General features: G+C 64.9%; 51 protein-coding genes and 1 tRNA gene. 26 read left to right on the top strand and 26 right to left on the bottom strand.

Annotated elements, in window-relative coordinates; translation table 11 throughout:
• Together V5A53_RS00900 and V5A53_RS00895 are read left to right on the top strand one after the other, a co-directional pair.
• Positions 1-1,170, top strand: a 1,170-nt coding sequence (locus tag V5A53_RS00900) for a TSCPD domain-containing protein (RefSeq protein WP_442928657.1), incomplete at its 5' end; no start/stop codon positions are given.
• Between the two features lie 124 nt (positions 1,171-1,294).
• Complete coding sequence (locus tag V5A53_RS00895) at positions 1,295-1,420, top strand: HVO_2523 family zinc finger protein (protein WP_332311671.1); 126 nt, start codon at positions 1,295-1,297, stop codon at positions 1,418-1,420.
• Here the strand turns inward: V5A53_RS00895 and V5A53_RS00890 are convergent.
• On the bottom strand, positions 1,417-2,070 hold the full coding sequence (locus V5A53_RS00890; protein ID WP_332311670.1) for a TVP38/TMEM64 family protein: 654 nt from the start codon (positions 2,068-2,070) through the stop codon (positions 1,417-1,419). The two genes, V5A53_RS00895 and V5A53_RS00890, sit on opposite strands and share 4 nt — an antisense overlap.
• An 82-nt stretch (positions 2,071-2,152) precedes the next feature.
• Between V5A53_RS00890 and V5A53_RS00885 the strand changes: the two genes are divergently transcribed.
• Positions 2,153-2,515: a DUF5830 family protein gene (locus tag V5A53_RS00885; RefSeq protein WP_332311669.1), complete on the top strand. Its 363-nt coding sequence runs from the start codon at positions 2,153-2,155 to the stop codon at positions 2,513-2,515.
• Between the two features lie 15 nt (positions 2,516-2,530).
• On the opposite strand, the gene V5A53_RS00880 is transcribed toward V5A53_RS00885, so the two are convergent.
• Positions 2,531-3,520, bottom strand: coding sequence for a DUF7115 domain-containing protein (locus V5A53_RS00880; RefSeq protein ID WP_332311668.1), 990 nt, complete (start codon positions 3,518-3,520; stop codon positions 2,531-2,533).
• Positions 3,521-3,642: 122 nt separating this feature from the next.
• Between V5A53_RS00880 and V5A53_RS00875 the strand changes: the two genes are divergently transcribed.
• Positions 3,643-3,776 (top strand) — tRNA-Met (locus V5A53_RS00875).
• A gap of 73 nt (positions 3,777-3,849) precedes the next feature.
• On the opposite strand, the gene V5A53_RS00870 is transcribed toward V5A53_RS00875, so the two are convergent.
• Positions 3,850-4,827, bottom strand: coding sequence for a BtrH N-terminal domain-containing protein (locus V5A53_RS00870; protein WP_332311667.1), 978 nt, complete (start codon positions 4,825-4,827; stop codon positions 3,850-3,852).
• A gap of 121 nt (positions 4,828-4,948) precedes the next feature.
• On the bottom strand, positions 4,949-5,881 hold the full coding sequence (locus V5A53_RS00865) for an NAD(P)/FAD-dependent oxidoreductase (RefSeq protein WP_332311666.1): 933 nt from the start codon (positions 5,879-5,881) through the stop codon (positions 4,949-4,951).
• Between the two features lie 348 nt (positions 5,882-6,229).
• Here V5A53_RS00865 and V5A53_RS00860 point away from each other — a divergent pair, with 348 nt between their 5' ends.
• From V5A53_RS00860 to V5A53_RS00845, 4 genes are all read left to right on the top strand, one after another.
• The gene (locus V5A53_RS00860) at positions 6,230-7,285 is read left to right on the top strand and encodes a hypothetical protein (RefSeq protein WP_442928576.1); all 1,056 of its coding nucleotides are present in this window, start codon (positions 6,230-6,232) and stop codon (positions 7,283-7,285) included.
• A 55-nt stretch (positions 7,286-7,340) separates the two neighbouring features.
• Entirely contained in the window at positions 7,341-7,757 is a 417-nt protein-coding gene (locus tag V5A53_RS00855; RefSeq protein ID WP_332311665.1) for an acyl-CoA thioesterase, read from the top strand.
• Positions 7,758-7,799: 42 nt separating this feature from the next.
• Positions 7,800-8,225, top strand: a complete 426-nt coding sequence (locus tag V5A53_RS00850) for a hypothetical protein (protein ID WP_332311664.1) — start codon at positions 7,800-7,802, stop codon at positions 8,223-8,225.
• Positions 8,226-8,456: 231 nt separating this feature from the next.
• Positions 8,457-8,684: a hypothetical protein gene (locus V5A53_RS00845; RefSeq protein WP_332311663.1), complete on the top strand. Its 228-nt coding sequence runs from the start codon at positions 8,457-8,459 to the stop codon at positions 8,682-8,684.
• Here the strand turns inward: V5A53_RS00845 and V5A53_RS00840 are convergent, their stop codons facing one another.
• Positions 8,685-9,602: a DMT family transporter gene (locus tag V5A53_RS00840; protein ID WP_332311662.1), complete on the bottom strand. Its 918-nt coding sequence runs from the start codon at positions 9,600-9,602 to the stop codon at positions 8,685-8,687.
• Positions 9,603-9,676: 74 nt separating this feature from the next.
• Positions 9,677-10,195: a CBS domain-containing protein gene (locus tag V5A53_RS00835; protein ID WP_332311661.1), complete on the bottom strand. Its 519-nt coding sequence runs from the start codon at positions 10,193-10,195 to the stop codon at positions 9,677-9,679.
• 111 nt (positions 10,196-10,306) lie between these two features.
• Here V5A53_RS00835 and V5A53_RS00830 point away from each other — a divergent pair, with 111 nt between their 5' ends.
• From V5A53_RS00830 to V5A53_RS00820, 3 genes are read left to right on the top strand one after another with little or no spacing between them, the layout of a single operon-like run.
• Positions 10,307-11,338, top strand: a complete 1,032-nt coding sequence (locus V5A53_RS00830) for a metal ABC transporter substrate-binding protein (RefSeq protein ID WP_332311660.1) — start codon at positions 10,307-10,309, stop codon at positions 11,336-11,338.
• Positions 11,335-12,084 carry a metal ABC transporter ATP-binding protein gene (locus tag V5A53_RS00825; protein WP_332311659.1) on the top strand — a complete coding sequence of 250 codons (750 nt, stop codon included), beginning with the start codon at positions 11,335-11,337 and terminating at the stop codon, positions 12,082-12,084. Before V5A53_RS00830 ends, V5A53_RS00825 begins: the two co-directional genes overlap by 4 nt.
• Positions 12,081-13,064 (top strand): metal ABC transporter permease, encoded by a 984-nt coding sequence (locus V5A53_RS00820; protein ID WP_332311658.1) that lies wholly within the window; start codon positions 12,081-12,083, stop codon positions 13,062-13,064. Before V5A53_RS00825 ends, V5A53_RS00820 begins: the two co-directional genes overlap by 4 nt.
• Before the next feature lie 16 nt (positions 13,065-13,080).
• On the opposite strand, the gene V5A53_RS00815 is transcribed toward V5A53_RS00820, so the two are convergent.
• Both V5A53_RS00815 and V5A53_RS00810 read right to left on the bottom strand, forming a co-directional pair.
• Positions 13,081-13,347: a sulfurtransferase TusA family protein gene (locus tag V5A53_RS00815; RefSeq protein ID WP_332311657.1), complete on the bottom strand. Its 267-nt coding sequence runs from the start codon at positions 13,345-13,347 to the stop codon at positions 13,081-13,083.
• A 22-nt stretch (positions 13,348-13,369) separates the two neighbouring features.
• Positions 13,370-14,494, bottom strand: a complete 1,125-nt coding sequence (locus V5A53_RS00810; RefSeq protein ID WP_332311656.1) for an MBL fold metallo-hydrolase — start codon at positions 14,492-14,494, stop codon at positions 13,370-13,372.
• Positions 14,495-14,819: 325 nt separating this feature from the next.
• Here V5A53_RS00810 and V5A53_RS00805 point away from each other — a divergent pair, with 325 nt between their 5' ends.
• Together V5A53_RS00805 and V5A53_RS00800 are read left to right on the top strand one after the other, a co-directional pair.
• A complete protein-coding gene (locus V5A53_RS00805; RefSeq protein ID WP_332311655.1) occupies positions 14,820-15,704 on the top strand; it encodes a ZIP family metal transporter in 885 nt (294 codons plus the stop codon).
• A 44-nt stretch (positions 15,705-15,748) separates the two neighbouring features.
• The gene (locus tag V5A53_RS00800; protein WP_332311654.1) at positions 15,749-16,417 is read left to right on the top strand and encodes a ribonuclease HI; all 669 of its coding nucleotides are present in this window, start codon (positions 15,749-15,751) and stop codon (positions 16,415-16,417) included.
• A gap of 41 nt (positions 16,418-16,458) precedes the next feature.
• Here V5A53_RS00800 and V5A53_RS00795 read toward each other — a convergent pair whose 3' ends face one another.
• The 6 genes from V5A53_RS00795 to V5A53_RS00770 all read right to left on the bottom strand — a co-directional run bounded on the left by V5A53_RS00795 (position 16,459) and on the right by V5A53_RS00770 (position 21,201).
• A complete protein-coding gene (locus V5A53_RS00795; protein ID WP_332311653.1) occupies positions 16,459-17,220 on the bottom strand; it encodes a nucleoside phosphorylase in 762 nt (253 codons plus the stop codon).
• Between the two features lie 140 nt (positions 17,221-17,360).
• Entirely contained in the window at positions 17,361-18,725 is a 1,365-nt protein-coding gene (hemA, locus tag V5A53_RS00790) for a glutamyl-tRNA reductase (RefSeq protein ID WP_332311652.1), read from the bottom strand.
• Entirely contained in the window at positions 18,722-19,369 is a 648-nt protein-coding gene (locus V5A53_RS00785; RefSeq protein WP_332311651.1) for a precorrin-2 dehydrogenase/sirohydrochlorin ferrochelatase family protein, read from the bottom strand. Before V5A53_RS00785 ends, hemA begins: the two co-directional genes overlap by 4 nt.
• 9 nt (positions 19,370-19,378) lie before the next feature.
• The gene (gene ahbB / locus V5A53_RS00780) at positions 19,379-20,443 is read right to left on the bottom strand and encodes a siroheme decarboxylase subunit beta (protein WP_332311650.1); all 1,065 of its coding nucleotides are present in this window, start codon (positions 20,441-20,443) and stop codon (positions 19,379-19,381) included.
• A gap of 60 nt (positions 20,444-20,503) precedes the next feature.
• The gene (locus V5A53_RS00775; protein ID WP_332311649.1) at positions 20,504-20,908 is read right to left on the bottom strand and encodes a DUF5778 family protein; all 405 of its coding nucleotides are present in this window, start codon (positions 20,906-20,908) and stop codon (positions 20,504-20,506) included.
• A gap of 98 nt (positions 20,909-21,006) precedes the next feature.
• Positions 21,007-21,201 (bottom strand): cold-shock protein, encoded by a 195-nt coding sequence (locus V5A53_RS00770; RefSeq protein ID WP_332311648.1) that lies wholly within the window; start codon positions 21,199-21,201, stop codon positions 21,007-21,009.
• A gap of 181 nt (positions 21,202-21,382) precedes the next feature.
• Between V5A53_RS00770 and uppS the strand changes: the two genes are divergently transcribed.
• Positions 21,383-22,306: a polyprenyl diphosphate synthase gene (gene uppS / locus V5A53_RS00765; protein WP_332311647.1), complete on the top strand. Its 924-nt coding sequence runs from the start codon at positions 21,383-21,385 to the stop codon at positions 22,304-22,306.
• Between the two features lie 10 nt (positions 22,307-22,316).
• On the opposite strand, the gene V5A53_RS00760 is transcribed toward uppS, so the two are convergent.
• The gene (locus tag V5A53_RS00760) at positions 22,317-22,925 is read right to left on the bottom strand and encodes an undecaprenyl diphosphate synthase family protein (protein WP_332311646.1); all 609 of its coding nucleotides are present in this window, start codon (positions 22,923-22,925) and stop codon (positions 22,317-22,319) included.
• 83 nt (positions 22,926-23,008) lie between these two features.
• Here V5A53_RS00760 and V5A53_RS00755 point away from each other — a divergent pair, with 83 nt between their 5' ends.
• A complete protein-coding gene (locus tag V5A53_RS00755; RefSeq protein ID WP_332311645.1) occupies positions 23,009-24,331 on the top strand; it encodes a DUF92 domain-containing protein in 1,323 nt (440 codons plus the stop codon).
• Positions 24,328-24,735: a GNAT family N-acetyltransferase gene (locus V5A53_RS00750; protein WP_332311644.1), complete on the top strand. Its 408-nt coding sequence runs from the start codon at positions 24,328-24,330 to the stop codon at positions 24,733-24,735. Before V5A53_RS00755 ends, V5A53_RS00750 begins: the two co-directional genes overlap by 4 nt.
• Here the strand turns inward: V5A53_RS00750 and dnaG are convergent.
• Positions 24,712-26,163 (bottom strand): DNA primase DnaG, encoded by a 1,452-nt coding sequence (gene dnaG, locus V5A53_RS00745; RefSeq protein WP_332311643.1) that lies wholly within the window; start codon positions 26,161-26,163, stop codon positions 24,712-24,714. The two genes, V5A53_RS00750 and dnaG, sit on opposite strands and share 24 nt — an antisense overlap.
• Before the next feature lie 199 nt (positions 26,164-26,362).
• Between dnaG and V5A53_RS00740 the strand changes: the two genes are divergently transcribed.
• The 4 genes from V5A53_RS00740 (at position 26,363) to V5A53_RS00725 (ending at position 29,514) form a co-directional block, all read left to right on the top strand.
• Positions 26,363-26,710 carry a tRNA-binding protein gene (locus tag V5A53_RS00740; protein ID WP_332311642.1) on the top strand — a complete coding sequence of 116 codons (348 nt, stop codon included), beginning with the start codon at positions 26,363-26,365 and terminating at the stop codon, positions 26,708-26,710.
• Positions 26,711-26,802: 92 nt separating this feature from the next.
• The gene (locus tag V5A53_RS00735) at positions 26,803-27,033 is read left to right on the top strand and encodes a DUF3311 domain-containing protein (RefSeq protein ID WP_332311641.1); all 231 of its coding nucleotides are present in this window, start codon (positions 26,803-26,805) and stop codon (positions 27,031-27,033) included.
• Positions 27,030-28,556: a sodium:solute symporter family protein gene (locus V5A53_RS00730; protein WP_332311640.1), complete on the top strand. Its 1,527-nt coding sequence runs from the start codon at positions 27,030-27,032 to the stop codon at positions 28,554-28,556. The genes V5A53_RS00735 and V5A53_RS00730 overlap by 4 nt, the downstream gene beginning before the upstream one ends.
• Positions 28,557-28,611: 55 nt before the next feature.
• Complete coding sequence (locus V5A53_RS00725) at positions 28,612-29,514, top strand: HFX_2341 family transcriptional regulator (protein WP_332311639.1); 903 nt, start codon at positions 28,612-28,614, stop codon at positions 29,512-29,514.
• Between the two features lie 42 nt (positions 29,515-29,556).
• On the opposite strand, the gene V5A53_RS00720 is transcribed toward V5A53_RS00725, so the two are convergent.
• The 3 genes from V5A53_RS00720 to V5A53_RS00710 form a co-directional block, all read right to left on the bottom strand.
• The gene (locus V5A53_RS00720; RefSeq protein ID WP_332311638.1) at positions 29,557-30,801 is read right to left on the bottom strand and encodes an MFS transporter; all 1,245 of its coding nucleotides are present in this window, start codon (positions 30,799-30,801) and stop codon (positions 29,557-29,559) included.
• Positions 30,802-30,970: 169 nt separating this feature from the next.
• Positions 30,971-31,240: a hypothetical protein gene (locus V5A53_RS00715; protein ID WP_332311637.1), complete on the bottom strand. Its 270-nt coding sequence runs from the start codon at positions 31,238-31,240 to the stop codon at positions 30,971-30,973.
• A gap of 232 nt (positions 31,241-31,472) precedes the next feature.
• Complete coding sequence (locus V5A53_RS00710; protein ID WP_332311636.1) at positions 31,473-32,159, bottom strand: DUF1405 domain-containing protein; 687 nt, start codon at positions 32,157-32,159, stop codon at positions 31,473-31,475.
• A gap of 121 nt (positions 32,160-32,280) precedes the next feature.
• Here V5A53_RS00710 and pdxS point away from each other — a divergent pair, with 121 nt between their 5' ends.
• Complete coding sequence (gene pdxS, locus V5A53_RS00705; protein WP_332311635.1) at positions 32,281-33,186, top strand: pyridoxal 5'-phosphate synthase lyase subunit PdxS; 906 nt, start codon at positions 32,281-32,283, stop codon at positions 33,184-33,186.
• A 453-nt stretch (positions 33,187-33,639) separates the two neighbouring features.
• Here pdxS and V5A53_RS00700 read toward each other — a convergent pair whose 3' ends face one another.
• The 4 genes from V5A53_RS00700 to V5A53_RS00685 all read right to left on the bottom strand — a co-directional run bounded on the left by V5A53_RS00700 (position 33,640) and on the right by V5A53_RS00685 (position 36,308).
• Positions 33,640-34,119, bottom strand: coding sequence for a cupin domain-containing protein (locus V5A53_RS00700; RefSeq protein ID WP_332311634.1), 480 nt, complete (start codon positions 34,117-34,119; stop codon positions 33,640-33,642).
• A gap of 109 nt (positions 34,120-34,228) precedes the next feature.
• Positions 34,229-34,477, bottom strand: coding sequence for an MTH865 family protein (locus V5A53_RS00695; protein ID WP_332311633.1), 249 nt, complete (start codon positions 34,475-34,477; stop codon positions 34,229-34,231).
• Between the two features lie 105 nt (positions 34,478-34,582).
• Positions 34,583-35,005, bottom strand: coding sequence for an SCP2 sterol-binding domain-containing protein (locus V5A53_RS00690; RefSeq protein WP_332311632.1), 423 nt, complete (start codon positions 35,003-35,005; stop codon positions 34,583-34,585).
• 427 nt (positions 35,006-35,432) lie between these two features.
• Positions 35,433-36,308, bottom strand: a complete 876-nt coding sequence (locus V5A53_RS00685; protein WP_332311631.1) for a homoserine kinase — start codon at positions 36,306-36,308, stop codon at positions 35,433-35,435.
• A gap of 455 nt (positions 36,309-36,763) precedes the next feature.
• On the opposite strand from V5A53_RS00685, the gene V5A53_RS00680 reads away from it, so the two are divergent.
• Both V5A53_RS00680 and V5A53_RS00675 read left to right on the top strand, forming a co-directional pair.
• Positions 36,764-38,116: an NAD(P)/FAD-dependent oxidoreductase gene (locus V5A53_RS00680; protein WP_332311630.1), complete on the top strand. Its 1,353-nt coding sequence runs from the start codon at positions 36,764-36,766 to the stop codon at positions 38,114-38,116.
• A gap of 78 nt (positions 38,117-38,194) precedes the next feature.
• A complete protein-coding gene (locus tag V5A53_RS00675; protein WP_332311629.1) occupies positions 38,195-38,446 on the top strand; it encodes a hypothetical protein in 252 nt (83 codons plus the stop codon).
• Here the strand turns inward: V5A53_RS00675 and V5A53_RS00670 are convergent.
• Complete coding sequence (locus tag V5A53_RS00670; protein ID WP_332311628.1) at positions 38,443-39,039, bottom strand: DUF6149 family protein; 597 nt, start codon at positions 39,037-39,039, stop codon at positions 38,443-38,445. The genes V5A53_RS00675 and V5A53_RS00670 overlap by 4 nt on opposite strands.
• 200 nt (positions 39,040-39,239) lie before the next feature.
• Here V5A53_RS00670 and V5A53_RS00665 point away from each other — a divergent pair, with 200 nt between their 5' ends.
• Positions 39,240-40,484: an NAD(P)/FAD-dependent oxidoreductase gene (locus V5A53_RS00665; protein WP_332311627.1), complete on the top strand. Its 1,245-nt coding sequence runs from the start codon at positions 39,240-39,242 to the stop codon at positions 40,482-40,484.
• A gap of 41 nt (positions 40,485-40,525) precedes the next feature.
• On the opposite strand, the gene V5A53_RS00660 is transcribed toward V5A53_RS00665, so the two are convergent.
• Positions 40,526-41,176, bottom strand: coding sequence for a potassium channel family protein (locus V5A53_RS00660; protein WP_332311626.1), 651 nt, complete (start codon positions 41,174-41,176; stop codon positions 40,526-40,528).
• Between the two features lie 211 nt (positions 41,177-41,387).
• On the opposite strand from V5A53_RS00660, the gene V5A53_RS00655 reads away from it, so the two are divergent.
• Together V5A53_RS00655 and V5A53_RS00650 are read left to right on the top strand one after the other, a co-directional pair.
• Complete coding sequence (locus V5A53_RS00655) at positions 41,388-42,842, top strand: APC family permease (protein WP_332311625.1); 1,455 nt, start codon at positions 41,388-41,390, stop codon at positions 42,840-42,842.
• A 5-nt stretch (positions 42,843-42,847) separates the two neighbouring features.
• Positions 42,848-43,501: a potassium channel family protein gene (locus V5A53_RS00650; protein WP_332311624.1), complete on the top strand. Its 654-nt coding sequence runs from the start codon at positions 42,848-42,850 to the stop codon at positions 43,499-43,501.
• A 186-nt stretch (positions 43,502-43,687) separates the two neighbouring features.
• Here the strand turns inward: V5A53_RS00650 and hmgB are convergent, their stop codons facing one another.
• Positions 43,688-45,031, bottom strand: coding sequence for a hydroxymethylglutaryl-CoA synthase (gene hmgB, locus V5A53_RS00645; protein ID WP_332311623.1), 1,344 nt, complete (start codon positions 45,029-45,031; stop codon positions 43,688-43,690).
• Between the last annotated feature and the right edge of the window lie 30 nt (positions 45,032-45,061).

Genomic DNA, 45,061 nt, shown 5'->3' with positions numbered 1-45,061 from the left:
CAGGGCGACGAGATGCTCGTCGAGTTCGACGACTACTTCCTCCGCGTGCTGGAGGAGAACGGCCTCGACGTCGAGGCCGTCAAGAAGGAAGCACAGGAGCAGATGGCCAACAACGAGTTCGACGGCATCGACGGCCTCGAGACCGTCCCGGACGCCATCGGCGAACTCTTCGTCGTCACCGGGAGCCTCTCGGCGAAGCAGCACGCCGGCGTGCAGGTCGCCTGTCAGGAGGGCGTCGACTCCGCCATCTCGAAGACGGTCAACGCGCCAAACGACTCCACCGTCGAGGACGCCAAGGAAGTCTTCGAGTACATCTACGAACACGGCGGCAAGGGCGTCACATACTACCGTGATGGCACCCGCTCGAAGCAGGTGCTGACCACGCGCGCCAAGAACGCCGAGTTCTCCGACATGGGCGAGGCCGAGGCGGCCGAGGCCATCGTCGAGAACATCCAGGAGATCTTCGGCGACATCGAGGGCTTCCTCGACAGCGAGGAGGTCGCCGATGCCCTCGAAACGGACGTCGCGAGCCTGCTGGACATGGAGGTCGACCTCGGCAAGAAGCGTCCGCGGCCCGACGTCCTCCACGGCGTCACCCAGCGTATCGACACCGGCTACGGGAAGCTCTACGTCAACATCAACGAGGATCCCGAGACGGGTCGGCCGTTCGAACTCTTCGCCAACATCGGCAACTCCGGTGGCTTCACCGCCTCCTTCACCGAGGCGCTCGCGAAGACCATCTCGACGGCGCTCCGCTCGGGTGTCGACCCCGAGGAGATCGCCGACGAACTGCAGGGCATCCGTTCGCCGAAGGTCGCGTGGGACAAGGGCGAACAGATCAACTCCATCCCGGACGCCATCGGCACCGCGATGCGCCGCTACCTCGACGGCGAGGTCGACAAGGCCTACCCCGACCAGGCCACGCTCGACCAGACGGCCCAGCAGGTCGAAGAGCGCGAGGAAGCCGAGCGTGACGCTGCGGCGCCCGAGACCGACGGTGGCGCGGTTTCCGCCTCCGGTTCCTCGGCGTCGCCGAACGACGACACCGGCGACACCCAGTCGCTCATCGATTCCGGCGAATCCCCGGAGTGTCCCGAATGTAGCAGCATGACGCTGTACTACTCGGAAGGCTGCAAGACCTGCGAGTCCTGCGGCTGGTCCGAGTGCTAACGCTGCTCGGCATCTAATCGACTCGGAGGCGGCTTTTCTGTGGCGTTGTCTCGACGCGTTGCGAATCGTGCGTATCGACTACGAGTGAGATAGGCTTATTCGCCCCCGTTCCGACCGTCCGTGTATGAGTGACGGCGAGACGGGCGGCCGGCCGTGTCCGATGTGCGAGCGGCCGATGTACGAGCGGCATTGCAAGTACGTCTGCCCGCAACACGGCGTCGTCTACGACTGTGCTGACACCTTTTATTAGGCCCCAGCGTTGCCGACGACGCGCCGATAGGCCGGTCCGGACAGCGCGAGCAGGGCCGCGAGGGCAAAGGCGGTGACGAGCAACAGCGGATCGGCGGCGGTTCCTGCGGTCGTCAACTCGTTCATAGAGGCCCCGAGCAGGACCGCAGTAACGACCCACGGTGACTCGCCGAGGGCCGTTCCGAGAACGTAGGGACGCAGCGGGACGCCGGCGAGTCCGGCGGCGTAGGAGACGGGATCGGTCGGGAGCGGCGCGAGTCGGACCGCGATGATGCCGCGGAGGTCACCGGTGGTCTTCCGGACGAGGCTTCCGGCGTCGCCGACACGGGCGAGCATCCCGGCGTCGTGGCCGAGATAACGCGCGAGCGCGTAGGCCGGCAGGGCCGTTACGACGGCGCCACCGAGTGCGATCGGGATGGCGACGGGGCCGAAGAGATAGCCGAGCAGAATCGAGAGGGCGCTTATCGGCCACGCAAGTACCGGCCGGACGAGATACAGCCCGACGAGCGCGAGCGCGAGAAGGGCTGGCCGGGCTGCCAGCGCCTCCGCGTGGGCGAAAAGTGCCGACGGAGAGGTCGACAGCGCGGCGGCGCTGGCGATGGCGACGACGACACCGATGCCGACCAGTTGTCGGACGGTCGCGCGGTTCACGTCGGAGGAAGCCACCCATACGGCAAACCTCTTGTGGTGGGGTGACCCGGTCATTTTTACTGACTCGCATCGAGAATCCGGTGTGGACGAGACGGCGGACCCGGTCGAACTCGGCGTGCAACTGCTCGCTCGCCTCGAACACGCGGAGCTATCGCTCGCGGAGGTCATCGACCGCATCGAGACGATCACGACCCACCCGGAGACGACACGCGCCATCCTCGAAGAGGCCGAAAAGCGGGGCCACATCACCCGCGAGGGCGACACCGTCAAGCCGGCCGGCGGACAGTTCCTCGGCTTCGAAAGCGAGGTCGTCTCCCGGGAAGGCGACTTCGAGTGTCGGCGCTGTGGCGCGTCGATATCGACCGGCTATTTCATGAAATTAGAGGCTGGCGAGCACGGTCCCTTCGGCTCGTCGTGCATCCGGAAAGTGACCGGGCGAGAATAGGCTACCGGCGACTGCTCACCGACCGCGGCGGAGTTCGTCGACCAGTTTCTCCATCGTCTCCTGTTGGGCCTCGATGAGTTCGCTCTGCCGTTCGACGGTCTGGGTCAACGCCTCGACCTGTTCGGCCAGCGCGTCGATGTCGGCTGCGCTCGCGCTGTCATCGGCCCTGCGTCCGGACTCTGCTTCGGTCCCCGACTCGCTGGCGCTGTCGTCGGTGCTCGAATCGCCCCCGGAGCCGCTGGTCACGTCCTGATCGGCGGGCGGCGACCAGCCCGTATCGGCGATGGAGGCCGACTCGGACTCGATGGGCTCGCTTCCCTCGTCGCTCGTGTCCTCGCTTTCCTCGCCGTCCTCGTCTTCTTCCTCTTCGCGGACCTCCGCCCGGAGGCCGCCCAGCGAGGAGACGTCGTGGTACTCGAAGACGGCGCTTTGGACCTCCTGCCGGACGCGACCGGCGTGTTCGTTCGGCACCTTCACGCGCTGACGGCGGCCACCGACCTCGATGATGACCTGTGTGGCGACGCTGCCTTCCTCGAAATCGAGGTCGGTCAACTCCCCGTAGTCGAAGGCCTCGTAGTCGTCGTTCCAGACGGCGCCGCCGACGTGTTTCAGGAGCTGGTGGTCGGTCACGACCAGCGTTAGTTCGCTGAAGCGGAACAGCGACTGGATGGTCTCGTCGTCGTCGACGACGCCCGTCGTTCGGAGAACGCCTTTCAGTACGGCTTCGATGACCTCGTCGGCCACACGTCCGGGGACGGTGAGGCTCCGTTCGCCGTCGATGGTCTCGAAGCGAATCGTCGTCTTTCGACGGCCGGCGTCGGTGCTCATCCGTTCGATATCGTGGTCGAATCGGTCGACGGTTTCGTCGGAAAGCAGCCCTTCGGAGCGGTAGCAGTACGTCGCCGCTCGGGTCACGGCGACGATGTCGCCACCGCCGATGTCGATGAGTTCGATGGCCGTCGCATCGCCGACGGCCTCGACGAGGCGTTCCGGAAGTTCGTCCATGCCTGCGGTGTGTTCGTTGCGGGCTATAAAACGATGGGTCGGGTCGTGGGGTGTGCTGGCGGACCGAATCGACCGACGGAGATAGGAAGGTTGAAGGGTGCCAACCGGCAACCCAAAAACGAGCCCGGGTGGCTTAGCTGGACATAGCGCCGCACTCATAGGGTTAACGAGGCGGCAGCCGCGATGTCCCGAGGCGTTGCCTGCGCCTCGTTCCTGGGACATGCGGAGATCGAGGGTTCGGAGCCCTCCCCGGGCACTTGCATTTCTCAACGAGGAGCGAAACGTAGTGAGCGACGAGTCCGGTGCTCACTACCACTCGCTCGCGGAACCTACACTACGGACGCGAGCTCCGCGAACAGTGCCTCCTCCCGGTCGGCGAGGTCGGATGCGAGGTCGCTCGCCTCCGCGAGCCGGTCGGTGCGTTCGGCCGCATCGTCGGTTTCACTGACGGCTCTCAGCACCTCGCCAAGCACCGTCCAGTCGTCGGCGATTCGGCGCATGCGCTCGCTGACCTCGGCGTCGAGGCCAGCGTCCGTGCCGAGGGTATCGAGGAAGTCGGCGTGGAGTCGGCGGAAGGCACCGCCTCCCGTCCCCCGACGCTCGATGTTCTGATAGGCGAACCGTGCGGTCCACTGCACGTCATCGAACCTCGTCCACGCCGGGAGGTCGTCGGCAAACGCTCGAATCCCGGCCACGCCGCCACTCCCGAGACCTCCCTCGCCGTCTAGCATCGTCCCCGCTGCCAGTTCGACCGCCGCCAGTGTCGCCGTATCGGTCGCGACCGTCGGCGCAGGGTTCTCGACGGCGAGCCACCGGCGTTCGAGCGGCCAGAACCCGTGGTCGGAACTCCAGGCGTCGTCGAACGTGGCCCGAGAGACGGTCTGTGGCTCGGGGAACTCGCTGTCCGAGATGGTCACCGCGTCCCCTTCGATATCGATGACGACGACCGTGTGAGGGCCGAAATGGGTGTCGCTGCCGAAGTACGGGAGATAAAACAGGTCGACGAAGCACATAACCGGCCCCGACTCGAGGTGGCTTTCCAGCGCCGCCCAAGCTGTCTGCTTCGGTTGATCGTCCTTCTGAACGACGGGAATCCCGAGGTTCTCGAAGAACGCCGTTTCGAGGTGGGCGCTTCGGCCCATTATCATGCGTGAGGCGGGTCCGGCCTCGCTGTAACTGAATCCGATACCTGCACCGAGGCCGAAGCAGGATGCTTCGTCGAACCCCCACTCGTAGTAGTCCGCGAGGTTACGGAGGGAGGCGGAACCACAGTGGTCACCGGACGCGTGCTGATACTCGGTGGACATATCGAACAGTGATACGACGGCATGAAAAACGATACCGATTGTCCCGATGGGGGGAATCACTCATCCGGCTATCGCTCTGTCCCGATCGGGTCCGGAAGGGAACGTCGTTCGACCGAACGGGTCAGCGGTTATCCTCGCCCGCGTCGGTCGTTTTTCGGTAGTCGACGTACTCGGTTCCGCGGAACTCCTCGAGCAGGTTGATCGCTGCGTCCGCTCCCTCACCGATAGAAACGGCGACCTGTCGGTTTCCGCCTGTGACGTCACCAGCCGCGTACACCCGGTCGAGGGTCGTGCTCTGGTCGGGGTTCGTCTGGAGGTACGGGCCTTCGGTCGGAATGCCGAGGGCTTCCGCGAGATCCGTTCCGCCGGCCGCACCGAGGGCGACGAACACTCCGGATACCTCGATGACATCGCCGGATTCCAACACGACGCCATCGACTGCGTCCTCGCCGGTGACGCGATCGACCGGTTCGGTAACGACCGGAACCCCATTGCGTTCCAGCCGCTCGGTGAGTCGTTCGTCAGCATCGAGGGGGCCTCCGTTCGTCAGGATACGCACGTCGTCGGTATAATCAAGCAGCATCAGCGCCTCCTTCGCCGCGTAGTTTTCACCGCCGACGACCGCGACCGGCTCGTCGCGATAAAAGTAGCCGTCACATTCGACACAGTAGGAGACGCCTCGCCCTTCGTACTCGTCGATATCGGCGACCGCGGGTGATTCGTAGGAAGCCCCCATCGCGAGGATTACGCCGCGGGTTTCGTAGGTGTCGTCGACCGTCTCGATCAGGTACGTTTCGTCGTCCTCGTCCGTGATGCGGACGACCTCTTCGCGCCGGATTTCGGCGCCGAACTTGCTCGCGTGTTCCTCGCCGAGGGCGACTATCTCCTCGCCGCTGATTCCGTTGGGATACCCGTAGAAGTTCTCCATCCAGTCGACCTTCCGGGTGGTTCCGGCCCCCTTATCCAAAACGAGGGTTTCTTGATTGGCACGAGCGGTGTAGATGGCGGCACTCAGACCGGCCGGACCACCGCCGACGATGACGACATCCTTCATCGTTGCGAGGCCTCCGTTCCGCTATCGGAGGATTCCGAGGCGGGCCTTAGTGCGTGCCGGCGCTTGGAACCGTTCCCGACAGGGCGGTGCCGAGTGTCCAAGACGGGTCGTTCGAGGTGGTCCCCAGGCATGGTTCGTCGTGTTTAATCGTGCTCGAGAGGCATTAACTGTCGCTCACAGTTCTCGGTCGTTGGGAATGACCGGTCTCGACGTAACCGATTCACGGAGGTCGTCCACAGCCGTCGCTGTCGGTCATAGAATGCTAGAATTCAAAACACCTCACGATCGGCCAGCGACAGCGTTGTCTCCGACGGAACGCCCAAGTCCGCGGCGTCCGATTGCCGCCTCGTGTCGCTGTACGATTCCATTTCGGGTTTGTCGGTCGTCGTCGACGAGTATCAGCTCTCGCTTCGGGAACGCGAGACGTCGAGCGGGTTCACCCGAACGACGACCGTCGTCGAACTCCACGGCGACGGCGAGACGGGCGCCGACGAGGACGTCACCTACGAGAGCGACGCCCACTACCGGTTTCACGAGAACGCCGAACGGCCGCCGCTGGCCGGGGAATACACCTTCGAGGGGTTCTCCGAGGCGGTCGGTGAATCGGACCTCTTCCCGGAGGGCGACCCCGAACAGTCGATGTTTCGGAACTACCGACGATGGGCCTTCGAGAGCGCTGCCCTCGACCTCGCGTTGAAGCAGGCCGATACCACCCTCGGAGAGGCGCTGGGTCGGACCTACGACCCAGTCCGGTTCGTCGTGAGCACGCGTCTCGGCGAGCCACCGACCTTCGACCGAATCGAGGCGCTGCTGGGCCTCGATCCGGCCCTCGAATTCAAACTCGACCCGACCGACGAGTGGACGCCCGACCTCGTCGACCGACTCGCCGAGACGGACGCGGTCAGGATTCTCGACCTCAAGGGCCAGTACGAGGGGACCGACGTCGATCAGTCGGGTGACCCGGAGTTCTACGAGATGCTCGTCGACACCTTCGAGGGGGCGGTCATCGAGGACCCCGACCTCACCGAGGAGACGCGGCCGATAATCGAGGCCGCCGGCGACCGAGTCTCGTGGGACTATCCGATAACGGGCGTCGAGAGCGTCGAGGCGCTGCCGTGGGAGCCGAACTGGCTCAACATCAAGCCCTCCCGGTTCGGGTCGGTGCGGTCGGTGCTGGCGACCGTCGAGTACGCTCGGGACCGGGGTATCCAGTGCTACGGTGGCGGGCAGTTCGAGCTCGACGTGGGGCGTGCCCACATCCAGGCGCTGGCGTCGCTGTTCTATCCAGACGCACCCAACGACGTCGCCCCCGGCGGGTACAACGATCCCGAGCCTCCGGCAGGGCTTCCGTCGAGTCCGTTCTCGCCGCCCGAAAAGCGGCGAGGAATCGCGTGGGAACCCTGAGTTCGGCGGCCGTCCGAAGCGAAACGCCCTTCGCGGAGAGGGACGGGCCACCGGTATGGATCAGGAGTTCCGGTTCGAGGTCGAGATGACGGTCCGGTATCGCGACATGGACGCCCTCGCACACGTCAACAACGCCGTCTACAGTTCCTACATCGAGCAGGCCCGTATCGAGTACGTCGAGGAGGTAATCGACATGACCTTCGACGAGTGGGAGATGGTGCTCGCCAACATCGACCTCGATTTCCGCCGGCCAGTCGTGCACGCGGACGAGTACGTCCGTGTCGAGGTCGGTGTCACCGAGGTCGGCGAGTCGAGTTTCAGCCTCGGCTACCGCGTCTACGCGGGCGACGACGAGAAGCCGGCGGCGACCGGAACGACGGTGCAGGTCGTACTGGACGAAAACGGAGAGAGCACCCAGCCGGTTCCCGAGGCATGGCGCGAGCGGTTCCGCGAGTTCGAACCGGGACTGTGATCGGACGGTAGCCTCAAGCGGGTGGCCCACGCTATATCGAACGTGACCTCGGATGACCCATCGGCGATCCGAGCCATCGCCATCACGGTCGACGACGTGGTAGCCGCCATCGAGGCCAACGAGCGGCGCGACGCGGGCGCGGTCCTGCGCGTGACGCCGCCGTTCAGCGGTCGGATGCGCGCTCGCATCCATCGGGCGGGGACCGAAGGCGACTACGGGACGCCGAAGCCGGTTCACATCCCGCCGGAGCGGCTGGTCGGGTCGATGCCGCCCTTTCCGAGCGCCGACGACACGGAAGACGAGATCCGGGCGGACCCCTCGACCGAGTACAGCCGGGCAGAACACCGGAACCGACACGAGGCGGCGGTCGACGAGTGGCGAGATACCGTTCGCGAGCGGCTACAGGAGCGAGTGACTATCGAGACGCCCGACGGGCCACACGAGGTTCGGGTTGCCCCGCTCGGTTGAAACGGTCGTAACAAAGCGACTAATCCGGACTGTTGTCGTCGTTACCCGATCATCGCTGAACCGTACTGGCAGACGGCTTCCATATCGTCGCAACAATCCGTATGAAACCTCTGGCAGTCTCTGAGCTGATTATGAAACGTCGGGTAGTAAATGGCTACTACATGAAACGGCCTGAAACGGTCTGAATGCTCTCGCGGTTATTAGTGCTTACCACTGAATAACCCGATCGTAATGAGTCCCTCCACTCCCGCGAACGACCCCCCGGTGGCGACGGGTGAAGGGTCCCTGTTGCAGCGGCGTCTCAGGGCCGGTGCCTTCTGGGCGGCGGTGTTGCTACCCTTTTGTACGCTCGGCTTACTCGCGAGCGGTCTCGATACGAACTCGGATTACGTGGTCCTCGCCGGCCTCATCGCCGGGAACGTCCTCGCGCTGTTCGTCGGCCACGACTACGGGACGTGATCACCGCCGACGGGCCAGTTCCTCGCGGATTGTACGCCGCTTGATAAGGACGAACCCGACGATGATGACGAGAAAGCCGATGACCGTCGGTGCATCGATGACCTCGCCGAGGAAGAGAAAGCCGGCCAGCGCCGCGAATATCGGGGCGACGTAGGAGACGAGGTTGATCTCGATGGGGCCGAGTCGGTCCAGCAGATCGAAGTAGATGAGGAAGCCGGCGGCGCTGGCGACGACGGCGAGATACCCCATCGCGACGGTCGCCCGGAGGGAGGGCAGTCCGCTGACGGACTCCTGAAGGCCGAGGCTGACGCCGTGCATCAGGAGGGCGCCGCCGACCATCGACCACGCTTCCATCGTCTCTATCGGGAGGTCCGTCTCGAATCGGCGGGTGAGGACACTTCCGAGGGCGAAACAGAGGGCGGCGCCGAAGACAAGCGCTTCGAACCGGGAGCCCACGAGGTTGCTGGGGTCGGGCCGGGAGAGGATGACGACGCCGACGAGGCCCAGCGCCATCCCGACGAGACCGACGACGGTGAGTCGTTCCTCCGGCAGGAACGCGCGGGCGAAGGCGGTCGTCAGGACGGGCGACAGCGAGACGATGACCGCGGCGGCGGCGCTGGTCGTGCCCAGTTCCCCGACGAAAAGCAGCGCGTGATAGCCGGCGATGAGAAAGACGGCGCCGATGCCGACGACGAGCCACTCCGGGCGGGTTCGCGGCCGCCACCGGTCGGTGGCCCACGCGGCGTAGCCGAACATGATGAGACCGGCGATGTCGTAGCGGACCGCGGCGAACAACACGGGAGCATCGTAGAAGTACGCTGGTGCCGTGGAACTACCGAGTCCGGCCTTGATGGCCATGAAGGCCGACCCCCACACCGCGGCCAGCGCACAGAACAACAGGAGGTTGCGATAGCGCACGGCGGAACTCCGAACGGGGGTTGCCTCAAGGTTTCGTCTCCGGATATCGGCACGGGGAACGACGACCGGGTCGGTCAGTCCTGTCCGTCGGCGGCGGTTCCCGCGTCGCGTTCTACCTTGAGCGCCCGGAGCACGTCCTGCCGGGCGATGATACCCATCAGGGCGCCCGCCTCGTCGACGACGGGCAGGCGGTTGATGTCCCGCGTCTCGTCGGCGAGGAGCGCGAGTATCTCGTCGAGGTCGGTCTTCGGGCCGACGGTGACGACCTCCTCGGTCATCACCTCGCTGATCGGTCGGCCTGCATTGCGCGCGAGGTCGATACCCACGTCGAGTTCATCCCACGAGAGGTCGACGCCGTAGGTGAGCGATTCGAGGAACGGCGGAAAGCCGATGGGAATCCACAGCGTCCGGTCGGAAGGCTGGAAGAGGTCCACGAGGTCGCCCTGGGTGACGATGCCGACGACGAGGCCGTCCTCGGTGACGGGAAAGCCGTTGAAATCGGCCCGTGCGAGCCGCGTGAGGACGTCGCTCACGTCGTCGTCCGGCGAGACTGTCTCGACCTCGCGGGTCATGATGTCGCGTGCAGTGACCATATCCGCCCGTTGGCGGGCCTCCAAGGTAGGCGTTCGGGTCGCTGTTTAGACTAGTCTAATCTTTTGCTTAGATGATAATGTCTATATACTTCGGTCACACATTATCACGTAATGACGACGAACTCCGCGCCCGATATGCGGGTTTCACGTCGGTCGGTTCTCGCTGGCATCGGCAGTCTCGGTGCCGTCGGCTCGGCCGGCTGTCTCGGTGGTGGGGCGGCTGATGCCCCCGCCGATGACGGACCCGTCGCAGTCGCGTCGTTCTTCACCTTCTATGACTTCGCTCGGCAGGTCGCCGAGGGGACGCCGGTGACCGTTCGGAACCTCGTTCCGACGGGATTGCACGGTCACGGCTGGGAGCCGGACCCCTCCATCACTCGCGATATCATCGAGGCTGAGGCCTTCATCCACGTCGGGCCCGACTTCCAGCCGTGGGCCGACCGGGCTATCCAGACCGTCGAGGACGACGGGGCCGACACCGACCTCCTCAACGTCCGCGAGGGGGTCGACCTCCTGCCGCTCGGTGCCGGCCTCGACGAGGACGAGGAGGTCGCCGACGGCCGTGACCCGCACTTTTGGCTGGACCCACAGCGTGCCAAGCAGTCGGTCACCAACATCGTCGAGGGGCTCGCTGACATCGCGCCGGAACACGCCGACACGCTCGCGGAAAACGGCGAGGACGTTCGAGCCGAACTCGACACCATCGACGGGGAGTGGCAAAGGCTCTTCGAAGCGGCCGACCGGGACGTAGCCTTCCTCGCGGCTCACAATGCCTTCCAGTACGTCAGCGAACGCTACGACTCGACCATCGAACCGCTCGTGACGAACCTCGCGGCCAGCGACGACGTACGGCCGGCCGACATGAAACGCGCCCGCGAGACCATCGATGCGTACGACATCCGGTATATCGGCGCCGCGGTGTTCGAACCCCGGCGACCGGCCCGCCAACTCGTCGAGGACACGCGCGTCGATGCCTACTACCCCGTCACACCGTACGCGGGGACGACCGAGGCATGGGTCGACCGTGGCTGGGGCTACGCCGATATCGCACGCAACATCAACATGGAGACGTTCCGGGTCCTCTTCGGGGCCGCCGACCCCGAGGAAACGAGTCTCGGCGAGGAGTGGCGGAACTTCGAATGACCGACCACCCTCTCGTTTCGGTCGACGGCGTCACCTTCGGCTACACCGCCCATCCCGTCGTCGAAGACGTCACCTTCGAGGTCGGTTCGGGCGAATACGTCGGCATCGTCGGACCGAACGGCTCCGGCAAGAGTACGCTCCTGAAGCTCATTCTCGGCCTGCTGGAGCCCGACGCTGGTCACGTCGAACTCCTCGGGGCGCCCGCCCGCGCCTTCGAGAACCGCGAGCGCGTCGGCTACGTCGCACAGGACGTCACCGGCGATACGAAGGGTATGCCGATCACCGTCGCCGAAGTCGTCCTCATGGGTCGATACCCTCACGCGGGCTTCGGCCGTATCACCGGCGAGGACCGCGAACGCGCCCGCGAGGCCCTCCGGACGGTCGGTATCGACCACCTCGCCAACCGTCGAATCACGAAACTCTCCGGCGGCCAGCGCCAGCGGGCCTACATCGCCCGCGCCCTCGCCGCCGAAGCCGAACTGCTCGTGCTCGACGAACCCACGGTCGGCGTCGACGCCGAATCCGTCGAGGCGTTCTTCGAGTTGCTGGATTCGCTCAACGACGAGGGCATCACCGTCCTGCTGGTCGAACACGACATCGGCGCGGTCGTCGAACACGCCTCGCGAGTGGTCTGTCTGAACCGCGAACTCTACTTCGACGGCCCGCCCGATGACTTCCTCGAGGCGGACGCCCTGGAACGCGCCTACGGGACGCGAATCCGCCCGACAGCGGAGGTGTCCCGATGACCGCTTTCGGCGCCAGCGCGCTCGTCCTCCAGTTGGCTCCCCTTGGATGGCTCATCGACCGCTGGAGCGATATACTGGCGTTTCTCGGCGACCTCTTCGGTATCGGGATGTTCGATTACTCGTTCATGCATCGGGCCTTCCTCGTCGGCCTGCTCATCGGCGTGATGGCGCCGCTTATCGGCACCTTCCTCGTCCACCGACAGCTCTCCCTTATCGGGGATGCTCTGGCCCACACCGCCTTCGCCGGGGTCGCCGTCGGCCTATTCGTAAATGCCGTCTTCGATGCGGGCATCTCGCCGTACATCACGGCCGTCATCGTCGCCATGATCGCCGCCCTCGCCATCGAACTCATCTCCGAGGTGACCGACGCCTACAACGACGTCTCGATGGCCATCGTCCTCTCGACGGGCTTTGCCCTCGGCGCGGTCCTTATAAGCATCAACACGGGCGGACTCGCCGTCGGCGTCAACCAGTACCTCTTCGGGAACCTCTCGACCGTCTCCCGGGAGAACGCCGCCATCCTCATCGTCCTCTTTCTGGCCATCGTCGCCGTCGTCGCGACGACCTACAAGCAGTTGGTCTACGTTACCTTCGACGAGACGGCCGCCCGCGTCGCCGGCGTCAACGTCCCGTGGTACAATCGCGTGATGGCCATGCTGACCGCGATGGTCGTCGTCGGCGCGATGCAGATCATGGGCGTCATCCTCGTCGCCGCGATGCTCGTGGTACCCGTCGCCGCCGCCGCACAACTGGCTCGCGGGTTCAGCACTGCACTCCTCGCGTCGGTGATCCTCGCCGAACTGGCCGTCTTGACCGGCATCACGCTCTCTTATCAGTACGAGACGACTGCTGGCGGGACCATCGTCCTCGTGGCGGTCGGTATCTACATCATCGCCGTCCTCGCCGGCAAACTCCGCGACCGCCGCGGCAGCAGTGAGGTCGCCACAGCCGACGAACCCATCGAGGGCCCCGCCGACTGAGGCCACTGTAGCGATATCACTCGGTGACGCGTCGTCTGAGGAACGCGACGACCCCGGCGTCGGTCCCGCGGGTGTCGACGAGCGATGCACCGTCGAGTCTCGACGCCCAGTTCTCGACGTCCTCACATTTGTCTTCGGGTTTCCCCGTCTTGATGGCCAACAGGTCGCCGTCGGCCGCGTTCCGCAGTTCGTCGGCGGCCGTCAGAATCGGCATTGCACACACTTGCCCGGTGACGTCTACGACGGCATCAGCGTCCTCGATACTGAGAGATTTCCCTGTCATGTCTCAGTGTAGCGGTGGGTGTTCAATTGGCCGCGCAGTTGTTGGGGCCGAGTTCGAGGACCTCGACGTTCTCCCCGGGTTGGGCGTTGCCCCAGTTGATCTGCTTGATCTCGTTGTAGTTTGCGGGTTGGTCGGAGAGACTGGCGACGATGGTCTCGACGAAGGTCTCTTCGTCGGCGTCCTCGACGTAGCTCAGCAGTTCGTTGGTCGACTCCGCTCGGAGGTCGGCGAGATCGGTCGCGAGCGGTCGCACTTCCTCGTCGCTGAAGTGGCCGGGTAGGACGACCGTGTCGTCGGAGAGATCGGTGAGTTCGCTCAGGCTGTCGAACAGTCGTCCGGACGCCTCGCGGATGGCGTCCTCCGAACTGTCTTCGAGGTCGGGGCGACCGACGCTCCGCAAAAAGAGCGTATCGCCGGAGAGGAGCGCGTCGCCGAAACGGAAGCAGACGCTCCCGGGCGTGTGGCCGGGCGTATGGAAGACGTCGAGACTGCGGTCTCCGAAGTCGATGGTGTCGCCGTCGGAGAGCTCCGTGAGCACGTCGAGTTCGCCGGCGTCCTCGCTGTGGAGATAGTACGGAATATCGAGTTCGTCGAGCAGCCGATGGGCGCCGGAGACGTGGTCGGCGTGAGCGTGTGTGTCGGCGACGCCGACGATATCGAGCCCCCGGTCGTCCGCGGCGTTCAGGTATCGGTCGACGTACTGGGAGGGGTCGACGACGATGGCCTCCTCGCCGTCGTGGACGAGATACGAGACACAGCCGGTACCGGGACGGACGATCTGGACGACGCCGTCGGTACCGGGAACGTCGTACTCGCGGTGGACGCGACCCCACGCGTTCATGCCGTCGGGGACGGACTTCGCGTCGAACCCGTGATTGCGGAGGAAGTCCGCAGCACGTTCGGACGTGACGCCGGCCACACAGACGACGGCGATCTCCTCGTTCTCGGGGAGGTCATCGAGGTGGGCCTCGAGTCCGGAGTAATCGTACTGGAGCAGTTCGTCGTAGACGGGGACGTTCGTGCTCGTGGGAATCTGCCACTCCTCGTGTGCGTCCTCGTTTCGGACGTCGAGGACGAACAACTCCTCAGCGTCGTCGGCGGCGATACGGCGCGCGACTTCGGACGCTTTGATATCAGTATTGACCATTTCGAACAACACTATGGCGAAGTTTCGATATAAAGGTGTTGGGAGGCGTCGGAAACCGGAGGCGCACTAGCATCCCGATAGGTGGGTGGAATCGAACGTTCCGTGTCGGATACAGGAGCGTGCTGAGACACGAGCGGGCGGCTACATGTCACCGATTATTCGCGGTCTACTCACAGCCGTGCTCCGGCTGTCTGCCACCTGTTCGATAGGTGCCGACACTGTAGGCGTTCCATGCGTGGCGTCAATTCGGACTGCTGGTTTTCGCTTGCGACTCCTCGAACAGCAAAATCCTTAATAATACGGAAGCATTTATTATTAATACGTAGTGACCGGGGAACCCATCACTTCATCGACCGACACGGAACGGTTCCGAAAGAACACCGGTGAGTTAGCCATCGGCCTCGGCGGGCTCGTCGCGTTGGTCGTGCTTTCGGCCCTCGCGTACGCGGCGGGCGTCACGTGGAAACTGCTGGCCATCTCCTGGTTCGCCTTCGGAGCGATGGTGATCGGCGCACCGCTCGGTGCGCGTGCGGCGACGACGACCCACCCACTCGAACCGGTGTGGGGCTACGGACTGGCCAGCGGTGCGATGGTCACGAGCGCCGCGCTCTTCCTGGTGCCGCAGGCGCTCGACCAGCACGGCCAGTTCGGAAGCCTCGGCATCGCCGGTGGCTTCCTCGCGGGATACGTCGGCCACACGCTCGGCCACAGGCTCACACATCTGGACCTGCCGGTCGACCGTACGGCAGCGGAGCTGACCGTCCACGCCCTCTCGGCGGGCGCGATCATCGGCGCGATCTACACCGCGATGCCATCGCTCACGTCGATTCTCGGTGTCGCGCTCGTCTCGCACAAAGCCCCGGCAGGCTATGCCGCAGCGCGTCGCCTCGCGGACCAGGGGCGGTCCGTCGTCGCCCTTCTGCTTCCGGCGGCCGCCGTGGGGCTGATCGCCTTACCCGTCGGTATCGTCGGCTTCTCGCCTCCGACCGTGGTTCGCGGACTGCTCTTCGGCGTCGCGGCTGGCGTGTTCCTGCACGTCGCCGTCGACCTCCTGCCGGAGTGTACCACAGGCAGCGAGACGTGTCCGACGGACGCCGAATTCGACGGCGACCTCCACCAGCTCCAGGACCGACTGCGAACCCACGCCGCCATCAGCGCAGTCGTCGGCGGGGTCGCCGTCGTTCTCGCGTGGTCGCAGGTCATCGCCTGATTTTCGCCCGGAGATTTATATAGGGCGCGTCCCCTAACCCGCGTATGGCCGCGTACTGCCGGCCGGTCTTACGCAACCTGTTCGACGACTCACCGACCCCCCACATCGCGCATCCCCCGCGCACACACCGCCGCGACTTCTATCTCGCGACGGATGGTTCCTATCGCCCCGACGACCGCGGAGGGTTGGGTGTCGTTATCGAGACCCGAGACGGCGAGCGCGTCGCTCGACTCTCGATGCCGGATTCGGTCCCGGACAACAATGTCGCCGAGTATCGGGCGCTCCATCTCGGCCTCGACGTACTCGCCAACCGCGCGCCCGACAACGCCCGCGTCGGCGTTCTCATCGACCACGACGACCTCGCGGCGAACGTCAATCGGGTCATGCTCGCCGGCCAGCAGCCCGGCGCCCGTCCGCCGTATCCCGTTCGTGTCCCGTCCGAAACCGCCTATCACTGGCGCGGCATCCGGGCCCGCGTCGCCGGGTTCGACGAACTCCGTGCGGCCCGCATCGACAGCGGCGAGAACCCTGCCCACCCCCTCGCCAACACGCCCGAAGAGTACGCCCACGTCAACCGCGAACCCGACCGCTGTGTCCTCCCACGGAACGACGAGCGCTGGCGGGCCCCCGACGACGACCGCTACCCGCCACCGTCCCGCGCCGACCGGGACCGCTCCAGCAGTCTGGCGGGCGGAGAATCCGCGAGCGACTAACGGACCCACTTTTCGGCTACTCACCCCCTTCTCCAGCGGCGCTACGTGTCGGCCACGTAGCTTTCCAAGCCGGTTACGGTCGGGTCGAACATGTCCGTCACGCCCCGGTCACGCTGGGTTTCCGGCTGCCACTCCTCGGGCGTGAGAACGCCACCCAGTTCGTGGATGGAAGCGGTGTCGACACCACGGTACTGACACACCGCCCAGATCGCTGCGGATTCCGTGTCCACCGTGACGACGCCGTCGTCGCCGTAGGCTCTGATCTCTGGGATCGTTTCGCGGTAGAAGGCGCTTGTCGTCCACGTCGTCCCACGCGGTGTGTCGAAGCCCGCCTCCGAGAGGGCGTCGTCCAGCCCGTCGACGAGCGAGGCTGTCGGTGTCACCGACTCCTCGTCAGGGATGTAGTGGTAGGAGACCCCCTCGTCTCTGATGACATCGGTGGGGAGAATGGCCGCTTCGGCTGGGATGTCCGTCTGCAGTCCCGCGCCACCGCCCAACAGGACGACGGCCTCGGCGCCCGCTGCGATGAGGTTCTCCGTGACCATCGCCGAAACCGGCGCACCGACTCCCCACTCGTGGACGGGGACGTATCCGACCGTCTCGGTCACCGGGTACAACTCCTGTGAACGAACGATCTGGACCGGCGAGTCGGCCCGTCGTTCGACGAACTCCGTAAGTTTCGGCTGGTATCCGAGAATCACGGCCGGAGGAACGTCCGGCAGTCCCTCACCCCCCATGCCGACCACCTCTTCCGGTGAGAACAGTGCTTCCGCGTCGTATTTGTCCTCGTAGTTAGGAATCATGACTCCGTGTTCGTATCGCCCCATGAAAACCCTTCTCCGCGTTCGTGATACGGCTTTAGGGGGACCAGCGACACGACGTGTCTTTTCATCGAAGTGGTTCGGGAGTCGCCGACGGGAGCGGCCGTGGAAAATGTTCGGGGTTAATCAGCGTCTTCGGGGCCCAACTGTTCGAGGACGTGCGCCGGCATCTGCTGGCGCATCTCCTCGGGGATGTCGTCGGGGCCGCCCGGAATAGAGGGAATATCGGCCGGTTCGGGCTGGAGGCTGGAGCCGAAGAGCTGGAGGGCGGTGTTGATCGTCGACCAGTCGTCGTTTTCCGCGGCCTCCCGGAGGCTCTCCGTGGGCGCCGAAAGCAGTTGGCCGACCAGAGCGTCGGCCATCGCTTCGATGACCTCGCGTTCGGCCTCGGTTACGTCGTCGTCGGTCTCGGCTTCGAGCTTGGAGATGGCGGTACGGAGTTCGCGGGCCTTGACGCGCTCGGCGCCTTCGTACATCGCGGCGATGACCTGATCGGCGCGTTTGCGCTTGTACTGGCTGATGAGGTGGTCGAACTCCTCGTCGATCATCGCCTCGACAGCCTCGGCGGCCTCGCGGCGCTGCTCGCGGGTCCGGTCGGTGACCGACTGGAGGGTATCGAGGTCCCGAACCTCGACACCGTTGATATCGTCGGCCACGGGCGCCACGTCACGCGGTTGTGCGAGGTCGATGACCAGCGCTTCACCGATCTCGGTCAGGTCCTCGTGGTCGAGGACGTGGTCGCTGCTGCCTGTCGCGGTGATGACGATGTCGGCGTCGGCCGCGGCCGCGGGAACGGCATCGAGGCCGATGGCGGAGCCGTCGACTTCGAGTTCGTTGACGACGTGTTCGGCGTGCGGAATGGTTCGGTTGGCGACGAGGACGCGGCCGACCTCGTCGGCCAGCGCCTGTGCGGTGAGGGTCGCCATCTCGCCGGCACCGACGACGAGAGCGGTACCACCGTCGATGTCGCGTTCGCTCTTGGCGAGACGGACCGCAGCCGACCCGAGCGAGACGACGCCCTCGTTGATGGCGGTTTCGCTGCGGGCGCGCTCGCCGACGTGGAGTGCCTTGAGAAGCGCGTCGTCCAGCGTCGGGCCGATGCCGCCGGCCGCGCGGGCGTCCTCGTAGGCGTCGCGGACCTGCCCGAGGATCTGGTCCTCGCCGAGAACGAGCGATTCGAGCCCACACGCCACCCGCATGAGGTGTCGGAGGCTCGTCTCGTGGCCGAGTTCACGGCCGGCTTCAGCGCCGATATCGCCGAGATGGTCTTCGAGGGCCTCCTGGGCAGTCGTCTCGTCTTCGGCGACGACGTACGCCTCCGCGCGGTTGCACGTCTGGAGAACGAACGCTTCGGAGATGCCCGGTCGGTCGAGCAGGCTCTCGACGGCCACGCGCTGTGATTCGGCACAGGCGGCCTCGATGTCCTCGACGGCCGCATCGCTGTGAGAGACGCTTATACCCGCGATGATGCCTGTTCCGATTGTCACTTGTTGTCCCCCAACGCCGTATCGATGACGGCGTCTACTGTTCGCTGACGCTTGAACCTTCCCGTACCTAAATCCTTCCAAACCTGCGGGGATTGCACCACCGCTCGCACCGCCGTCCGGCGCTCGGCGGCCGAGAGGTCACGGGCCTTCAAGTCGGTCCGGAGCTCGGCGGTCAGGTCGGCCATCTCTCCCGCGCCCTCGATCTCGGATTCGATGCGCTTGCGGAGTTCCTTCGACAGCGCGGGGCTGGCGCCGCCGGTCGAAATAGAGACGACCACGTCGCCGTCCCTGACTGTCGCGGGGACGACCACGCTTCCGAGGTCCCGGCTGCCGGAGTGGTCCGCTCGGTTGACGAGGACGCCGCGTTCCTGTGCGACCGACTCGACGGCCTCGTTGACGGCGTCGTCGTTCGTCGCCGCAACCGCGAGCCCGGGGTCCGTTCGGTCGAACCACGCCGGAATATCGTCTGGCTCGGGCGCAGCACGCACGCGCTCGGCGCCGCCGTAGTCATCGGCCGGAAACTCCGGCGAGACGACGACGACATCGGCCTCGCGAGCGAACCGTCGGGCCTTCCGTGCGCCGACGGGGCCACCGCCGACGACGAGGACGGTTTCGTCGGTGAAGTCGTGATAGAGTGGAATCATACGGTGCGTCTATTCGGTATCCGTGTTCGCCTCGGCCCGTTCGTCCAGCCGAATACCCGTCTTCTTCAGAATCTCGCTGGAGAACAGCGTATCCCAGTCGTTGTCGCCGACGTCCCAGTACTGGTCCATCGTCTCCTTGACCTGCTGGATTCGCTTCTCGCTTTCCGCCTCCGAGCGGCCGTGGGTCATCGCGAAGAAGTTGTACGGCCAGACGTCATCGTGTCGCGGCCGCTGGTAGCAGTGGGTGACGAACCCGAGGCCGGCGACCTCGGGGCCGACCTCCTCGACCAGTTCGTCGGGGACGTTCCAGACGGTCATGCCGTTCTCGGTGTAGCCCAGCGCGTAGTGGTTCGGGATGACGCCGACCCGGCGGACCTTCCCCTCCTCGTTGAATCGCTTGATGGTCCGAACCACCCACTCGGTGTCGACGCCCAATCCCGTGGCCACGTCGGTGTAGGGCGTCGCCGTGACCGGCAGACCACCCTGAATCTCGACGACGAGGTCCCGCTCGTCGGGCGTCAGGCTGTCGCGGTCGACCGCTTCGACGTCGGGGCCGACATCCGAGAGGTCGACGTCGCCCTCCGGAATCGGGCCGTCGAGCAGGAACTTCGCCTCGACGCGGAACTCCTGTTGTTTCGGCAGGTTGTACGTCTCCTGGCCCGTTTCCTCCTCGATATCGGCGAGCACGCGCTCGACGGCGTCGGGGTCTGCGACCGAGACGACGAACCACATGTTGAGATGCGGGTGCTCGCGGCGGTAGTTATGAGCCACCTCGCGGTGGCTGTTGACCTGTTCGGCCACCTCCTCGAAGCGTTCTTCGGGAGCGTGCATCGCCACGAGCGTCGCCGCGCCGCCGATCTCCTGGGCGTTGATGAGGGCACCGAACCGCGTGAGGACGCCCTCTCCGTCGAGTTCCTGTACGCGGGCCAGCAGTTCGTCGGCTGTGATATCGATACCCCGCTCGCGGAGCGCCTCGGCGGCCGGCCCGAACGGTTCCTCGACGACCGGAAAGCCGCCCTGGAAGGCGTTGATGACGGCCCGGTCGATGCGGTCCAATCCGGCGGTTTCACTCATTAAAAAACTCTCCGTGTTTCTGGGCAATAAGCACCGCGCTCGGGGAAGGTCGGTGAAACGTTATTCGCCGCGGACGCCCGTCGCGTCGAAGCCGAGTTCCTCGACGCCTTCGACGATGGCCTCCTGGTCGGCGTCGGCTTCGTAGTAGAAGACGACATCGTAGGTCCCGTCGCGGGCCAGTTGCTGGCACTCCCAGACGAACTCCTCGTCGTCGAGCGTCAGACCCTGATGCTGGTTGACGCCGAACCGTTCGTCGTCGTTGCCCGAGTAGACGTAGGTGTCCTTGGGGTCGATGCCGCTGGCCTCGGCGATGACGTTCCCGACGTCCAGCGTCGCCTGATGGAGCGTCGGCTCCTCGTCGCTGGTCAGGTCGGTCCGAACGATGACGCCGTTCAGCTGTATCTCGCCGGGTTCGAGCAGCGCCCTGGTCCGCTCATAAAGGTCCTCGTCGATAGCGTCACTCATCGCTAGAGCCGACGCTATCGAGGGTAATACAGGTCACGGTCCGCGACGACAACGCCCGCACCGCGCCGAGGTCATCCGCTATACGTCGTCTGCCGGTGTTACAGTCGCTCGAGGTTCTTCGCTCGCGGGCCCTTGTCGGCCTGCTCGATGTCGAATTCGACTTCCTGACCCTCTTCGAGGTCGGGGCCGCCGACGTCCTCCATGTGGAAGAACACGTCCTCGTCGGATTCGTCAGTCTCGATGAAACCGTAACCGCCAGTGTCGTTGAAGAAGTCAACTACGCCTTTCGCCATTGCATCTCTTCAGTCGGCGTGCTTAAATAAAAACCCTGCGCCTATCTGGTGTTTAGACTACAGGTTCGTCGGCATACAGCCTCTACGCCGCCGCTGACGGGTGATTCGTCTATCGGTATCCGTCGCCGTATGCGGACGAACCAACAAGACTCATTTGGCTGGCTACCATTCGCTTCGATGTATGAGACGACTTCGTGGGATATTCGAGGGTGCGTACGAGCGACTCCTCGAACGCGAGGTTTCGGGCGCGCCGTCACACGTCGCGGTCATCCAGGACGGCAACCGCCGATACGCGCGCAAGCAGGGCGACGAAAAGACGGAGGGCTACCACGCGGGCGCCGACACGACCGAGAACGTCCTCCGGTGGTGCTCGGACCTCGGCGTCGAGGAACTGACGCTGTATGCCTTCTCCACGGAGAACTTCAACCGGCCCGAGGAGGAACGCGAGACGCTCTTCGACCTGATCACCGACAAACTCCGGTCCTTCGCGGACCACGAGAAGGTCCACGAGGAGGGCGTTCGTATCCGTGCGATCGGCGAGATCGACCGGCTCCCGCCACGTGTCCGTGAGGCTGTCGACTACGCCGAATCCCGGACGGCGGGCTACGACGACCTGCAATTGAACGTCGCGCTTGCCTACGGCGGCCGCGCGGAACTCCTCGGCGTCGCCCGCGACATCGCCCGGGAGACGGCCGACGGCCGATTCGACCCTGCCGACGTGGACGTCGATGAGATCGAGCGCCGCCTGACGACGAACCCGACCCGCGCGGTCGACCTCATCATCCGCACGGGCGGCGACGAGCGCACCTCGAACTTCCTGCCGTGGCACGCCAACGGCAACGAAGCGGCGGTCTACTTCTGTACCCCCTACTGGCCGGAGTTCTCCCGCGTGGACTTCCTGCGTGCGATTCGAACCTACGAGTCCAGACAGGAATCGTGGCGTCGCACCCGCGCCCGCCGCGCGGCCGCCCTCATCCGGTCGGTCGGCGACGTCGAACTGGAGGAAGCCCGCAACGTCGTCGGCCGGTTCCGCGAGTACCTCGACGACGATATCGACGATATCGAACCGGTCGAGGCCGCTGAACCCGAGCCGACGGCCGACTGACGCCTGCTACTTACCTACCGAACCGTCGCTGCCGTTCCTGATACTCCCGAACCGCCCGGAGGAAGTCGCGACGCCTGAAATCCCGCCAGTTGACGTCCGTGAAGTAAAGCTCCGAGTAGACGGACTGCCAGATGAGGAAATCCGAGAGCCGTTCAGCGCCCGTCTTGATGACGAGGTCGGGCGGCGTCTGGAAGACGAGGCGTTTCTCGATGGTCTCCTCGTCGATGTCCTCGGGGTCGAGGTCACCGTCTGCGGCGGCCTCCGCGATCTGTCGGACGGCCGCGGCGAACTCCTCGCGGCCGCCGAGGCCGATGCTCACCTGGACGGGCGCCTCGGCGGCGGCGTCGTCCTCGGGGCTTCGGACGGCGACCGGTCGGGGGCTATCGAGATCCGAGAGGGCGTTCCGCAGGGTCGGCACGGCGGCCTTGTCGAGGACGCTCACGTAGATGAGGACGCGTTCGACGCCGGTCTCGAAGGCCCACTCGAGGAACGACGAGAGCGTCTCGTAGGCGCCCTGTTCGAGCAGGTCGTGTTCGGTGATGACCAGAGCGACGCGTTCGGGAACGTCGGCGTCGCTCAGTCGGACCCTCGCGGCGAGGTATCGATCGTAGAGTCCCACGCTCGGGGGTTCCGCCCCGGGCCGCCTGAACGTGTCGGTCCCCCTTCGGGAAGGTTAAGTGGGCGACGGCGGAATCTCGTGGCGTGACTGGCGACGTAGGCCGTGCTATCTGGTTCGCGGTCGTCGGAGCACTGGCCCTGCTGGCTCCCCTGCTGGAGGGCCGCGTGAGCGACCTCGTTGCGGCCGTCGGCACCGTCGCCCCCTTCGTCGTCGTTGCCGCCGTCGCCTTCATGACGACGAGCGGCCCGCTTTTCGACTCCCTCGCCCGCCCGGGCGACCGTGAGGAAGGCCGCCTCTATGGCCTCGCGTCGTTCAGCCTCGGTATCGCCGGCCTCGCGGTCATCTACGCCGCCTTCGACCTCCCGGTTTCGGCGTTCCTCGTGGCCGTATTCGTCCTCACGGTCGGCAATCTCGGGCAGGCAGTCGTCGCCACGTACCGTCCGGACCCGGTGGTCGGCACCTCGGCGTTCGCCGTCGTCGGGACGGTCGGCGCCATCGGGGCGATTCTCCTCGCAGGAGTCCTCGGTGCATCGGTCCCCGCCCTGCCGCTTGCAGTCTTCGTCGCGACGAGCGGTGCGCTCCTGGGTGCGCTCATCCGGTCGGTCCTCTTCATGCGTGATGACTCGCTCGTCGTCCTCTCGGTCGGCCTCGTCGTCTGGTTCCTGCTGGAACTCGACCTCGTGCCGACGGCCCGCAGAATCGGTATCGGCCTCGCGCTGACCGCGGCGCTGGGCTACGTCGCCTACGGGCTCGGTACCGCCTCGGTGACCGGAATGCTCACCGGCGTCCTGCTGGCGCTGTTCACGGTCGTGCTGGGTGGATTCGGCTGGTTCGTTCTGCTCGTGACGTTCTTCGGGTTGGGCGGGCTCGCCTCGAAGTACCGCTACGAGGAGAAACTCGACCGCGGCATCGCACAGGAGAACGAGGGGGCTCGCGGTGGCGGCAACGTCCTGGCCAACTCGGCGGTCGCACTCGTGGCCGTCGTCGCCTTCGCCGTCTCGGGGCAGATCGGCGTCCCGTCGTCCGTGTTCCTCTTTGCCTTCGCCGGGGCCGTCGCCGCGGCGCTGGCCGATACCTTCTCCAGCGAGTTCGGTGGCCTCTTCGATACGCCCAGGCTCATCACGACGCTTCGGGAGGTCGAACCCGGAACCGACGGTGCAGTGACGTGGCAGGGCGTCGTCGCCGGCATCATTGGCTCAGCGATAATCGGCGGCCTCAGCGGCCTCTTCTTCGGCCTCGAAGTACCCGGCGTCATGCTGGTCGTCCTCGCAGGCGCCGTCGGCATGACCGTCGATAGCCTCCTCGGCGCCGCCCTCGAAGGCGTCTACCTCGGCAATCAGGGCGTGAACCTGCTGGCGACGCTCTCGGCCGGCCTCGTCGCGGGCCTCGCGGCACTGGGGCTGTGACCGTCCGCCCCCTCCGGTCAACGGACGAATCGGCCGTCCGGTCGCTTCAGTCGCTCCTCGAGTACGCCGACCCCGACCTCGTCGATGCTACCCTCACCGGCCCGTTCGTCGGCCGCGTCGCCGTCGTGGACGGGGTCGTCGGCTACGCTATCGCTCTACCGGGCGAGGAGGCGACGCTATCCGAACTGGTGGTCGCGCCGGAGCACAGGCGCGCGGGCCACGGCGAAGCGCTGGTCGATGCGATCGCCGAGGCGACCGACGCCGGCCGGCTGGTCGTGACGACACCTGCCGAGAACGAGGCCGCAGCGGCGTTCTACGAGTCGCTCGGATTCGAGGTCGACGCGCGTCTGTCGGGATTTTACGCCGACGGGAGCGACGCGCTACGCCTCGTTCGCCGCGAGTAACTGGTCGGCGGTTCGAACCCGGACGCTCGTCGGCTGTTTGACGAACTCGCCGGTCGAGGCGGCGACGACGTTGCCGATACCGCGCTGGGCGGACACGTCGAGGACGCGCTGGCTCAATTCGCCGTCGACGACGACCGCGGTCGGCGTCGGGTCGGTCTCGGCGACGAGGTCGAACGCGTCGTCGGCGTCGCCCTCCGCGAGGACCTCGAAGTCGTCGTCTAACAGTCGAACGGTACCGGTCTCGTGGCCGATGACCGCATCGACGTGGCCGCGGAGCGTCTCCGGTTTCTCATCCGAATCCGCGTCCGGTTCCGCTTCGGCTTCGGCGTCCGATTCGACACCGAGGCTTTCGGCGTCGTCCGTCTCCGCGCCGGCTGATTCGTCCGTCTCCGCTGTTTCGGAGGGTTCGGTCTCCGATGGGGCCTCGATGGTCGCCGTTTCGGCGTCGGCTGCCGGTTCGGTGACGACCGCGCCGTCGGGAACCGCTTCCTCGGCGACAGTAGTGGCTCCCTCCTCGGCGCCATCGATGTCGGAGTCGGTACCTTGGCAGGTGGCGTCCGCTGGCGTCTCGACGCCGCCGCCCTCCTCGGAGAGGGTCGGCGCGACCGATTCGGCGGGCGTATCCTCGTCGACCCGGTCGTAGGGGACCTTCTCGCGGAGCGCCGCCATCACCTCGTGGCGAGCGAGGTCCTCGACCGAGCGGTTCTCGGGCGCGAAGGCGACGTAGTCGACGTCACCGACCTGTGCGAGCTCCTTCAGGATGAGCTCGCCGCCCCGGTCGCCGTCGAGGAAGGTCGTGACGGTCCGGTTCTGGGTGAGATCGGCGACCGAACCGGGGACGTTCGTCCCCTCGACGGCGATGGCGTTCTTGATGCCATACTGCAGCAGCGTCAGCACGTCGGCGCGTCCCTCGACGACGATGATCGCGTCCGACTCGGCGACGTTGGGGCCGGCGGGTAGGCCCTCGTAGTCGGTGATGTCCTCGACGCGGACCGATTCGCGGACCTCCTCGACGAGGTCGCGACTGGAGCGCATCGACTCGTCGAAGGCCTCCGTGAGGAGGCTCTTGGCGCGCTCGACGACCTCGCGGCGCTTTGCGGCCCGCACGTCCTCGATGCGGCGGACCTCGATGGTCGACCGACAGGGGCCGACCCGGTCGATGGTCTCCAGGGCCGCCCCGAGGATGGCCGTCTCGACCTGGTCGAGGCTCGTGGCGATGGTGATGCGACCGAACGACTGGCCGTTCTGGGAATCGATCTCGACGTCGATGCGACCGACCTTCGAGGAGTCCTGCAGCTCCCGGAGGTCGAGTTCGTCGCCGAGAAGGCCTTCGGTCTGCCCGAAGACCGCCCCGACGACGTCCGAGCGTTCGACGACTCCGTCCGCCGTGATATCCGCGTGAACGAGGTATTTTGCTGTATCCTGCATGGGTGAAATGCCCGTTGCCGGGCGGTGATCGTGATGCCATGAGCGCACTCATGGGGTTTAAAATAAACTCGGGCGCGCATATAAGCTATGCGGCACTCTCGCATCCCGAGGCCCTCGGCTCGGGCACCGACTGTCCCCGCGGATTCGGCACCGAAAGCCCGACACGACCGTTTATAAAGAATCGCCGTGAGTTGCCGGCATGGGAATCGAGGAATCCCCGATCGATCCGGCCGCCTTTCTGGAGGACGTGGAGATGCGCATCGGTGAGGTCACGAGCGTCGAGCCGTTCCCCGAGGCACGAAAGGACGTTTATAAACTGCGCGTGGATTTCGGCACGGAGGTACTACAGTCCGCGGCCGGTTTGACCGACCTCTACGACCCCGACGATCTGGTCGGCTCGCAGGTCGTCGCCGTCGTCAACCTCGGGACCGTCAACATCGCGGGCTTCGAAAGCGAATGTCTCGTCACGGGCGTCGACGACGGCGAGGGCAACGTCGTCCACCTTCAGCCGGAACGCGAGGTTCCGAACGGGGAGCGGATCTACTGACGCCGTTCTGAAGAGGAATTTTCTTCGACCACCGGTGTTGGTGAGTAATCAACAACGTTTTAGGGAACGTGCGTGTGAACGATGAACAACCGATGGTTTCGAGACGCGAACGGTACGGTTGGGTCGTCGTAATGGCCGTCCTGATGGCGCTGGCGATTCCGTGGTTCCTCTGGGGGGACAGTCGGATGGCCTACGGTCTGCCGCTGTGGCTCTGGTGGCATATCGGGTGGATGGTACTCGCGTCGGTGGCCTTCTGGGGCTTCGCGAACCGCGCGTGGGGTATCGGTATCACCGAACCGCTCTTCGGGGAGGAGCGGACATGACGGCGACGCTGCAACTCGGCATCATCGTCGGCTACCTGCTGGTCGCGCTGTCGGTCGGCCTCGTCGCCTACCGCCTCACCGAACGCACTGCTGAGGACTTCTATCTCGCCTCCCGAACCTTCGGGACCGTCGTTCTCCTGTTCACCGTGTTCGCGACCCTGCTTTCGGCCTTCACGTTCTTCGGCGGACCCGATACCGCCTACGCGTTCGGCCCCGAATGGATCCTCGTCATGGGGCTGATGGACGGCATCATCTTCGCCGTCCTCTGGTACGTCGTCGGCTACAAGCAGTGGCTCCTCGGCCAGAAACACGGCTACGTCACGCTCGGGGAGATGCTCGGCGACCGGTTCGGATCGACGGCCGTCCGAGTGCTCGTGGCCGGCATCTCGCTGTTCTGGCTGTTCCCCTACGTCATGCTCCAGCAGATCGGTGCCGGCGGCGCGTTGGCGTCGCTGACCGCTGGGGCCTTTCCGTTCTGGGCCGGTGCGACGCTCATCACCCTGTTCATGATACTCTACGTCGCGCTGGCCGGGATGCGCGGTATCGCCTGGACCGACACCCTGCAGGGCGCGTTCATGCTCACGATGGTGTGGGCGGCGGTCCTGTGGGTACTCGTGGCCGTCGACGGCGGCCTCGCGACGATCAACGCCGGCCTCGAAGCGAGCAACCCCGAGTTCCTCGCGCTCGGCGGCGGCTTCTATACGCCGGCGACGATGCTGACCTTCGCCGTCTCCATCGCCTTCGGCGTCGCCATGTTCCCGCAGGTCAACCAGCGGTTCTTCGCGGCCTCCTCGGAGGCGGTGCTCAAGCGTTCGTTCGCGCTGTGGCCGGTGCTCGTCCTCCTGCTTTTCGTTCCCGCCTTCCTCCTCGGTACGTGGGCGACCGGCCTCGGTCTGGAGGCCGATATCGGTGCGGGCGAGAGCATCCTTCCGGTCATCCTCGCGGAGTACACCCCCACATGGTTCGCCGCGCTCGTCATCGCTGGTGCCATCGCCGCGATGATGTCGTCGTCGGACTCGATGCTGCTTTCGGGGTCGTCGTACTTCACCCGCGACCTCTACCGCCCGCTAAGCGAGGATACGATCACCGACCAACAGGAGGACCGCCTCGGCCGCATCGGCGTCGCCGTCTTCGCCCTGTCGGCTCTCGCCGCGAGCATCTGGGCGGAGGCCGCTGCATTCGGGGGTGCGACGGTCGGGTCGATTCTCGTCAACATCGGTGACCTCGCGTTCGGTGGCTTCGCACAGATGGCCCTGCCCGTCATCGTCGCGCTCTACTGGCGGCGGACGACCCGCAGTGGAATACTCGCCGGCGTCCTCGTCCCACAGGTCCTCTACATCGCGTTCAATTTCCTGCCGGAGACGACCGTCGGCTCGCTGACCCTCTTTTCGGACGCCTATCTCGGCTGGGGCATCTCGCTGTACTGCATGCTGGTCGGCCTGCTCGTCACCGTCGGCGTCTCCGCGCTCACGGTCCAGACCCCCGAGGAGGAAACTGCCCTCTACTTCGAGTTCGCCGACTGACTGGAGTGGCGCCGGACGCCACGCCTTTTTAGGGCTCTCCGGCGAACTGCCAGCCATGCAAACCCACATCGTCCCGGTCGGTTTCGACTACGACCGGCTCATCGCGCCGCTGGTCCGGGACCAACTCGACGTCGACCGCGTCGTCCTCCTCGAGGGGGCGGTCGGCAGCGAGGCCAACGTCGAGTACTCCCGCAATCTCGCCCAGAAACTCGAACAGGACTTCACCAATCTGCTGGGTGCCGAAACCGAGCGGTTCGTCGTCGAGGACGTCTACGACTACGACGCCGCCTTCGAGCAGGCCTACGACCTCATCAACAGCGAACTCGACGACGGCGGCGAGGTCTGGGTCAACGTCTCGGCGATGCCCCGGTCGGTCTCGTTTGCCTTCGCGACCGCGGCCCACTCGATAATGGTCGAACGCGAGGGCGACCGCGAGCGCATCCACACCTACTACACGGTCCCCGAGAAGTACCTCGAAACCGAACTGGCCGAGGAGTTGCGCGCCCAGTGTGATCTGCTGGCCGATATCCTCGACGATGCGACCGACGTCGACGAAGACCGCATCGACGAGCATCTCGACGTCGCCCGCCAACTGCTCAACGAGTTCGACGAACGCGGGACCACTATCGGCGCCAAGAAGTTCGGCGACAGCCACATCATCGAACTCCCGGTCGCCTCCTTCTCGAACGTCAAACCCTTCGAGGAACTCATCCTCTTTACCCTCGGAGAACACGGCGAGTTCGAATCCGTCTCGGAACTCGCCCAGACGCTGGCCCGCGAACTCGGCGAGGAGTACACCGACTCCTTCCGGTCGAAGGTCATCTACAACGTCGACCGCCTCGGCCCCGGCGGGAAGGGGTACATCGAACAGGAAGAACACGGCAAATCGTATCGCACCCGCCTGTCGCGCATTGGGGAACTGTGGGTGCGCTCGCACGCAGACCAATCCGAGTTGTAGCGACTGGTTTCTGCGGGGATACGTCCGAGTTCGTCGCGTCGCCTACAGTTCCCCCTGGAGCCGCGCGGCGGCCGCTACCAGTAGCATGCCGACGAACCCGACCACGCCTGTTGCGACGAAGACGGGCGTGTAGGTGCCGAGTCGGTCGAAGCCCAAGCCGGCCGCCGCCGGAGCGAGCAGCCCGGGAACCGCGAAGGAAAGCGAGATGAGACCGAACAGCGTGTTGAGGTTCCGGCCTCCGAAGAGGTCCGCGGGCACGGAGGACAACAGCGCGCCGGTGCCGCCGTAGCCGATACCGAAGCCCACCGCGAGCGCAAGCAGGATTGCGGGCGTGCGTGCCAGCGGCAACAGGAGTAGCACCGACCCCATCACGCCGCCGCAGGCGACGAAGATGGCTAACCGGCCCACACGGTCGGCAACACCGCCGACGGCCAGTCGGGTAACCGTCGTCGCGCCGCCGACGACGCTGAGTGCGAGCACGCCCGTCGAACGGATGCCGTACTCGGCGGCGAAGTTGACGACGTGGTTGAGCAGGACGTACAGCGTCGCGTACATCAGGATGTAGCCGCCGAAGAGCAGCAGGAACGCGCGGTTCCTGAAGGCCTTCCGGACGGTGCGAAGCTGGTCGCGCCAGCCGTCGTCGGATTCGGGACGCCCGTCCGGGAACTCGGCGTCGACGGCCGCGTCGACGTGGGCCGGCTCGTCGACCATCAGGAGCGCTGCTACGAGTAACGTGAGCGCGAGGCCGACGCCGAGGAAGAGGAAGGCCCCCCGCCAGCCGACGCGCGTGACGAGCAGTGAGGCGGTCGGCGCGATGATTACCATGCCGACGCCGAGGCCGGCGCTCGCGATGCCGGTCGCCAGCCCGCGTCTACGCAGGAACCATTGCGGTGGCGTCGCATACCCGATGACGAACGCGAGGCTCATCCCTGCACCCGTCACGATGCTGTAGGTCATGATGAGCACCGGAAGGCTGTCGGCACGGCTTCCGGTGAGCATGCCCCCGCCTAAGAGGGCGGCGGCGACCACCAGGCCGCGGCGGGGACCGATCCACTCGACGAGGCCGCCCATCGGTGGGCCGGCGACGTAAAGGACGAACAGTTGGACCCCGAAGACGAGCGAGACACGCGCCGTGGAGGCCTGAAACGACGAGGCTAGCGGATCGAGAAAGATGCCGAACGAGTAGGTCATGCCGAAGACGACGCCGCTGACGAGGAAACAGGCCCCAACGATGACCCAGCCGTAGTACATCGACGCATCCGCAAGCCGGGTCTGCAGGAAGCGCATGGACGTTTCAGACTGGGCCTGAGTATAAGGAATTGTCGCCGCTGCGAACCCCATAACAACCGAGGCACACGGGGATTTCGGGACAACTGTCACGCTGTCTTCGCCGAGCAGCATCGTCACACCAGAACTCGTCGGTGGAACCCGCTCTAAGATGGTCGAGTAAAAGGGCCTATCGCGGCTGGACGCGGAACCGAACGGTACCGACGCCGGGAATCGTGATCTCGCGGACGCGGTCGGCCGTCCGACGGACGCGGGCCGCGAGGCTTCGCTGGAGGAGCTTCAGGCCGACGAACGCGCCGACGGTCAGCGCGATCGCCTGAAGCGGGTAGCTGATGGCGACGAACAGCGCCAGCACCGCCAGCGGGAGGGCGAGCAGGAACGCGACGGAGGGGTCTTCGATGGGCGTTACGGGTCCGGTGGGAAGGTTCGAATGTCTCATGGTAGGTAGATGGACGGGTAGGACCGTCTTACCTATCCGTAGGTGTCCACGACGTAAAAAGTCTAAGATATCAGATAGGAAATGAGAAGTGTTACCACATCTATTTCACTATTATTCAGTTAGAGGGTCTCAAAAGCGTTGTAAACGATACCATGTTATCGCTTCTCTACGTATCTATTAATTTATCATAGGTGGGCAGAGAACGGCGTCTGAGAGGGTCTCCCGGCGACCGTCAGGCGACTTTCAGTTTCTCGACTCGGGTGAGCATCGCCAGATACAGCGCGATGACGAAAAGCAGGACGGCGCCGGCGGTCGCCGCGCCCAGCGCGTCCGCACCGAGGATCGACGGTGCGCCCCGTTCGGCCGGAATCCACGTGTGATGGAGGTTGCCCACCAACGGGACGAAGTAGTCGACGGCCGTATCGAAGCCGTACCACAGCGTCGCGACGCCGACCGCTCGCGCCGAGAAGTTGCTGATACGATGCAGGAGGAACGCCTGCATGACCATCGCCGCGTGGCTCCAGATGAGGAACTGCCGCATCGGCTCCCAGAGATAGCTGAACTCCTCCCAGAAGACCAGATGGACCCAGACCGTCCAGCCCCCGAGGATTATGTTGCCGAAGAAGGCCAGCGCGATGAGCCAGTCCTGCCGATAGCCGAGTTTCCACGACGCCAGCGCCAGGGCGATGAACAACGTCGCCACGGGACTGTCGGGAACGAACGGCCACATTACCGTCGGCTCGAAGGCGAACTGAAAACGGTAATACCAGAACCCGAAGGCGGTTCCGACGAGGTTGACCGCGACGATAAGCCACGCGAGGTTCAACCCGAGATTCTCCAATGCTTCCGGCAGCGGCGCGACGTACCACGGCAACCCCTCGCTGGGCACGTCGGATTCGAACAACCCTCGAACGTCCATACGCGCATCTCCGGGCCGTCGCACAAAAACACCCCCGACGGATCCCCGTGGAAGGGTACCTAACCGGGACCCCGCCAGCCGAAAGACACGCATTAAGTGCATCCGACCCTAACACGACTACATGACCGAAACGGATATCGAGGAGCTCCGACGGGGGACGGACCTCGTCAAGCGCGGTTTCGCCAAGATGCAGAAGGGCGGCGTCATCATGGACGTCGTCACTCGCGAGCAAGCCCGTATCGCCGAAGACGCGGGCGCAGTCGCGGTCATGTCTCTCGAGGCCGTCCCGGCCGACATCCGCAAACGCGGTGGCGTCGCCCGGATGGCCGACCCCGGCATGCTCGAAGAGATCATCGACGAGGTCTCCATTCCCGTGATGGGCAAGTGCCGCATCGGCCACACCGCCGAGGCGCAGATCCTCCAAGCCACCGGCGCCGACATGCTCGACGAGAGCGAGGTCCTGACGCCCGCCGACGACCGCTATCACATCGACAAGCGGCCCTTCGATGCCCCCTTCGTCTGCGGCGCGCGCAACCTCGGCGAAGCCCTCCGTCGCATCGACGAGGGCGCCGCCATGATCCGAACCAAGGGCGAGGCCGGTACCGGCGACGTCAACCAGGCCGTCACCCACCAGCGGACCATCAAACGCTCCATCCGCAAACTCACCGGCATGAACCACGAGGAACGCGAAGAATGGGCCCGCGAGAACGGCGCCCCCCGCGACCTCGTCCATGAAACCGCCGACATGGGCCGACTGCCCGTCGTCAACTTCGCCGCCGGCGGCATCGCCACGCCCGCCGACGCCGCGCTCATGATGCAACTCGGCTGTGACGGCATCTTCGTCGGCTCCGGCATCTTCGGCGCCGAGGATCCCGCCAAGATGGGATCGGCCATCGTCGAAGCCGTCAACAACTACGACGACCCCGAGAAGCTCCGGGACATCGCCAAGGACATCGGCAAGGGCATGAAGGGCCAGGCCAACGAGGACATGGCCGAAGAAGAGCAGTTGCAGGGTCGCGGCGTCTGAAAGCCACTTTTCAGCCCACTTTTTGCACGACCCCGGTTGCGTGGCGGCTTCGCCGCCACGTTATAACGCCGCGGCGGAGCCGCGGCCCACTCGGCAAAAACATGGGGGAAATCTGCGCGAGCGGTTCCAGTCGCGGCGCCTCCCTGCGGTCGGCGCCGCGGTAGTCACCGCTCGCTACGGCACCTCGCTTCGCTCGGTGCCGGGTGGTTCGAAAGGCCCAGAGCGCCTTTCGTCAGTGAGCAAATCGAAGATTTGCGAGCTACACAGGAGCTTTGCTCCTGTGGCATGCCAAAAGAGCGCGCCGCGCTCTTTTGAGCAAACCGTCTCGGGGGCGTTCTCAGGAAGACTCCCTCCGGTCGTCTTCCAACGCTCTCGTTCGCTTCTCTCACGAGACCCCCGAACGCCCCACTCGACGGATGCTCTCTGTAACGAACCCACCCTCAGTCGATACTCCTACTCCCCGTCCCAGTAGTCCACGTCGTCGTCGAGATTGTAGTACTTCGTGAGTTTCCGGCCGCCGCGGCCACCGGGCGGCGACCCCACGAAGGCGCCGAGTTTCTCCGAATCGGGGTACATCGTCACGTCGGGTTCGTTCATCGTCGAAAAGGCGAGGTACCGAAGCGGCTCCTCGGAGTCGTTGATGACTCGATGGGCGCCCGATTCGTCGGCCGGGAGCGCGACGTAATCGCCCGCGCTGAAATCGTGCGTTTCGCCATCGAGTCGTAGGGTGCCGGTTCCGTAGAGGACGTAGAGGGCTTCCTCGTTGGCGGTGTGGTAGTGATAGGGCCACGATTTGCTGTCCGCGGGGAGTTCGTAGAGGCTACACCCTAACTGCTCGCTGTCAGCGGCTTCGCCCAGCTGCTTTCGTTTGAACTTCGTCTCCTCACGGTCCATCTCCGTCCAGTCGAGATCGGATTCGTGTGCGATCCCCATGTAGGACCGTCAAATGGGTAGCCGATAATTCTTGGTCCGAAACGGAATGCCCGCGGGAGACGGCGGGCAGAAAAACGACCCCCGGGGTGAACAGGGTTCGTCGTTAGACTTAGCCTTCGTCTTCGAGGCCGTTCATCAGGTCGTCGACGAGAGCGTCGACGCTGTCGTAGGGATAGTCGCCTTGACCCGCTGCTTCCTGATTGAGTTCCATCGCCGTGATGGTCTCCTCACCGACGTCGAACGTCGTGCCGGGCCCCTGCGGGAGGGCGGGGACGAGGTCCATCGGGCTGTTGACGGGATAGTCCGCACCTTCGAACGCTTCCTCAAACTGCTGGCGTACTTCGTTTCGGTCTGCCATGGTTCATCACGACAATGCGGACTGGTGGGATTGGATGTATCGCCTCTCAATACTGGTCGTTTAAAAATCAGGCGTGCTCGACCGCACACGACGGACCAGTAGAATTCAGTACTGATAGTCGGTGTCGATCTCCCGACCGGTCTCGGTCATGGCGACGGCGGCCTCGCTGTACTGGAGGACCTTCTGCATGTCGCCGTCGATGTCGAAGATGCCGGACATCATCCCGTCGATGGGGCCGACATCGCCCTGATTGAGGTCGACCCAGTCGGAGTAATCGCCCTTATAGATGAAGCCCGCATCGACGTCGTCGGGCGAGTCGACTTCGCGGGCGTCGGTACATTTCCCGTCTTCGAGCCCGATGTAGAAGTAATGGTCCTCTGGCAGTCGGTCGTCGGCAGCCACGTGGAAGACGAAGTCGCCGTTGAAGCCGACGCCCCAGCCCTGGCCCTTCTCGGCGTACTCCTCGTTGTCGTTCAGTCGTTCGCGCCACTCCTTGATCCACTCGTCGGATGGAAACGGTACAGACATGATGTGGTGTGTCGCCAACCCACATCTCGTCTGTCGGTAATATAAACGTTCGCCCGCGCCGTCCATCGGACTGCGATTCCGCGGAGGGCAGGCGCGTGGTCTTAAATAGCCGGGTAAGCCCCGCGCAACGCTTTATTAGGTAGACCGGACAGAGTGAGTAGAGACTCGTGACTACAAGCAACGCGCGCGGTCAACTGGCGGAGACCGCGACGTCGAGCGACGGCGGCCTCGGCGCGGCGCTGGCAGGGGGAATCTTCGGTGGCCTCGTCCGGCGTGGTTCGAAAGACGCCAGTGGCGTCTTTCGTCATGCGAAAAGAGCGCGCAGCGCTCTTTTCAGCAAACCGCCTCGGGGCCTTCTGTGAAGGCCCCACTCGGCGGATGCTAATTGAGTGTATTAAGACAGCGAGCTGTGGCAGAACGGGCCCCTCTAAAATATCGTTGCGCCCTGTCCGATTCGCGTCTGATACGCGCGGGCGTCGATGCCCTCCGCCTCGAAGGTATCTATCATCGCGCTGGCGATGTCGCGGCGGTCACGATCGTGGCAGGCGGCGATGACGGTCGGGCCGGCCCCGGAGATGGTGACGCCGGTAGCGCCGGCCTCGAAGGCGGCTTCACGGACTTCCTCGTAGCCGGTGATGAGTTCCGCGCGAGCGGGCGTGACGATGCCGTCGTTCATACCGCGCCCCACGAGGTCCGGGTCATCGCGTGCCATGCCAACCGAAAGCGTGGCGGCGTTACCGACCGTCTCGACGACCTGCTCCATACGGGCGCCGTCGGGGACGACCTGCCGGGCGTCACGCGTCGAGACGACGATCTCCGGGAGACAGGTGACGAGCGGAATGGAGGCGTCGACCTGCGTGACGCCGTCCTCACGGGCGATGGTGAATCCGCCCATGATGGAGGGGGCGACGTTGTCGGAGTGGGCATCGCCGGAGACGACCGCTTCGCCCTCTGCGGCGATGGGGACGAGTTCCTCGCGGGTAAGGCCGCGGTCGTAGAGTTCGTTGAGGCCGACGGCGGCGGCCGCTGCCGAGGCCGCAGAAGAGCCGAGTCCCGAGGCCGGGCGGACGCCCTTGTCGATCTCGATGTGGGCGGGCGCGTCGAGGGCTTCGGCGACCGCGCCGACGGTGTTCTTGTCGGGGTCTTCGGGGATGTACTGGCTGCCGACGCCAGTGATCTCGATCGTGGTGCGGTCGGCCTTCGAGACCCGCACGACGTCGGCCGGCCGTTCGAGGGCCGCGCCGAAGACGTCGAAGCCACTGCCGAGGTTCGCGCTCGTCGCCGGGGCCCGCACCGTTACCATGCCCGGAGTATCCCGGCGCCCCCGGATAAAACCCACTTTTTGCATGGGCGGGCGGCACCGCCGTCTGCTCGCGGGCCGCAGGCCCGCTCGCATGATCCGAGGGACCTCCGGTCCCTCGCTACCCGACAAAAACAGGGGAAAAATATGCGCGCTGCGTGGCGGCTTCGCCGTGGTCCGAGAGAGCGTAGCTCTTTCGTCATCACGAAAGGCGCTTCGCGCCTTTCGAACGACCACGTCCATGCGGTTGCGGGCGAAGCCCGCAACCCGGTCCTCCTTTCGGCGCCCTTCGGGCCCCTCCAGTCCGTGCGCGCTACGGCGCCTCCCTGTGGTCGGCGCCGGGAACCGCTCGCACCCTTCGGGTGCTCGCGGATGCTTGTAAGAGGATCTGTCGGTCAACACGAAACCGGTCCAACCGAGTAGCAAGAGCCAACAACGCGGGGTGTCGAGATGAGGACATGATCGGTATCGTCGGCGGCGGCCTCGCCGGGCTTTCGGCGGCCTATCGCCTTCAGAAGGCGGGCCACGAGGTGCGCGTCTTCGAGGCCAACGACCGTCTCGGCGGTCTCGCAGCGACCTACGAGACCCGCGGGGACCGCATCGAGGCGTTCTATCACCACCTCTCGAAATCCGAGGAGACTATCGTCGAACTGGCCGAGGAACTCGGTCTGGGAGACCGCATCGAGTGGCGCATCGGCGAGAACGCCTATTACGTCGACGGCGTGGCCCACCCCCTCGACAAACCGTGGGAGATCGCGGCGTATCCGTATCTCTCGCTGTACGACAAGTTCCGGCTGACGATGCTGACCCTCGAAGTCGACGTACGCGGGGGGATTCCCCGACGGGATACCTACGAGAACCTCGAGGACTTCGAGGACGTCCCGATCAAGGAATTCCTCATCGAACATACGACCCGCGGCGTCTACGAGTACTTCTTCGAACCCCTGCTCGACGCGAAGTTCGGCTCCCGAAAGGAGGACGTCTCGGCGGCGTGGCTGTTGGGTCGCGTCAAGTTCCGAGGCGAGCGGGACCTCCTCGAAGGCGAGATTCTGGGATACATCGAGGGCGGTTTCGGCGTGCTCGTCGACGAGTTAGTCGAGGCAGTCGGTCGTGAGAACATCGAGACGGGCGCCTTCGTGACGGATATCGGATTCGCGGCGGATGATGGCGCGGATGGTCGCGGCCCCGTCGAGTCGATGACGGTGAAACGAGAGGACGAGAACGGCGAGGAGGTGAGCGAGACCCACGCCGTCGATGACGTGGTCGTCGCCACGATGCCCGACGTGCTGGAGAGCCTGACCGGCTACGAGTGCGATATCGACTTTCAGGGCTCGGTCTGTGCGGTCGTCTCGATGGACGAGCAACTGATGGATACCTACTGGCTCAACATCGCCGACGAGGCACCGTTCGGCGCGCTCATCGAGCACACGAACTTCGTTCCGCCCGAACGGTACGGCGGCGAACACCTGCTCTACGTCGCCAGCTACGTCCAGGGGACCGACGAAGAACTGTGGCAACTCGACGACGACGGTGTCGAGGACCTGTGGCTGGACGGCATCGAAGACATGTTCCCCGCCTTCGACCGTGAGAACGTCAACTGGACGTTGGTCGCGCGAAACCCGAAAACCGCGCCAGTCTACGAGCGCGGCTACCTCGATATGGTCATCCCGTATGACCTCTCGGAAGAGGTCGCTCCGGGCGTCCACTACGCGGGAATGGCCTCCCGGGCGCAATATCCCGAACGGAGCCTCAACGGAGCCATCGAGGCCGGCTACGCGGCTGCCGACCGAATCCTCGACGCCGACTACTGAAATCGATTTCAGTAACTCGGCCAACAGAAATGAATTTCAGATTACACTTATGGGGTTGTCGGCCCTGTCTTTACATGTATGAGAGACAGAGACTACGCCCGTCGGTCCACGGTTTCATTCGGGGAATACGTCGCCGCGACGGCGGTCATCCTCGTCGGCTTCCTCGCGCTGCTGGTGTTCGTCGCCCATCCCGCGCTGACGACGGCCGCTGTCGTCGGTGCGACAGTCGGTATCGCCTCGGGACGAATCGTTCGCAAGACCCGCCAACTCGCCTGTCGCTTCACCGGTAACTGCCGGCGACCCCCGGAGACAGGCCCAGAGGCCGCTTAGTCGGCCTTGGCGTCGTCGTCGGTGACGCCCGGTGCGTCGGTAACGCTGACCTCCGGTTCTTCCGTATCGCCCCCGACGACCGTTTCGCCCTCCCCGGTTTCGACGTAGACGTCGTCGGCAAAGCCCTCGATGGCGTTTTCGTATTCCGGCGCTTCGAGTTTCTCCGGCGTCTTCGGTGCGTCAGCGATGCCGCCAGCCAATCGGAACTCGCCGAGGGGGTCGTCGATGGTGATGTCGTGTTCGGTGAAGAACGCCTCGTACCGGCGGTAGTGGTCTTCGAGTTCGTCGCCGGGTATCTCCATCATCTCCGTCCAGCCGTAGTTGAAGAAATCGAAGTTGGCCTGAATGTGCGTGATTTCGCGGGCTTCGGCCTCGGTGTAGTCGGCTTGCAGGGCGGCGACGTAGGCATCCATCGTCGCATCGAAGAAATCGTCGAGGTGTTCGCGGCGTTCCTCTCGCCGGTCCTCGTCGGCCTTCCCGAGGAAGATCTTCGTGTGAAGTTTCACCAACGCGTAGTTGGCGGCGGTGCGAACGCCGGGCGTCGTCAGCGCCTTCTTCGAAGCCCAGTGCCGGGGATTCTGCCGGAGTTTCATACCACTCCGTAGGGTCCACGAGTCCTTGAACCTCAGGTCTCCGGAAGCCGTGAGTTTCCAGCTGTAACCGAGTCCAGGTGCAACTGTACAACAGTAGGGGAATCTCGAGGTCCAGTTTACGGGTGTCCGTGAACACGTCGCAAGGGGTGTAGGATCTCTACATAGCAATTCACATTAAGGCCGGTGTCCTACGCGGGGACATGTGTGCGTCCCACGTAATAATCGGTGACGGCATCGCCGGGTCCTCGGCCGCGGAGACCATCCGCGAAGAAGACCCAGATGCCGACATCACCGTCATTACCGAGGAGGGGGAAGCTCTCTACAATCGGATTCTCATCAAGGAGTTCGCCAAGGGCAAACTGCCAGAGGCCCCCGTCTCGATTCACGACCCCGACTGGTACGCGGAACGGGATATCGACCTTCAACTGAACACCGTCGTCACGAGCGTCGACACCGATGCTCACGAGGTCCACACCCACGAGGACGATATCTACGAATACGACAAACTGCTCATCGCGACCGGCGGCACGCCTACCCAACTGCCCGTCGATAACAGCGACGCCGAGGGCATCCACCACTTCTGGACCTTCGAGGACGCTCGCGCCATCAAGGAAGACGCCGAAGCGGCCGACAACGGCGTCGTCGTCGGCGCCGGCCTGCTCGGCATCGACCTCGCGGCCATCTGCGGCACACAGGACGTCGAAGCTCATTACCTGATGCGCGGGAACGCGTGGTGGCGCTACGCCCTCAGCGAGGAGGGCGCCGAGATCATCCACGACGCGCTCCGCGAGAACGGCGTCACGCCGGTCTTCGACTCCGGCGTCGACCACTTCGAGACCGACGACGAGGGGCGCATCGAAGCCGCCATCGACCCCAACGGCGAGCGCTTCGAAGCCGACTTCGCCGGCGTCGCCATCGGTCTCGATTTCAACACCGAATTCCTCCATGACTCCGGCCTCGAACTCGACGATGGCATCGTCGTCGACGAGTACATGCAGACCAACGTCGAGGACGTCTACGCGGCCGGGGACATCACCCAGTTCCACGACGTCGTATTGGGCGAGCGGGCCCAGAACGGCGCGTGGGGTTCGGCCAAGGAACAGGGCTCTATCGCCGGCCAGAACATGGTCGCCGACGCCGAAGCCGAACGGTTCGAGTGGGTCTCCTCCTACTCGATCACGCACTTCGACTTCCCCTTCCTGTCCTTCGGTCATCCGACGTTGGGCGACGATTACGTCGAGAAGAAGTACGACGAGGGGACGTGGCGCCGCGTCGTCCTCAAGGACGGCAAGGTCATCGGCGGCGTCCTCATCGGCGACCTCGCGCCCCAGTCCGGCCTGAAAAAGCTCGCCCGCCAGCAGGTCGACGTGAGCGGGAAGGAGGATCTCCTCCTCGCCGAATCCATCGACGTCGAAGCGTTCGAAGAAGCCGCGCCCGCTGAATAACCCGGTTCGTTCTTCTTCGCCGTTCTGGCGTGGTATAGCCGTCAGCCGCGCAGGAGATTCAGCACCTCGTCGACGACATCGGATTCGACGGCGAGAATGTAGCGCTCGCCGGCCTCCAGGATCGTCTCGGGTCCGGCGAGTTCCTCCCGGTCCCCCGTCGAGAGCAAGAGGGCACCCTCCGGAAGCGCGATCTCGTCGAGTCGTCGCCCGGCCACCGGCGCTGTTTCGGTGACGGTCACTTCGATGATGTCGAGGTCGCCGGTCGGGTAGAGAAGCGTCCGGACGTCCTTGCCGGTGAGTATGTCCGCCGCATGGTCGCCGCCGAGGGAGAGTGGCAGGAGGGTTGCGTCGACCACCTCATCGTACCCCTGGCCGGCCTGCGTCTCAGCGCGGGCGAGCGTGTCTATCGACGGATCGAGATGCTGGGCTTCCATGCAGATCTCCAGGTTCGCCCCCGTCTCGTCGGTGAGGGCGGCGATGGCGTCGGCTTCGTCCAGTCCGGCCTGTCTCAGAATCGAGGGGCGCGTCGCGTCGCCGTGGATGACGGGCCCGAGATAAGCGTCTGACAGTTCCTCGACGCGCTCCTCGTCGGATTCGATCAACACCACGTCGTGGCCCTGGTCTGCGAGATTCTCGGCTGTCCGCAGACCGACCCGCCCACCTCCAGCGATCACGAATCGCTTTTTTGTCATTGTTTTCCTTTTTGAGGCGAACCATCTTCAATGGCCTCTCGATTCCTAGATGCTTGGAATCCAGTTCCCTAAGCCGACGAGTGCCTCGAAAAAGGGTTTATTAATCCCCATTACGAGTCCTGCGATAGAGGAACCATCCCAGGAATAGAGTATGTCGAACTATTTTTCCGGAGCGTACAATGTACGACGAGCGAGGTGGCGGTTGTAAGCGATGAGCGGGAGCCAGACGCGTTCCCCGGAAGCCGAACTCGGATTGCTCGACGCGACGATGATCGGCATGGGGGCGATGATTGGAGCGGGAATCTTCGTGTTGACGGGGCTGGCCACCGAAATCGCAGGCCCGGCCGCGATCTTCGTTTTCGCGCTGAACGGCGTCGTCACCGCGTTCACCGGTCTCTCGTATGCCGAACTCGCTGCTTCGATTCCCAAAAGCGGCGGCGGGTACGCCTTCGTCCGCGAGATCTTCGCTGACCTCTCCTCGTTCATTATGGGGTGGATGTTATGGTTCGCCTACATGATCGCGGGGGCACTATACGCGCTCGGCTTCGCGCCGAACTTCCTCGAGTTGCTGCACGTTTACGGGATCGTTCCGCCGCCGGATCAGGTGGGCGCAATCGCGGTGCCGGTCTTCGATGCCGCGGTGCCGATCGCCTTCCTGCTGGCGTTCGTCGCAGTGCTCGGTCTGGTGGCGCTCAATGCCATCTCGACGGCAGCCAGCGGGAGCGCCGAAACGATATTCACAATCATCAAGGTGAGCATTCTGCTGGTGTTCGTCGGGTTCGGGCTTACGTCACCGATGTTCTCCGGCGCCGAGTTCCAGCCGCTGTTCCCCGAAGGCAGCGGGGCAGCCGCTATCTTGCCGGCCATGGGGCTTACCTTCATTGCATTCGAGGGGTACGACCTCATCACCACCGTCACCGAAGAGGTCGAAAACCCACGGGAGAACATCCCGAAGGCGATCTTCATCAGTCTCGTGGCGACCGTGATCGTCTACCTGGCGGTCGTGACGGTCGCTATCGGAACGCTTGGAGCCGAAGGGCTCGCGGACGCCGGCGAGGCAGGTATCGCTGCGGCGGCGACGTCCTTCATGCCGACCGGGCTACCGATCATCCAGAACGGCGGCGCGCTCATCGTCTTTGGTGCAGTGTTCTCGACGCTGACCGCGCTGAACGCAGTCGTTATCGCCTCCTCGCGGGTTGCGTTCTCGATGGGGCGGGAGGGGCAGTTGCTTCCCTCGTTCGGCCAGATTCACTACCGCTTCGGGACGCCGTTCGTAGCGATTCTCGCCAGCGCGGTCGTGATGCTCGGGTCGGTGGCGCTGCCGACACAGAGCGCCGGCAACATGTCGAGCCTGTTCTTTCTGCTGTCGTTCATCATCGTCAACGTCGCCGTGATCCGACTCCGCCGTGAGCGACCGAACATGAACCGCCCGTATAAGATGCCCTTCTACCCGGCGCCGCCGCTTATCGGTATCGCTCTTAACCTGATTCTGACCGGCGTGCTCGTGGAATACCTGCTTCGGACGGACCCGCTGGCGCTGGCACTCAGCGTGGCGTGGATCCTGTTCGGCGGGGTGGTCTACCTCGCACTCAACCGATCGCGAGCGCAACTGGATCGCGGCCCGACGGATGCTGACACCGAAATCACACCGGAGGCTGAAGACTGAATACAATGACCAGCAATCTCGACATCATCATCGCGGGCGGCGGGCGCGTCGGTTTCCAGACAGCCGAGATACTCGCCGACCGCGGCCACGACGTGACGATCATCGAACGCGACGAACGAATCGTCTCGGATATCGCCGACGAGTGGATGGCGACGGTCATCCACGGTGATGCGACCAACCCCGACATCATCGAGCAGGCTGGCATCGAGCGAGCGGACGCGATTGCTGCTCTCACGGGCGAAACCGGGCTGAATCTCGCGGTCTGTCTGGCCGCTGCGGAGCTGTCGCCCGAAATGCGAACGGTGGCGCGTATCGACCGCGAGACCGGGCAGTCCTACACCCGGTTCGTCGACGCGGTGGTCTTCCCCGAGCGGGCCGGTGCCCGTGTGGCGGCAAACGAAGTCGTCGGCAGCGACGTCCAGACGCTGGCCGACGTGACAGGCAACCTCGACATCATGCTCGTCCGCGTCGCGGAAGGAGCCCCGGCCGCCGGGAAGACACTGAGCGACGTGCGCTTTCCCGCGGGGACGCTTATCGTCTCGGACGGCGACGGCCACCGGGTCGCCCGTTCGGATACGACACTGACGCCCGGCAGCCGCTATATCGTCGCCGTCGAACCGGATGTCGCCGACGAAGTGATGAACCTGATGCGGGGATAACGAAACCAAGCCCGCGATGTGGTGACCGGGGCAATCCCCCGTGAACTCGGAAAGGAGCAGATGCAGTACGGCCACGGTTCTCGGTGTCCTCGTGAACGACCGTCAGTGGACCGAGTGCCCTCCGGCTGTTTGCGGACCAAACGTCGTCACGCTCTGCTTAAAAGAAAAACGACCCGTCGACTCGCCCTATTCCACGTAGCGGTATTTCCGCTCGCCCATGCGGCCCCAGCCGTCGAAGACGAACTCCGCTTCGGGCGGCCTGAACTCCTCGACCGAGGAGTCCTTGTCGTAGTTGTGGGCGTCGTGGACGTCCTCGTACTCCTCGAAGGTGAGGTCGTAGCGGTTCTCGAGCTGCTCGTCGATGTCGAGCGCTTCGATTTCTTCGAGCCAGTTCTCCTGGACGGTTTCCATGTGGATCTCGGCCTGTGCGCCCGAGCCGTAGGAGCCGACCAGCAGGTTCTGTCCGACGGCGTCCTCGCCGTCCTCTGCCAGCGACTTCAGGCCGGAAACGCGGGCGACGTGGACCGAGCCGGTGTACCAGTTACCGACCTCGCGGGCGAGATCGAGCGTCGGGTCGATGGTCCGGTCGTACCAATCGAGGTAGTGGTCGGTCTCCTTGAGGGCGTCCGTGTACTCGGTGAGGGCTTCCATGAACGCCTCCTCGTCCTCGAAGGCCTCGCGGCGGGGCTGTTTGCCGATCTCCTCGGCGAGTTCGTCCTCGATATCGGTTCCGCGAGTGATGTGGCGGTAGGCAAGGACGCCGGCTTTCCGAACCATGCCGGGGAAGGGCGTGTGGAACGGCCCGAGACGGAAGTCGTCGGGGTGGATGGTACCGCCGACGCGCTGATAGTCGATAAGCGCCTCACGCATCCGGGCGAGATAGACCTTCACCGAGCGCTTGCCGTCGACGCTGGGGAACTGCTGTTGGGGCTTGAGGAAGTCCGTCTCGTCGGCGCTGCCGTAGCCCTGCTCGGTCGACAGTTCGACGAGGTCCGGGTCCTCGTCGATGAGCATCGCCACGGCGCCCGCACCTTGGGTCGACTCGCCGGGGTCGTCACGCGCATACAGGGCGGTGTCGGTCGCGACCACCAGCGCCGCACGGCCGCGGTGGCGGTCCGCGCGAATCCAGTTGTACGCGTCGTCGATGCTCTGGGTCCCGGCCACGCAGGCGAACTTCCGTTCGCCCTTGTTGGCGTGATGGAAGTTGCCCTCGAAGCGCTGTTCGAGACACCCCGCGATATAGGTCGAGACGGGCTTGGAGTGGTCGAAGGCCGACTCCGTCGCCACGTCGATACGTCCGATGTCGTCCGGTTCGAGGCCCTTCCGCTCCATCAGCCGGTGGGCGGCATTGGCGCCCATCGTGACGATGTCCTCGTAGGTGTCCGGGAAGGAACTGGCGTGCAGGCCCAGGCCCTTCGTGTACTTTTCGGGCGCGTCGCCCATCGCCGGCGCGAACGTCTCCGCGAGGTCGAGCTTCAGTTTGCCCGTGTGGATCTCGATGGCATCGATACCGACCGGTGTGTCTGTCATGTATGGGTGGTTGGGAGAATGCTATAAGGG

This window comes from Natronomonas sp., assembly GCF_036625485.1.
Taxonomy (GTDB): domain Archaea; phylum Halobacteriota; class Halobacteria; order Halobacteriales; family Haloarculaceae; genus Natronomonas.
The sequence above is the reverse complement of the archived record's forward strand: the minus strand, read 5'-3'. Positions and strand labels throughout refer to the sequence as shown.

What these genes read in the sequence shown, in the direction of transcription:
- V5A53_RS00895 (WP_332311671.1), top strand. Translation starts at nt 1,295, where the DNA reads ATGAGTGACGGCGAGACGGGCGGCCGGCCGTGTCCGATGTGCGAGCGG.
- V5A53_RS00880 (WP_332311668.1), bottom strand. Translation starts at nt 3,520, where the DNA reads ATGGACGAACTTCCGGAACGCCTCGTCGAGGCCGTCGGCGATGCGACG.
- V5A53_RS00870 (WP_332311667.1), bottom strand. Translation starts at nt 4,827, where the DNA reads ATGTCCACCGAGTATCAGCACGCGTCCGGTGACCACTGTGGTTCCGCC.
- V5A53_RS00865 (WP_332311666.1), bottom strand. Translation starts at nt 5,881, where the DNA reads ATGAAGGATGTCGTCATCGTCGGCGGTGGTCCGGCCGGTCTGAGTGCC.
- V5A53_RS00855 (WP_332311665.1), top strand. Translation starts at nt 7,341, where the DNA reads ATGGATCAGGAGTTCCGGTTCGAGGTCGAGATGACGGTCCGGTATCGC.
- V5A53_RS00845 (WP_332311663.1), top strand. Translation starts at nt 8,457, where the DNA reads ATGAGTCCCTCCACTCCCGCGAACGACCCCCCGGTGGCGACGGGTGAA.
- V5A53_RS00835 (WP_332311661.1), bottom strand. Translation starts at nt 10,195, where the DNA reads ATGGTCACTGCACGCGACATCATGACCCGCGAGGTCGAGACAGTCTCG.
- V5A53_RS00830 (WP_332311660.1), top strand. Translation starts at nt 10,307, where the DNA reads ATGACGACGAACTCCGCGCCCGATATGCGGGTTTCACGTCGGTCGGTT.
- V5A53_RS00825 (WP_332311659.1), top strand. Translation starts at nt 11,335, where the DNA reads ATGACCGACCACCCTCTCGTTTCGGTCGACGGCGTCACCTTCGGCTAC.
- V5A53_RS00820 (WP_332311658.1), top strand. Translation starts at nt 12,081, where the DNA reads ATGACCGCTTTCGGCGCCAGCGCGCTCGTCCTCCAGTTGGCTCCCCTT.
- V5A53_RS00815 (WP_332311657.1), bottom strand. Translation starts at nt 13,347, where the DNA reads ATGACAGGGAAATCTCTCAGTATCGAGGACGCTGATGCCGTCGTAGAC.
- V5A53_RS00810 (WP_332311656.1), bottom strand. Translation starts at nt 14,494, where the DNA reads ATGGTCAATACTGATATCAAAGCGTCCGAAGTCGCGCGCCGTATCGCC.
- V5A53_RS00800 (WP_332311654.1), top strand. Translation starts at nt 15,749, where the DNA reads ATGGCCGCGTACTGCCGGCCGGTCTTACGCAACCTGTTCGACGACTCA.
- V5A53_RS00795 (WP_332311653.1), bottom strand. Translation starts at nt 17,220, where the DNA reads ATGATTCCTAACTACGAGGACAAATACGACGCGGAAGCACTGTTCTCA.
- V5A53_RS00785 (WP_332311651.1), bottom strand. Translation starts at nt 19,369, where the DNA reads ATGATTCCACTCTATCACGACTTCACCGACGAAACCGTCCTCGTCGTC.
- ahbB (WP_332311650.1), bottom strand. Translation starts at nt 20,443, where the DNA reads ATGAGTGAAACCGCCGGATTGGACCGCATCGACCGGGCCGTCATCAAC.
- V5A53_RS00775 (WP_332311649.1), bottom strand. Translation starts at nt 20,908, where the DNA reads ATGAGTGACGCTATCGACGAGGACCTTTATGAGCGGACCAGGGCGCTG.
- V5A53_RS00770 (WP_332311648.1), bottom strand. Translation starts at nt 21,201, where the DNA reads ATGGCGAAAGGCGTAGTTGACTTCTTCAACGACACTGGCGGTTACGGT.
- uppS (WP_332311647.1), top strand. Translation starts at nt 21,383, where the DNA reads ATGAGACGACTTCGTGGGATATTCGAGGGTGCGTACGAGCGACTCCTC.
- dnaG (WP_332311643.1), bottom strand. Translation starts at nt 26,163, where the DNA reads ATGCAGGATACAGCAAAATACCTCGTTCACGCGGATATCACGGCGGAC.
- V5A53_RS00740 (WP_332311642.1), top strand. Translation starts at nt 26,363, where the DNA reads ATGGGAATCGAGGAATCCCCGATCGATCCGGCCGCCTTTCTGGAGGAC.
- V5A53_RS00735 (WP_332311641.1), top strand. Translation starts at nt 26,803, where the DNA reads ATGGTTTCGAGACGCGAACGGTACGGTTGGGTCGTCGTAATGGCCGTC.
- V5A53_RS00730 (WP_332311640.1), top strand. Translation starts at nt 27,030, where the DNA reads ATGACGGCGACGCTGCAACTCGGCATCATCGTCGGCTACCTGCTGGTC.
- V5A53_RS00725 (WP_332311639.1), top strand. Translation starts at nt 28,612, where the DNA reads ATGCAAACCCACATCGTCCCGGTCGGTTTCGACTACGACCGGCTCATC.
- V5A53_RS00720 (WP_332311638.1), bottom strand. Translation starts at nt 30,801, where the DNA reads ATGCGCTTCCTGCAGACCCGGCTTGCGGATGCGTCGATGTACTACGGC.
- V5A53_RS00715 (WP_332311637.1), bottom strand. Translation starts at nt 31,240, where the DNA reads ATGAGACATTCGAACCTTCCCACCGGACCCGTAACGCCCATCGAAGAC.
- V5A53_RS00710 (WP_332311636.1), bottom strand. Translation starts at nt 32,159, where the DNA reads ATGGACGTTCGAGGGTTGTTCGAATCCGACGTGCCCAGCGAGGGGTTG.
- pdxS (WP_332311635.1), top strand. Translation starts at nt 32,281, where the DNA reads ATGACCGAAACGGATATCGAGGAGCTCCGACGGGGGACGGACCTCGTC.
- V5A53_RS00700 (WP_332311634.1), bottom strand. Translation starts at nt 34,119, where the DNA reads ATGGGGATCGCACACGAATCCGATCTCGACTGGACGGAGATGGACCGT.
- V5A53_RS00695 (WP_332311633.1), bottom strand. Translation starts at nt 34,477, where the DNA reads ATGGCAGACCGAAACGAAGTACGCCAGCAGTTTGAGGAAGCGTTCGAA.
- V5A53_RS00690 (WP_332311632.1), bottom strand. Translation starts at nt 35,005, where the DNA reads ATGTCTGTACCGTTTCCATCCGACGAGTGGATCAAGGAGTGGCGCGAA.
- V5A53_RS00685 (WP_332311631.1), bottom strand. Translation starts at nt 36,308, where the DNA reads ATGGTAACGGTGCGGGCCCCGGCGACGAGCGCGAACCTCGGCAGTGGC.
- V5A53_RS00680 (WP_332311630.1), top strand. Translation starts at nt 36,764, where the DNA reads ATGATCGGTATCGTCGGCGGCGGCCTCGCCGGGCTTTCGGCGGCCTAT.
- V5A53_RS00675 (WP_332311629.1), top strand. Translation starts at nt 38,195, where the DNA reads ATGAGAGACAGAGACTACGCCCGTCGGTCCACGGTTTCATTCGGGGAA.
- V5A53_RS00670 (WP_332311628.1), bottom strand. Translation starts at nt 39,039, where the DNA reads ATGAAACTCCGGCAGAATCCCCGGCACTGGGCTTCGAAGAAGGCGCTG.
- V5A53_RS00665 (WP_332311627.1), top strand. Translation starts at nt 39,240, where the DNA reads ATGTGTGCGTCCCACGTAATAATCGGTGACGGCATCGCCGGGTCCTCG.
- V5A53_RS00660 (WP_332311626.1), bottom strand. Translation starts at nt 41,176, where the DNA reads ATGACAAAAAAGCGATTCGTGATCGCTGGAGGTGGGCGGGTCGGTCTG.
- V5A53_RS00655 (WP_332311625.1), top strand. Translation starts at nt 41,388, where the DNA reads ATGAGCGGGAGCCAGACGCGTTCCCCGGAAGCCGAACTCGGATTGCTC.
- V5A53_RS00650 (WP_332311624.1), top strand. Translation starts at nt 42,848, where the DNA reads ATGACCAGCAATCTCGACATCATCATCGCGGGCGGCGGGCGCGTCGGT.
- hmgB (WP_332311623.1), bottom strand. Translation starts at nt 45,031, where the DNA reads ATGACAGACACACCGGTCGGTATCGATGCCATCGAGATCCACACGGGC.